49 protein-coding genes (1 of these 49 running past the window's edge) are annotated in these 57,671 nt (G+C 65.0%); 34 read left to right on the plus strand and 15 right to left on the minus strand.

The features are described 5' to 3' along the window. Positions 1–216: 216 nt before the first annotated feature. Both QZ408_RS14010 and QZ408_RS14015 read right to left on the minus strand, forming a co-directional pair. Positions 217–1,755 (minus strand): FAD-dependent oxidoreductase, encoded by a 1,539-nt coding sequence (locus QZ408_RS14010; protein ID WP_292492453.1) that lies wholly within the window; start codon positions 1,753–1,755, stop codon positions 217–219. Positions 1,756–1,908: 153 nt separating this feature from the next. Next, positions 1,909–3,456: an FAD-dependent oxidoreductase gene (locus QZ408_RS14015; protein WP_292492454.1), complete on the minus strand. Its 1,548-nt coding sequence runs from the start codon at positions 3,454–3,456 to the stop codon at positions 1,909–1,911. Positions 3,457–4,156: 700 nt separating this feature from the next. Between QZ408_RS14015 and QZ408_RS14020 the strand changes: the two genes are divergently transcribed. Continuing rightward, positions 4,157–5,464: a glycosyltransferase gene (locus tag QZ408_RS14020; protein ID WP_292492456.1), complete on the plus strand. Its 1,308-nt coding sequence runs from the start codon at positions 4,157–4,159 to the stop codon at positions 5,462–5,464. Between the two features lie 308 nt (positions 5,465–5,772). After that, positions 5,773–6,522, plus strand: a complete 750-nt coding sequence (locus QZ408_RS14025; protein WP_292492639.1) for a coenzyme F420-0:L-glutamate ligase — start codon at positions 5,773–5,775, stop codon at positions 6,520–6,522. Here the strand turns inward: QZ408_RS14025 and QZ408_RS14030 are convergent. Next, complete coding sequence (locus QZ408_RS14030; RefSeq protein ID WP_292492460.1) at positions 6,519–6,677, minus strand: preprotein translocase subunit Sec61beta; 159 nt, start codon at positions 6,675–6,677, stop codon at positions 6,519–6,521. The genes QZ408_RS14025 and QZ408_RS14030 overlap by 4 nt on opposite strands. Before the next feature lie 44 nt (positions 6,678–6,721). Here QZ408_RS14030 and QZ408_RS14035 point away from each other — a divergent pair, with 44 nt between their 5' ends. From QZ408_RS14035 to QZ408_RS14075, 9 genes are all read left to right on the plus strand, one after another. Further along, complete coding sequence (locus QZ408_RS14035; RefSeq protein WP_292492461.1) at positions 6,722–7,768, plus strand: amidohydrolase family protein; 1,047 nt, start codon at positions 6,722–6,724, stop codon at positions 7,766–7,768. A gap of 36 nt (positions 7,769–7,804) precedes the next feature. Continuing rightward, a complete protein-coding gene (locus tag QZ408_RS14040; protein ID WP_292492462.1) occupies positions 7,805–8,233 on the plus strand; it encodes a universal stress protein in 429 nt (142 codons plus the stop codon). Positions 8,234–8,247: 14 nt separating this feature from the next. After that, the gene (locus QZ408_RS14045) at positions 8,248–9,108 is read left to right on the plus strand and encodes a CBS domain-containing protein (protein ID WP_292492464.1); all 861 of its coding nucleotides are present in this window, start codon (positions 8,248–8,250) and stop codon (positions 9,106–9,108) included. 145 nt (positions 9,109–9,253) lie between these two features. Continuing rightward, complete coding sequence (gene psmB / locus QZ408_RS14050) at positions 9,254–9,898, plus strand: archaeal proteasome endopeptidase complex subunit beta (RefSeq protein WP_292492467.1); 645 nt, start codon at positions 9,254–9,256, stop codon at positions 9,896–9,898. A gap of 20 nt (positions 9,899–9,918) precedes the next feature. Beyond that, positions 9,919–11,811 carry a beta-CASP ribonuclease aCPSF1 gene (locus QZ408_RS14055; RefSeq protein WP_292492470.1) on the plus strand — a complete coding sequence of 631 codons (1,893 nt, stop codon included), beginning with the start codon at positions 9,919–9,921 and terminating at the stop codon, positions 11,809–11,811. A gap of 2 nt (positions 11,812–11,813) precedes the next feature. Continuing rightward, positions 11,814–12,881 (plus strand): MFS transporter, encoded by a 1,068-nt coding sequence (locus tag QZ408_RS14060; protein WP_292492474.1) that lies wholly within the window; start codon positions 11,814–11,816, stop codon positions 12,879–12,881. 667 nt (positions 12,882–13,548) lie between these two features. After that, complete coding sequence (locus QZ408_RS14065; protein WP_292492476.1) at positions 13,549–14,979, plus strand: aldehyde dehydrogenase family protein; 1,431 nt, start codon at positions 13,549–13,551, stop codon at positions 14,977–14,979. Positions 14,980–15,464: 485 nt separating this feature from the next. Further along, a complete protein-coding gene (locus tag QZ408_RS14070; RefSeq protein WP_292492478.1) occupies positions 15,465–16,226 on the plus strand; it encodes a fasciclin domain-containing protein in 762 nt (253 codons plus the stop codon). Positions 16,227–16,632: 406 nt separating this feature from the next. After that, positions 16,633–19,365 (plus strand): fasciclin domain-containing protein, encoded by a 2,733-nt coding sequence (locus tag QZ408_RS14075; RefSeq protein ID WP_292492480.1) that lies wholly within the window; start codon positions 16,633–16,635, stop codon positions 19,363–19,365. A gap of 148 nt (positions 19,366–19,513) precedes the next feature. Here the strand turns inward: QZ408_RS14075 and QZ408_RS14080 are convergent, their stop codons facing one another. The 6 genes from QZ408_RS14080 to QZ408_RS14105 form a co-directional block, all read right to left on the minus strand. Continuing rightward, positions 19,514–21,742 (minus strand): hydrophobe/amphiphile efflux-3 (HAE3) family transporter, encoded by a 2,229-nt coding sequence (locus tag QZ408_RS14080; RefSeq protein ID WP_292492485.1) that lies wholly within the window; start codon positions 21,740–21,742, stop codon positions 19,514–19,516. A gap of 422 nt (positions 21,743–22,164) precedes the next feature. Beyond that, positions 22,165–22,440: an NAC family transcription factor gene (locus tag QZ408_RS14085; protein ID WP_292492488.1), complete on the minus strand. Its 276-nt coding sequence runs from the start codon at positions 22,438–22,440 to the stop codon at positions 22,165–22,167. Next, complete coding sequence (locus QZ408_RS14090) at positions 22,437–22,784, minus strand: cupin domain-containing protein (RefSeq protein WP_292492491.1); 348 nt, start codon at positions 22,782–22,784, stop codon at positions 22,437–22,439. Before QZ408_RS14090 ends, QZ408_RS14085 begins: the two co-directional genes overlap by 4 nt. A 51-nt stretch (positions 22,785–22,835) precedes the next feature. Next, the gene (locus tag QZ408_RS14095) at positions 22,836–23,609 is read right to left on the minus strand and encodes a 4Fe-4S binding protein (protein ID WP_292492493.1); all 774 of its coding nucleotides are present in this window, start codon (positions 23,607–23,609) and stop codon (positions 22,836–22,838) included. 7 nt (positions 23,610–23,616) lie between these two features. Further along, positions 23,617–23,955 carry a cupin domain-containing protein gene (locus QZ408_RS14100; protein WP_292492496.1) on the minus strand — a complete coding sequence of 113 codons (339 nt, stop codon included), beginning with the start codon at positions 23,953–23,955 and terminating at the stop codon, positions 23,617–23,619. 38 nt (positions 23,956–23,993) lie between these two features. After that, positions 23,994–24,776, minus strand: coding sequence for a DUF2115 domain-containing protein (locus QZ408_RS14105; RefSeq protein ID WP_292492498.1), 783 nt, complete (start codon positions 24,774–24,776; stop codon positions 23,994–23,996). Positions 24,777–24,850: 74 nt separating this feature from the next. Between QZ408_RS14105 and QZ408_RS14110 the strand changes: the two genes are divergently transcribed. After that, the gene (locus QZ408_RS14110; RefSeq protein WP_292492499.1) at positions 24,851–25,657 is read left to right on the plus strand and encodes a helix-turn-helix domain-containing protein; all 807 of its coding nucleotides are present in this window, start codon (positions 24,851–24,853) and stop codon (positions 25,655–25,657) included. Positions 25,658–25,699: 42 nt separating this feature from the next. Here QZ408_RS14110 and cooS read toward each other — a convergent pair whose 3' ends face one another. From cooS to QZ408_RS14125, 3 genes are all read right to left on the minus strand, one after another. Then, entirely contained in the window at positions 25,700–27,610 is a 1,911-nt protein-coding gene (gene cooS / locus QZ408_RS14115; RefSeq protein WP_292492502.1) for an anaerobic carbon-monoxide dehydrogenase catalytic subunit, read from the minus strand. A 46-nt stretch (positions 27,611–27,656) separates the two neighbouring features. After that, positions 27,657–27,857, minus strand: a complete 201-nt coding sequence (locus QZ408_RS14120; protein ID WP_292492504.1) for a DUF488 family protein — start codon at positions 27,855–27,857, stop codon at positions 27,657–27,659. Between the two features lie 896 nt (positions 27,858–28,753). Next, entirely contained in the window at positions 28,754–29,098 is a 345-nt protein-coding gene (locus tag QZ408_RS14125) for a DUF488 domain-containing protein (RefSeq protein WP_292492508.1), read from the minus strand. A gap of 151 nt (positions 29,099–29,249) precedes the next feature. Between QZ408_RS14125 and QZ408_RS14130 the strand changes: the two genes are divergently transcribed. Both QZ408_RS14130 and QZ408_RS14135 read left to right on the plus strand, forming a co-directional pair. Then, positions 29,250–30,032 carry a cupredoxin domain-containing protein gene (locus QZ408_RS14130; protein WP_292492511.1) on the plus strand — a complete coding sequence of 261 codons (783 nt, stop codon included), beginning with the start codon at positions 29,250–29,252 and terminating at the stop codon, positions 30,030–30,032. Between the two features lie 225 nt (positions 30,033–30,257). Then, the gene (locus tag QZ408_RS14135; RefSeq protein ID WP_292492514.1) at positions 30,258–32,741 is read left to right on the plus strand and encodes a PQQ-binding-like beta-propeller repeat protein; all 2,484 of its coding nucleotides are present in this window, start codon (positions 30,258–30,260) and stop codon (positions 32,739–32,741) included. Between the two features lie 69 nt (positions 32,742–32,810). Here QZ408_RS14135 and QZ408_RS14140 read toward each other — a convergent pair whose 3' ends face one another. Beyond that, positions 32,811–35,414, minus strand: coding sequence for a PAS domain S-box protein (locus QZ408_RS14140; protein WP_292492517.1), 2,604 nt, complete (start codon positions 35,412–35,414; stop codon positions 32,811–32,813). Positions 35,415–36,256: 842 nt separating this feature from the next. On the opposite strand from QZ408_RS14140, the gene QZ408_RS14145 reads away from it, so the two are divergent. From QZ408_RS14145 to QZ408_RS14200, 12 genes are all read left to right on the plus strand, one after another. After that, entirely contained in the window at positions 36,257–37,708 is a 1,452-nt protein-coding gene (locus tag QZ408_RS14145; RefSeq protein ID WP_292492520.1) for a radical SAM protein, read from the plus strand. Further along, positions 37,680–38,180 (plus strand): AsnC family transcriptional regulator, encoded by a 501-nt coding sequence (locus QZ408_RS14150; RefSeq protein ID WP_292492523.1) that lies wholly within the window; start codon positions 37,680–37,682, stop codon positions 38,178–38,180. The genes QZ408_RS14145 and QZ408_RS14150 overlap by 29 nt, the downstream gene beginning before the upstream one ends. Then, positions 38,177–38,665 carry an Lrp/AsnC family transcriptional regulator gene (locus QZ408_RS14155; protein ID WP_292492525.1) on the plus strand — a complete coding sequence of 163 codons (489 nt, stop codon included), beginning with the start codon at positions 38,177–38,179 and terminating at the stop codon, positions 38,663–38,665. The genes QZ408_RS14150 and QZ408_RS14155 overlap by 4 nt, the downstream gene beginning before the upstream one ends. Further along, positions 38,662–39,816, plus strand: coding sequence for a radical SAM protein (locus tag QZ408_RS14160; protein WP_292492528.1), 1,155 nt, complete (start codon positions 38,662–38,664; stop codon positions 39,814–39,816). Before QZ408_RS14155 ends, QZ408_RS14160 begins: the two co-directional genes overlap by 4 nt. 49 nt (positions 39,817–39,865) lie before the next feature. Continuing rightward, on the plus strand, positions 39,866–40,456 hold the full coding sequence (locus tag QZ408_RS14165) for a cupredoxin domain-containing protein (protein WP_292492530.1): 591 nt from the start codon (positions 39,866–39,868) through the stop codon (positions 40,454–40,456). A gap of 54 nt (positions 40,457–40,510) precedes the next feature. Further along, positions 40,511–41,206, plus strand: a complete 696-nt coding sequence (locus tag QZ408_RS14170; RefSeq protein ID WP_292492533.1) for a cytochrome ubiquinol oxidase subunit I — start codon at positions 40,511–40,513, stop codon at positions 41,204–41,206. Further along, a complete protein-coding gene (locus QZ408_RS14175; protein ID WP_292492536.1) occupies positions 41,200–41,424 on the plus strand; it encodes a hypothetical protein in 225 nt (74 codons plus the stop codon). Before QZ408_RS14170 ends, QZ408_RS14175 begins: the two co-directional genes overlap by 7 nt. A 66-nt stretch (positions 41,425–41,490) precedes the next feature. After that, positions 41,491–42,009 carry a hypothetical protein gene (locus QZ408_RS14180; RefSeq protein ID WP_292492539.1) on the plus strand — a complete coding sequence of 173 codons (519 nt, stop codon included), beginning with the start codon at positions 41,491–41,493 and terminating at the stop codon, positions 42,007–42,009. Then, positions 41,999–42,166 (plus strand): hypothetical protein, encoded by a 168-nt coding sequence (locus QZ408_RS14185; protein ID WP_292492542.1) that lies wholly within the window; start codon positions 41,999–42,001, stop codon positions 42,164–42,166. Before QZ408_RS14180 ends, QZ408_RS14185 begins: the two co-directional genes overlap by 11 nt. Further along, positions 42,163–42,285, plus strand: a complete 123-nt coding sequence (locus tag QZ408_RS14190) for a hypothetical protein (protein WP_292492545.1) — start codon at positions 42,163–42,165, stop codon at positions 42,283–42,285. Before QZ408_RS14185 ends, QZ408_RS14190 begins: the two co-directional genes overlap by 4 nt. Positions 42,286–42,586: 301 nt before the next feature. Further along, positions 42,587–44,020 carry a cytochrome ubiquinol oxidase subunit I gene (locus tag QZ408_RS14960; RefSeq protein WP_365996257.1) on the plus strand — a complete coding sequence of 478 codons (1,434 nt, stop codon included), beginning with the start codon at positions 42,587–42,589 and terminating at the stop codon, positions 44,018–44,020. 34 nt (positions 44,021–44,054) lie between these two features. Continuing rightward, positions 44,055–46,352 carry a fasciclin domain-containing protein gene (locus QZ408_RS14200; RefSeq protein ID WP_292492551.1) on the plus strand — a complete coding sequence of 766 codons (2,298 nt, stop codon included), beginning with the start codon at positions 44,055–44,057 and terminating at the stop codon, positions 46,350–46,352. A gap of 102 nt (positions 46,353–46,454) precedes the next feature. Here QZ408_RS14200 and QZ408_RS14205 read toward each other — a convergent pair whose 3' ends face one another. Next, entirely contained in the window at positions 46,455–46,592 is a 138-nt protein-coding gene (locus tag QZ408_RS14205) for a hypothetical protein (protein WP_292492554.1), read from the minus strand. 67 nt (positions 46,593–46,659) lie between these two features. On the opposite strand from QZ408_RS14205, the gene QZ408_RS14210 reads away from it, so the two are divergent. From QZ408_RS14210 to QZ408_RS14245, 8 genes are all read left to right on the plus strand, one after another. Then, positions 46,660–48,927 (plus strand): fasciclin domain-containing protein, encoded by a 2,268-nt coding sequence (locus QZ408_RS14210; RefSeq protein ID WP_292492557.1) that lies wholly within the window; start codon positions 46,660–46,662, stop codon positions 48,925–48,927. Between the two features lie 88 nt (positions 48,928–49,015). Then, positions 49,016–50,233: a universal stress protein gene (locus QZ408_RS14215; RefSeq protein WP_292492560.1), complete on the plus strand. Its 1,218-nt coding sequence runs from the start codon at positions 49,016–49,018 to the stop codon at positions 50,231–50,233. Continuing rightward, entirely contained in the window at positions 50,220–50,420 is a 201-nt protein-coding gene (locus QZ408_RS14220; protein ID WP_292492564.1) for a hypothetical protein, read from the plus strand. The genes QZ408_RS14215 and QZ408_RS14220 overlap by 14 nt, the downstream gene beginning before the upstream one ends. 7 nt (positions 50,421–50,427) lie before the next feature. Further along, entirely contained in the window at positions 50,428–51,366 is a 939-nt protein-coding gene (locus tag QZ408_RS14225) for an ABC transporter ATP-binding protein (RefSeq protein WP_292492567.1), read from the plus strand. Continuing rightward, complete coding sequence (locus QZ408_RS14230; RefSeq protein WP_292492570.1) at positions 51,356–52,027, plus strand: ABC transporter permease; 672 nt, start codon at positions 51,356–51,358, stop codon at positions 52,025–52,027. Before QZ408_RS14225 ends, QZ408_RS14230 begins: the two co-directional genes overlap by 11 nt. Before the next feature lie 134 nt (positions 52,028–52,161). Next, entirely contained in the window at positions 52,162–52,866 is a 705-nt protein-coding gene (locus QZ408_RS14235) for a radical SAM protein (RefSeq protein ID WP_292492573.1), read from the plus strand. A gap of 109 nt (positions 52,867–52,975) precedes the next feature. Then, positions 52,976–54,244 (plus strand): IS200/IS605 family element RNA-guided endonuclease TnpB, encoded by a 1,269-nt coding sequence (tnpB, locus tag QZ408_RS14240; protein ID WP_292492576.1) that lies wholly within the window; start codon positions 52,976–52,978, stop codon positions 54,242–54,244. Further along, entirely contained in the window at positions 54,207–54,449 is a 243-nt protein-coding gene (locus QZ408_RS14245) for an SPASM domain-containing protein (RefSeq protein WP_292492642.1), read from the plus strand. The genes tnpB and QZ408_RS14245 overlap by 38 nt, the downstream gene beginning before the upstream one ends. Positions 54,450–54,451: 2 nt before the next feature. On the opposite strand, the gene QZ408_RS14250 is transcribed toward QZ408_RS14245, so the two are convergent. Next, positions 54,452–57,671, minus strand: partial view of an Ig-like domain-containing protein gene (locus tag QZ408_RS14250; protein WP_292492579.1) — the 3' portion only. It continues 665 nt past the right edge of the window; 3,220 of the gene's 3,885 nt are visible here — the last part of the coding sequence; its start codon lies off the right edge, out of view — the gene reads right to left on this strand; the stop codon is at positions 54,452–54,454.

The raw sequence follows: 57,671 nt of genomic DNA on the forward strand, positions 1-57,671 counted from the left end.
TGGGAAGCCGTGGATGGGGATGGCGCTGGTGGCGGTTTCCCAGGTTGAGCAGGGAAGAGCGGGGATATCGCCCATGGGGGAGGCGGCTCGCGGCGGGAGAGCTCGCCCCCTCCCCTGTCTCCATCTTGGGCTTCCCGCGCCCAGACTCAATCCCTGCAGGTTGTCATCCGGTCGAAGGGGGGGCACGGGTACCGGATGCACCGGCCGGAGGGAGATTCAACCCCTTCTCGGTGCGAGGTCTTTCACGGCCGGCCCGTGGATCACGCGCCCGCTGGCGTCGTAGCGCGAGCCGTGGCAGGGGCAGTCCCAGGTCTCTTCGGCGCTGTTCCATGCGACGACGCAGCCCATGTGGGTGCAGGTGGGGTTGATGGCGCGGACCCGGCCTTCGCGGTCCCGGAAGACCCCTGCCTTCCTGCCCTCGATCATCAGGATCCTCCCCTCCCCGGGCCGGACGTCCGCGAGGTCCCCGGACGGCCGGGAGATCGCGCCGCTGATGTACTTCTCGGCCACCTCGATGTTGTGCACGAGGAACCTCCGGGCTGACGCCGTCGGTTTGAACCGGTCGGGGGCGTAGACACCGCTCCACGGGTTCTCGCGCCCCCGGATCATGTCGGCAAGGATCAGCGCGGCCACGGTGCCGTTGGTCATCCCCCACTTCCGGAAACCCGTGGCGATGTAGACGTTCTCGTGGCCGTCGGCGAGCGGGCCGATGTAGGGGACGCCGTCGATCGTGATGTAGTCCTGCGCCGACCAGCGGTAGTCGACGGACCGGAGCGGGTAGACCGACCGGGCGTAGGCCTCGAGGCTGCGGTAGTGCTCCCGCGTATCCGTGTCCTCGCCGGTCCGGTGCTGCATGCCGCCGACGAACACCAGTTCGCCGCCGCCGGCGGGCTGCGACCGCCAGGAGTGGGCGGGTCCGGCGGCGTTGATGAACATACCGTCCGGGAACGGCTCATCGAGCCGGACGCCGAGGACGTAGGAGCGCGACGGTTCCATCCGTGCGTAGTAAAACCCCGGCCCGTCGTAGAAGGGGTAGTGGGTCGCGAGGACCACGGCCCGGGCTGTCACGGTCCCGTTCTCCGTCCTGACCCGGCAGGAGCCCTTCTCGTCCTCCACCGCAAGCGCCCGGGTCTTCTCGAAGATCCGGCTCCCGGCTTCCGGCACCAGGGAGGCGAGGTGCAGGAGGTAACTGCGCGGGTGGAACTGCGCCTGGTCGGCGAACCGAACCGCGCCGTAGGTCCTCCCGGGGAGCGGGATCTCCTCCACAAACGCCGCCGGGAGCCCGAGGCCCCGTGCCGCGTCCGCCTCGGCCGCGACCCTCTCGCGGTCGTCCGCCGACTCCGCAAAGGTGTAGGCGGGCTTTCGCTCGAAACTGCACGGGATGGCGTACTCCTGGACCAGGGCTGCAATCTTCCCGATCGCTGCCTGGTTCGCGTCCGCGTACTGCCGGGCCTCTGTACTCCCGAACCGGTCGATGAGGTCTGCGTAGATCAGCCGGTGGAGCGACGTGATCTTCGCCGTCGTGTGGCCGGTCACCCCGCTGCAGACCCGATCCCCTTCGATCACGGCGACCGTGTAGCCGGCCTGCTTGAGCAGGAGGGCGGTGGTGATCCCGACGATACCCCCGCCCACGACCGCCACGTCGGTCTCGGTATCCCCCGGCAGGGGAGGATACGACGTCTCGGGGGTTGTCTCCATCCAGAACGACTCGTGCCTGCCCGGCAGGCTGTATCCGGCACCCGGCTCATGGTCCATACGTCACGCCTCCTTCTGCCCGCCCGCTCCTCACCCGCGGCGGTAGCCGCTCCCCATTATGCCGCGGCCATATATAGGTATGGGGCCGGCGGACTCCCCAAACGACGACACCCGGGGCCTCCACCCCGCCCCTGCTCGCCACTCCCCCCCGGATTACCTCCGCACGACTTCCTTTTGCACGAGATCCTTCACCGTCGGGCTCTCGATCACCCTTCCCCGGGCATCGTAGCGCGAACCGTGGCAGGGGCAGTCCCAGGACTCTTCCGCGTTGTTCCAGGCGACGGTGCAGGCCATGTGCATGCAGGTCGGGTCCAGCGTGTGGAGCGTGCCGCGCCCGTCCCGGTAGACCGCAACCTTCTGCCCGCCTACCTCGACGACCTTCCCCTCCCGGGGCGGTATCGCCGCGGCCTCCCGGGCGATGCGGTCGGCCCCGGCCACGACCGTCCCCCCGGCGGACCGGAGCGCCTCCCGGACCCCTGCGGGGGGAGCGGACTCTCCCCCGAACCGTGCAGGGTCAAAGACTTCTGCCCAGGGGTTCGTTCGGCCCCGGATCAGGTCGGCAAGGATCATCCCCGCCGCCGTGCCGTTGGTCATCCCCCACTTCCCGAAACCCGTGGCGACGAAGACACGATCGTGCCCCGGGGCGAGCGGGCCGATGTAGGGGACGCCGTCGGCCGTGATGTAGTCCTGCGCCGACCAGCGGTAGTCGACGGCCCGGACCGGGTAGACCGACCGGGCATACGCTTCGAGGCTGCGGTAGTGCGCTCTGGTGTCGGTCACCTTCCCGGTGTCGTGCGCCGCGCCGGTGACGATAGCGATCTCGCCGCCGCCGGCGGGCTGCGACCGCCAGGAGTGGACGGGTCCGGCGGCGTTGATGAATATACCGTCCGGGAACGGCTCGTCCGTCCGGAGAGCGAGCGCGTAGGACCTCGACGGCCGCATCCGGGCGAAGTACGCGCCGGGGATGTCGTAGATGGGGTAGTGCGTCGCGAGGACCGCGTAGCCGGAGTGAAGTGAACCCCGGTCGGTCCTGACCGTCACCCCGCCGTCCTGCTCCTTGATATCTACGGCGCGGGTCATCTCAAAGATGTAACTCCCCTCCCCCGGCAGGTGCCCGGCGAGCAGCAGGAGGTAGTTTCGCGGGTGGAACTGCGCCTGGTTCTCCAGGACGACCGCGCCGTGGGTCTCTCCGGGGAGCCCGACCTCCTCTGTGAACGCGGCCGAAAGCCCGAGGCTCTTTGCCGCGTCCGCCTCGGCCGCGACCCTCTCGCGGTCGTCCACCGACTCTGCAAAGGTGTAGGCGGGTTTTCGCTCGAAACTGCACGGGATGGCATACTCCCGGACGAGGGACGCGATCGCCTCGATCGCCGCCTGGTTTGCGTCCGCGTACTGCCGGGCCTTCCCGCTCCCGAACCGGTCGATGAGCCCCGTGTAGATCAGCCGGTGGAGCGACGTGATCTTCGCCGTCGTGTGGCCGGTGGCGCCCGTGATGATCCGGTAGGCGTCGATGAGGGCGACGGTCAGCCCCGCCCGTTTCAGCAGAAATGCCGTGGTGATACCCGCTATCCCGCCACCGATCACCGTGACGTCCGCCCGCCCGGCCCCGTCGAGGGGCGGAAATGCTGTCTCCGGCGACGTGGCTACCCAGTACGACTCCGCCATGCCCGGCAGATCGTTGTTCCCTTCTGGTGACTCTCCCATACCTCTCCCCCTCAGCGCGGGATGGATGCCCCGGCACCCACATAACGGTTGTGCCGGGTTAATGGTTGTGCAGGGTTACGGTGCGGGAGCCCCGGTGCTCGGGGGCATCGATCGCCGCATGCGCAGGGAGATCCCGGATAAGAACCGGGCACTGTCTTCCATCGGCTATCGCAAGCACTGCCCCCTTCCTGCGGGTGGGGGCGGGGAGGAGCGCGAAGCGCGCGGGCGGGTGGGGATGCCGGAGAGCGACGATGCGGGTATTCCCCGCGGGAGAGGGTTTCCCCTCCCCGGTCCCCTCCCCGTGGCGATATCCCACGGTCCACTGCACGGGGACAGGCCGGAGAAGAACCGGGCACGGCTTCCCACCGGATATCGCAAGCACTGCCCCTGCCCCGGGAGGGCAGGGGAGGAGCGCGAAGCGCGGGCGGGGTGGGGGTTGCCGGAGAGGACGTGCGAGTATCCCTCCAGGAAGCGCGGGCGGGGTGGGGATGCCGGAGAAGAGCGTATGAGTAGCCTACCTACGGGGAGGCAGTGCGGGGTGGGGGATGCCGGAGAGCGACGTAGTACGAGCAAGCACCCTTCCCCCGTGGCGATAGCCGCCACAGCCCACCGCTACGCCGGCGATCCCGGGGGAAGATCCAGGCCCGCCCCCACCCCATCGAGGGTGAGGCCCCGGGTCTATACGCGGGGGCCCGCCGGTATGCATAAGAGCGATCGCGAGCATGCAGGGCTGATCAGGATGAGCGCAATTCACGGGATCCGGGCCTATGAACGGTATGCAGGAAAGGAGACGATACGCCGCATCGAGGCAAAGGCGCGGCCGCTCCGGGATATGCACATCCTGCACATGAACTCCACCTACTACGGCGGCGGCGTCTCGCAGCTCCTCTCGTCCCTGACGCTTCTGCTGAACAGCCTCGGCATACAGACCGGGTGGCGCGTCGTGCATGGCCCGCCGGACTTCTTCAGCGTGACGAAGAAGTTCCATAACGCCCTCCAGGGAGCGGAGATCAACCTGACCGGCCGGAAGCAGGAGCTCTACGAGGAGGTCATCCGCGAGAACGCCATGCGGAACCACCTAAACCACGATATGGTCTTCATCCACGACCCACAACCCCTCCCGATGATCGCCCATTACCGGAAGAAGAGCCCCTGGATATGGCGCTGCCACATCGACCTCACCGCACCGAACCCGAAGGTCTGGAACTACCTCGTCCCGTTCATCGAGAAGTACGACGCCGTCGTCCTCTCGAGCAGGGAGTATCGCCAGAATATCAGGACGCCGCAGGTCTTCTCCATGCCCGCCATCGACCCCTTCTCCATCGTGAACCGGGAACTCTCCGAGAGCGCCATCGACGAGCGCCTCGCACACTACGGCATCCCGACCGACCTCCCCCTGGTCGTCCAGGTCTCCCGGTTCGACCGCTGGAAAGACCCGCTGGGGGTCATCCGGGCGTTTGAGAAAGCGCGGAGAGAGGAGGAATGCACCCTGGTCCTTGTCGGGAACGTGGCAACCGACGACCCGGAGGGCGCCGAGGTCTACCGGTCGCTCCTTGCTCACCGGGGCGAGCGGGTCATCATCCAGAGCGTCCAGGACGGGGCGCTCGTGAACGCGCTCCAGCGCCGCGCCGCGGTCGTCCTGCAGAAATCCATCCGGGAAGGGTTCGGGCTGACGGTATCGGAGGCGATGTGGAAGGGGGCGGCGGTGATCGGCGGGAACGTCGGTGGTATCCGCTACCAGATACGGGATGGGGAGAATGGGTTCCTGGTCTCCTCCGTCGACGAGGCGGCGGCGAGGATCGTCCAGCTGCTCCGCGACCCCGACCTTCGCGCACGGCTCGGGCATGCGGCGCACGAGACGGTGCGGGAGTGTTTCCTCTTCACCCGCAGCGTCGAGCAGTACCTCGACCTGATCGGCTCGTTCGAGCCGGATTTCCGGCTGCGGGAGATGAAGGAGCCCTCCTGTGGGGGATCCGCAAACCCGGGCGGGCCGGGACGGGAGCCTTGATGGGGAGGGCAATCGTTCGGTACAGATCTCGCGTGCGTCGACGGTGCACGGATGGCGGCATGAATCTCCCGCGCGAGACGGCATCACCGCTTGTTGCAGATGAGCTCACGCGGTGGCGCGAAAGACATGAAAGGGGTTGAAAAACACCCATACGAACGCCCACGTGCGCCGGCGGGGCGTGAAACAGCGGCGGGGTCACGCGCCGCACCCCGCGCCCGGGCCGCTATCGCCGAAATCCGGCGATATCCCCCGCGAAAAAACCCGAGCCTTTTTCTCCGAGCGGGTGCGATCACTGATCCGTGAATTCCATGGAGATCCAGGTAATCGGTGTTCAGGGCCTCCCCCTGATCCAGAAAGGCGACGACCTGCCCGCCCTCATCTGCGGCCGGGTCACGCTTGAAGACGGCGATATCCTCACCATCGCCTCGTCCGTCTACTCAAAGGCAAAGGGTTTCACCCGTGACCTCACCTCCATCACCCCCGGCGCGGAAGCCGTGCGGATCGCCGCAAAGACGAAGGAAGACCCCCGCTTCGTGCAGGCGGTCCTGGACTCGTCCACCGCGATCCTGCTTGAGTACCCGTTCATCCTCTCCGAACTGCCTTCCGGCCACATCGGTGTCCGGGCAGGCGTCGACCACAGCAACATCGAAGACGGCCGGATCATCATCCTCCCGCCCGACCCCATGGGGGCCGCCGCTGAGGTCCGGGACGCGATCCGCCGCATCACCGGAAAGGACGTCCGGGTGGTCATCACCGACACCTGCGGGCGGTCGTTCCGGCGCGGCCAGACCGGCATCGCCATCGGGTGGGCGGGAATGACGGCGATCAACGACTACCGGGGCGACACCGACCTCTTCGGCCACGTCCTCCAGATCACCGAGGAAGCGGTGGTCGACGAGATTGCGGCCTTCGCAAACTTCGTCATGGGCGAAAGCCACCAGGGGGTCCCCGCCGTGGTCTTCCGGAACTGCAGGGCCTGGAACGGGCACGACGCCGTCTACTTCGCGCCCGAAGAAGACATCATCAGGGCAGCCCTCGCGACGAACAAAAAGGATTAGAAGAGGGCATTGAGGATAAAGACTGCCACTCCGGTCACGGCGGTCAGGACGATCACGACCTCCGGGCTGATATGGATGGCCCGGTGGTCCTCGCTATCATAGTAGTTGACCAGGCCGGCAGAGGATACCAGTCTTCCGCCAGATTTTTTCGCCATACAGAAATATACTCCCTTGCCATATATAAAAGAAAGGTAGAACGATGCAGCAAGCCGCACCGTACGTCATCACCGGCCGGGCGCTCCTCGGCGAAGACCTCGTGGAAGAGGACGTCGCCATCACCGTCTCGGGGGGTATTATCACTGCGATAGAACCTTACCCGGGACCGCCGGACCAGTGGATCGTGCCCGCCTTCTTCAACGCCCACACCCATCTCGGCGACACCGTCGCGATGGACCTCCCCGCCCGGGGCAGCCTTGCCGAGCTCGTCAAACCCCCGGACGGCCTAAAGCACAGGATCCTCGCGGCAACCCCGCGGGCCGACCTCGTCAGGGGGATGCGGTCGAGCATCACGACGATGATCGCGACCGGGACGGCCGGGTTTGCCGACTTCAGGGAAGGGGGAGCCGCCGGTGTCGCGGCGCTCCGCGAGGCTGCGGCCGGGCTCGACTGCCGCCCGGTCATCCTCGGCCGCGAAGGCGGGGAGCGGGTGAGCGACGGAGCGGGCATCAGCAGCGTCCACGACGTGGCGAACGCCGAAGAGGTCGTCAGGGAGGCCCGGCAGGCCGGCCGGCTCGTTGCCTTCCATGCTGGGGAGAAGAACCCGGACGATATCGACGATGCGCTCGCGTTCGATCCCGACCTGCTCGTCCACTGCACCCACGCGACGGATGCGCATCTCCGCCGGATCGTTGATGCGGGGATCCCGATCGCCGTCTGCCCGCGGTCGAACTGGGCGCTCGGCGTTGCGGCATCGCCGGCCCACCCGCCGATCGCGCGCATCCTCGAGCTCGGGGGCCGGTTCCTTCTCGGGACGGACAACGTGATGTTCGTTCAGCCCGATATGCTCAGGGAGATGGCTTTTACCGCAACCGTCTACCGCGCGCCCCCCGGCGAGGTCCTGCGGGCCGCGATCGCGGGTGCGACGCTCGCTGGCAGGACCGGGTACCTGGAAATCGGGCAGGATGCCCGAATGCTCGTAGTAAATCCGGCAAAAGGCAATCTCTCCTTCAGCAGGGACATCCGGGCGACCATCGTAAAGCGGCTGGATTCATCCTCTATCAAACAAAATGTTTTAACCCTGCAGTAGAAATCAGATAAGAAGTATCTGTTCTGTGTGGTGTGTATGTTCCGTAAGATACTTGTTGCTATAGATGGTTCCGAACCGGCCGATCATGCGTTAGACGTGGCCATCGATGAGGCCGAAGTCCGGAACGCCGAGGTTCATGTTGTTTACGTGGTCGAATCCGGGCTGTTTTCATCCCTTCCCATGGACAACACACTCGAAATAATCTACAGTGTTTTGCAGAAGGAAGGCGAGGAGATCCTTGAATCCGCCCGGAAGAAGGCGGATGCAAAGAGGGTCTTGCTCACCACACACCTCCGGCAGGGGCATGCAGGATCCCAGATCGTCTCCCTCGCCAAAGATCTGGGCGTCGATCTCATCGTCCTCGGGTCTTATGGCAAGAGCGGCGTCGATCGCCTTCTCCTCGGGAGTGTGACCGACTACGTCGTCCAGAACAGCCCCATCACGACCATGGTGGTGAGATCATAACACCTTCGCGGCAGATGCTTGTCCGTGACTTCATGGTGACCGACGTCGTCTGCGTCGAGATTCCCGGGAACAGGGACGACGTCCTGCGCATCCTGAAACGTACGGGCATCAGCGGCGTGCCGGTCTTGAAAGACGGCGAGCTCGTCGGGATCATCACCCGAAAGGACCTCCTCCGCAAGGCGGAAGAGACCCAGCTCGGGCTCCTGATGACACCCAACCCGGTCGTCATCAGGCCGGACGCTCCCCTCTCAGAGGCGGCGCAGCTGATGGTGCGGCATAACATCAGGAGGCTCCCGGTCGTGGAAGACGGGTCCATGATCGGGATCATCAGCGTCGCCGACCTCATCGGCGCCATCGCCCAGATGCGCCTTGCCGTGCCGATCCGGGACAACTACGTCAGCAAGACCTATGCCCTCTGGGAGGAGACGCCCCTCTCGCTCGTCGGGAGGGTCCTTGAGATCTCGGGCTACGACGCCATCCCGATCCTGATGGAGGACGGCACGCTCACCGGCATCATATCGGAGCGGGACCTCATCAGGCACACCCGCATCGAGGACGGTGTCGAGGTCAGCGACTTCTCAAACGGTACTGATGACGACGAGTGGACCTGGGAGAGCATCCGGGATATGCACACCATCAGCTACGGGATATCACGGATCCAGCTACTCCCGATCCCCGTCAAGAATGCAATGGTCCGAAACGTCCTCGCCGTCCCTATCAACGCTGAGGTCGGCGAATGCGCACTGAAGATGCGGCGTGCCCGGGTCGACCAGCTCCCGGTTGTCAACGGGAACAAGCGGCTCATCGCCATGCTCTTCGACCGGGAGTTGATCAAGGTTCTGCTGCCGGACCAGCCGGGCTTACGAAAGAATTAAGGGGCAACATTATATAACATAGAGATGCTTATCGTATCGTGCTGAAACCCGGTACGACGATAAATTTATGTTTTATGATATCGCTGTATACGTTTGACCGCTTTTGAGCGATTCAAGCGTCTTTAATGGTTTTAGGGGTGCTTCAATGCTTGATACTTCCCAAGAGATTATGAAAGGTACAACCACGGTAGGACTGATCTTCAACGGGGGCGTGGTTCTTGCCACCGAGATGCGGGCGACGATGGGGAACATGATCGCAAGCAAGCGTGCCAAGAAGATCTACCAGATCACGCCGCGGATCGGCATGACCACTGCCGGCGGCGTCGGTGACGCGCAACAACTGGTCCGGATCCTCCAGGTCGAGTGCAACCTCTTTGAGATGCGCCGCGGCAAGACCATGTCGGTCGGTGCGGCATCGACCCTGCTCTCGAACTACTTAAACCAGAACCGGTACTACCCCTACTACGTCCAGCTCCTGATGGGCGGGTTCGACGACGAGGGGCCGAGCGTCTACTCCGTCGATGCGATGGGCGGGGCGACCAAGGAAGAGGAGATCGTCGCCACGGGGTCGGGGTCTCCCTTTGCCTACGGCGTGCTTGAAGACCAGTACCGCCCGGACATGAAGGAGGACGAGGCGCGAGACCTCGCCATCCGTGCCATCAGGTCGGCGATGCGCCGCGACTCCGCATCCGGTGAGGATATCATGGTGGTCGTGATAACGAAAGACAAATACGAGGAACACATTGAGCACGGGTTGCAGCGACCGTCTGCGGCCCGCTCCACAACCTGACATTTTTTAGGACGATTTTAATGGTGATTGAAGAGAAACTTCGGGAGCTTAAGGAGCAGATCAACAAGATCGTTCCCAGCGGGATTACGATCTCAGACGTCGAGTTCGAGGGGCCTGAGCTCGTTATCTACACTGACGACCCGAAACAGTTTGCCGATCAGGCGGACCTGATCAAGGTCCTCGCGCGTGACCTCAGGAAGCGCATCGTCGTGCGCCCGAATATCCTTGAAGACCCGGAACGTGCGGCCCAGGAGATCCGGGCCGTTGTGCCGGAGAACGCGGGGATATCCGACCTCTTCTTCGACCCGGAGACGGGTGAGGTCCTGATCGAGGCGGAGAAACCTGGTGTGGTCATCGGCAAGAACGGCATCACGCTGCGCGAGATCACAAAACAGATCGGCTGGACGCCGAAGGTTGTCCGGACACCGCCCATCGAGAGTACGACGGTGAAGCAGATCCGCACGTTCCTCCGGTCGGTGAAGGACGAGCGCAAGGCGTTTCTGCGCAAGATCGGCCACCGCATCCACCGGGAGGTCACGAGCAAGGACCAGTGGCTGCGGGTCACGACGCTCGGGTGCTGCCGTGAGGTGGGCCGGGCCGCGTTCCTGATATCGACGCCGGAGAGCAAGATCCTGGTGGACTGCGGCGAGAAACCGGGCAGCGCCGCGAACGGGACGCCGTACCTCTACGTGCCCGAGATCTATCCGCTCGGCTCGCTCGACGCGGTGGTGCTCACCCACGCGCACCTCGACCACTGTGCTCTCGTCCCCCTCCTCTTCAAGTATGGCTATGAGGGGCCGGTTTACTCGACCCCGCCGACGAGGGACCTCTCGACGATGCTCCAGCTCGATTACCTGGACGTCGTCCGGAAGGAGACGGATAAGATCCCCTACACCTCAAACGAGGTGCGGACCTACATGAAGCACTCCATCACCCTCAACTACGGCAGTGTGACCGACATCGCCCCCGACGTCAAGCTCACCTTCCATAACGCGGGGCATATCCTCGGGTCGGCCATCGCGCACTTCCATATCGGGGAGGGCCTCTACAACATCGCGTTCACCGGGGACTTCAACTACCAGAAGACGAGGCTCTTCTCCCCGGCGGTATCGTCGTTCCCCCGCCTCGAGGCGCTCTTCATGGAGAGCACCTACGGCGGGGCGAACGATATCCAGCCGCAGAGGAAAGACGCGGAAGAGAAACTCTACGAGACGGTTTCGGCGACGATCAAGCGCGGGGGCAAGGTGATCATCCCGGCGTTCGCCGTCGGGCGGTCGCAGGAGGTCATGCTCGCCCTCGAGGAGGGGATCCGGCGGCAGAAGATACCGCCGGTGAAGATCTACCTCGACGGGATGATCAAGGAGGCAACGGCGATCCACACGACCTACCCGGAGTACCTCAACAGCGATCTCCGGAACCAGATCTTCCGCGAGGGCTTAAACCCCTTCCTTGCCGACGCCTTTGTCCAGGTGGACTCGCCGGACCTCCGCGAGAAGGTGATCGGGGGCGACCCCTGCGTCATCATCACCACAAGCGGTATGTTGAACGGCGGGCCGGTGATGGAGTATCTCAAGGCCCTCGGCCCCGATGAGCGCAACACGCTTGTCTTCGTCGGTTACCAGGCAGAGGGGACGCTCGGGCGCCGTATCCAGAAAGGGTGGCGGGAGATCCCGCTCGGGTGGCGCGAGACGATCGTGATCAACCTCGAGATCGCGACGAGCGACGGGTTCTCCGGTCACTCGGACAGGAAGCAGCTGATGAACTACGTCGCCCACCTCCAGCCGCGGCCGGAGAAGATCTTCACCATCCACGGCGACGAGAACAAGACGCTTGACCTTGCAAGTTCCATCTACAAGCGGCACCGTATCGAGACGCATTCTCCCATGAACCTCGAGACCTACCGCATGATATAAGGATGCCGCGGAACCTGCCCGTTCTCCTCGGGATATTCGTGGTGATGGCGCTCTCGAACGCCGTCGTCCCGGTGCTCCCCGGTTTTGCGGAGGGGGCGGCGATGCAGGGTGCGGTCTACGCCGCCTATTTTTTGGGCACGTTCATCACGGTGCTGCCGGCCGGGATAGCGAGCGACCGGCTTGGCCGCGTGCCGCTCATCCGTGCCGGGCTTCTCCTGACGGTCGTAAGCGGGGTCCTCATCCTGCTCTTCCCCTCGGGCCTGCCGCTCCTGCTCTTCCGGGCGGTCGAAGGGCTCGGGGCCGGGCTCTTCCTCTCGGCGGCGCTCGCGTGGGCGAACTCGCACCCGTCGGCCGGGCAGATCAGCGGGTACGTCATGGCGGCCCAGAACCTCGGTCTGGTCGCGGGGCTTCTCGCCGCGGGGTGGCTGGATGCGGCCTTCGGGAGCCATCTGGCGGGGATCGCCTTTTTTACGGCGCTCACCATCCCTGCGCTCGCGCTGAGCGCCACCGTCAGGGAGAGCGACCACGGGGGGTTTGCGCAGGCCGATCTCTCTCTCGTCGTCCGGAACTACTTCTGGCTCTTTACCGCGGCCGCCGTCCTCGTGGGGATGACCGGGGTGGCGGCGGCTCTCTACCCGGGGTACACGGGGAGCGATCCGTCGCTCCTTGCCCTTCAACTCGCGACGGTCAACATCGCGACCGTCGTTGCCGTGCTCGTCGCCCCCCGCCTCGACCTCTGTCCCGTCCCGACCATCCGGGTCTCCTCGCTCCTCATGGCCGGGGCGGTCGCGGCGGGTTACGTGACGCCTTACGCCCTCCCTGTCATCGGGGCTCTTGCCGGGGTGATCGTCGTCGCGGTGCTCGCGTTCCTTGCAGAGACCGGGATCCAGCAGGGTGCTATGACCGGGCTCTTCAATACCGCAACCTACGCCGGGTTTACGGTTCTCCCCGCTCTTGCCGGGCTGGTCGCGGGAGAGTTCGGTTTTCTCCCCGCGTTCCTCCTGCCTGCCGGGATGGCGGCGACGATGGCGGTCACGATCGGCAGGTGCCGGTGCAGGTGCCCTGCCTGACGGAGCGCATCGATTCCAGACGAACAGACCCTATCTGGCCTTCGCCCCATCCCGCACAGCGCGCTCCACACCGGTGGCATACCCACACGTTTCTCCGGCACCCCCCACCCCACCCGCGCTTTCGCTCCTCCCCGCCCTCCCGGGGGCGAGGGCAGTCATGGCGATAGCCAGGGGAAAGCCGTATCAGGGGGTGGTGCTGGCGGTGGTTTTTCGGGAGAAGGGGGGAGCGAGCCGGAACTGGTTCGACCCCGGGATCTCCCGTGCAGTGGACCGTGGTGGCTATCGCCACGGGGGTGGGGACGGGGAGGGGCCCCCCTCCCGGGCAAAATGTCACCCAAAGTTCCTCTCCGGCAACCCCCACCCGCCTGCGCTTCACGCTCCTCCCCCCCTCCCGGGGCAGGGGCAGTCATGGCGATATCCGGTGGGAAGCCGTGCCCGGTTCTTCCTGGGATCTCCCGGACAGTGGACCGTGGGGATATCGCCATCGGGGGAGGGGACCGGGGAGAGGGCGGGAGCAGCACGTGGGGATACCCGGGAAAAGCCGTCCCCGGGAATGCAAACACCCGGGCAATGCGAAAAAGATCGATGATCCCCCATGTTGATAGTGCCGGTGATCGAGGACCGTTACAGGAGCGCATATTACCGGCCCCGTCCATAGGATCACCGCATGAAACTGCTGATCAACGGCGAGCGGCGCGACGCGGTCTCCGGAAAGACGTTTACGGTGCGTAACCCGGCAACGGGGGATGTGCTCGGGGAGGCGCCGCTCGGCGGCGAGGATGACGTCCGGTCTGCCGTGGAGGCGGCGGGGGAGGCGTTCGCGGACTGGTCGGCGAGAAACCCGAGAGCCCGGGCGAAGATCCTCTTCTTTGCCGCAGAGGAGGTGCGCCGCAGGAACACCGATCTTGCGGCTCTCCTGACGGCCGAGCAGGGGAAACCCATCCGCGAGGCGGTTGATGAGATCAACGGGTTTGCAAACATCCTCGAGTACTATCACGCCCTCTCCGCGGGGGAGCGGGGGGAGTTCGCGAACCTCCGGGGCTATGGCCGTACCATCGTCCTCCGGCGCCCGCTCGGCGTCTGCGGCGCGATCGTCCCCTGGAACATGCCCGCGATCATCATGGGCTGGAAGATCGGGCCGGCTCTCACGGCGGGAAACACCGTGATCCTGAAGCCCGCGACGACGGCCCCGTTGACCTGCATGAGCCTCGCGGAGATCCTCGAGGGCGCCGGGCTCCCGCCGGGCGTCCTGAACGTCGTCACCGGCCCGGGGGAGACGGTTGGCCGGGAGATCGCGCGAAACCCGGGCATTCGGAAGGTCTCGTTCACCGGCGAGGCCGGGACCGGGAGGCAGGTCGCCCTGGATGCCGCGCCGGCATTGAAGCGGGTCACGCTGGAACTCGGGGGGAGCGATCCGATGATCGTCTGCGGCGATGCCGATATACCGATGGCGGTCGAGGGGGTCGTCAGGGGGCGGTTCTACAACTGCGGGCAGACCTGTACGGCGGTAAAACGGCTTTACGTCTTCGACTCGATTGCAGATGAGTTTATCCGGCGCCTGAGATCAAGGGTCGAGGCGCTCGTGGTCGGGAACGGTATGGACCGCGGCGTCGATATGGGCCCGCTGAACAACCCTGCGGGGCTTGAGCGGGTGATGCGCCTGGTGGATACGGTCCGGGAGCACCGAGACGGGGAGATCGTCGCAGGGGGGCGGGTTCCCCGCGGGGAGGAGTACGAGCGAGGTTTCTTCTTCCTGCCGACGCTCGTTGCCGGTCTCCCGCACGACTCCCCCCTCTTCTCTGAGGAGGTCTTCGGCCCGGTGCTCCCGATCGCGACCGTCGCGGACCTCGACGAGGCGCTCGAGCGGGCGAACGACAGCCGCTACGGTCTCGGGGCGTCGGTCTGGACCCGGAGCGCGGATCTGATCGCCCGGGCGACGGAGGGGCTTGAGGCGGGGATCGTCTGGGTCAACCAGCACCTGAAGGTCCCCCCGGAGGTGCCGTTCGGGGGGACGAAGGAGAGCGGTATCGGGAGGGAGAACGGCAACCGGGCGCTCGAGGAGTATATGGAGGAGAAGGTTGTGATGATACGCTTGTGAGATGGAAAGGGAGGCCCGGAGCCCCCGGGGATGGTCCGGGCGGCCGGTCCGTCTCGCGAGGCGCTATGCCCCTGCTGCACCGGGCCGTCTTCGTGTGCAGATAGCGGGCTGGTTCACCTCACCTGTGGGTCCTGGGTGCACGGGGCGGGTGGTCAACCGCTCGCGTGAGACTCTGTCATTGCCCTCTGCCATCAGCTCCCGCGTTGCCGCGAAGATCGCGGGGAAGGAGTGCGTGAATCAGCCCCGGATGCGTGGGAGCATCCGGCCTGAGGCGGCAGGCCCGGGAGGTCTGCCCATCTTCCCGGGGATGCGGGGTGCTGAGTCTTTGGGGGATCTCCAGGAAAGGGTTCCGGCCGGGAGCCTTCGAGAGGCAAAAAGGTCACTTACGTGGTTATTTCTGCTATTGAGGATGTTATCAGAATAATCGTAATATTTATATATAAATATAGACATGCCTTTAGGCCTCCCAAGGGGGGAAAAGTGGTATGAACCGATGGATAACTCTGTGCGCGTGCATCTTTGTCCTTCTGGCCGTTCCGTTTGCCGTGACGGCGGCGCCGGTCGGGGATGAGAATGCAACCATGACACCCGGCGGCGTGACCGGGAACGTGACCGGGAACGTGACCGGGAACGTAACCGGGAACATGACGGTTGCCGGGTATATCGCCCAGGACCAGAACCTGACAAGGCTGGCCGAAGCACTCAACGTAACGGGACTCTATGACGTCCTGAACTCCGGAGGGCCGTATACGGTCTTTGCCCCGAGCGATGATGCATTCAACGCTCTCGGCAACGATACGGTGAACCAGCTCTTCAACGATACCGCGAACCTGACTACGGTTCTTCAGTACCACGTCGTTGAAGGCGAGTACACCTCGGCGAACCTCACCGCTATGACCGGGAACCAGACTGGAAACCAGACTGATAACGCGTCGAGCGGCGGTGTCTTCGGTATCCTCGGCGGGCTCTTCGGCGGAAGCGAGACCGGGAACGCAACCACGAACGCGACCGGGACTGCGACGACGCTGCAGACGCTCTCCGGTGAGAGCCTGAACGTCACCGTCAGCAACGGCAAGATCATGGTCGGGAACGCTACGGTCACCACGAAGGACATCAACACAACGAACGGCGTGATCCACATCATCGACCAGGTGCTGCTGCCTCCGGGCCTGAACCTGACCACGACCGGGAACGAGACGGTGGCAGGGAACGCGACCGGAACGACAGGGTACACGACGATGGCGTGAGGCAGCCGGGCGGGAGACCGGAGCGGCGCATGCCGTTGCCGGCCCCCGGTATCGCCCGGCAGGCAGTCGCTGTCGTTCCTGGCTGTAAGCGCCACCCCTTTTTTCCGGGCGTCCTGCCCGCCGCTCTTCGGGTATCGGACGGCAGAGATACCCTGTCTTCCCGCGCTCTCTTCGCTCGCAACCCGGGAGAACCGTGCGGGGCGCGGGCGGGTACAGATGGCCGGCAGAGATGCCCTGCAGATCGCCGTGATCTGTTCACTGCGATCGGGGGATGTATGCTTGTGGCTACGGGCACTGGGGGATACCTGAATTCTGGCCTCGATCCGATCGGAGCGGCGTTCGGGTTATATATGACAATATTTTTATATTAATGAGATTATTCATCTGTCCGCAAGGGGGGATATGCATGAAACGACCTTTACTGTTCAGTTTGTGCAGCGTCCTTCTCCTCCTGGTCGCTACCGCAAGCATGGCGATCTCGATTGGAGAAGGGCCTGTCGAGCTGAGTCCTGATGAGTATGTGAACATTACGCCTGTAAACAGCACCGAATCCTATAGGGTGCCGCAGACAACGGTGCTCGGAGCACTTGACGCAGCCTCGAAACTCGGAAACTTTACGTACCAGGTCGCCGCGGACCTGCCGCCGGAAGAGGGGAATCTCAGCATCGTATCGATTGTGGATATACAAAACGAGGTTGTGAACGAAACCCCGTATGCCTGGGCGTACTGGGTGAACGATGAGCCGGGAACGACCGGACCTGCGGTGACGAACGTCACCGACGGCGACAATCTGACCTATACGTACGGACCTCCGGACCACTCCATAGATAACGCCTCGTATACGCTGAGAGTCTACGTCAGCGTACCCGGGGCAGCGGTGAACGTGACGCCGACACCGACCGTAAACGTCACCCCGACGCCGACGGTGAACGTGACTCCGATCACCGGGGCGAACGTCACCATTGTATCGCCGGAGGAGGGTGCCAGCATCGCTGCCGGGAACGTGACGGTTACGGTGGACCTGACGAACTTCACGCCGATCGAACCGACCGGGCAGCCGAACGCGCCGGGTGAAGGCCACCTGCACTACTACCTCGATGCCCCGATACCGACAAATGAGAGTGCGCCCGCTATCCCGGAGACCGGTGGCTATGTCATCTCCACGAACACCTCCTACACCTGGGAGAACGTGACGCCGGGCGAGCACAACCTCTCGGTCCAGCTCGTCAACAACGACCACACCCCGCTCATCCCGCTCGCGTTTGACACGGTCAACGTGACGGTCACCGGGGAGGGGAATGTAACGCCGACACCGACAGTGAACGTCACGCCGACCCCGACGGTGAACGTCACGCCGACGGTGAACGTGACCCCGACGCCGACAGTGAACGTCACGCCGACTCCGACGGTGAACGTCACTCCGACTCCGACAGTGAACGTGACCCCGACGCCGACAGTGAATATCACTCCAACGCCGACAGTGAATGTCACCCCGGCGGTGAACGTGGCTGATGAGATCGTTACAGGGCTTTCCGGGGAGGAGGACCTGACAACATTCACCGGACTTGTGAACAACTCGACCATCGGGGAGGATCTCGATGTGAACAGGACCTACCTGGTGTGCGCTCCGACCAACGCCGCGTTTGCCGGGCTCGGTAACCAGACACTCTCGGCTATCCAGAACGACACAACGCTCTTAAACAGCATCCTCGAGTACCACATCATCGAGGGGGATTACACACTCGAAGAACTCGCGATGCTGTGCCAGAATGCAACCGACGGCAGGATTCGCCTGACGACCGTTGAGGGATCGGATGTTAACATCTCGTTCACCGACAGCGGTCAACTGGTCATCAACGACATCGCTGTCGTGGACCAGATCCGGATCACGAACACCATCATCGTCTACGTGCTCGACGGTGTCCTGATCCCGCCGGGAACCACACTCCCGACGCCGACCCCGACAATGAACGTCACTCCAACGCCGACAATGAACGTCACGCCGACCCCGACGATGAACGTCACTCCGACTCCGACAGTAAACGTCACCCCAACGCCGACGATGAACGTGACTCCGATCACCGGGGCTAACGTCACCATCGTATCGCCGGAGGAGGGTGCCAGCATCGCTGCCGGGAACGTGACGGTTACGGTGAACCTGACGAACTTCACGCCGGTCGAACCGACCGGGCAGCCGAACGCGCCGGGTGAAGGCCACCTGCACTACTACCTCGATGCCCCGGTGCCGACAAATGAGAGTGCGCCCGCTATCCCGGAGACCGGCGGCTATGTCATCTCCACGAACACCTCCTACACCTGGGAGAACGTGACGCCGGGCGAGCACAACCTCTCGGTCCAGCTCGTCAACAACGACCACACCCCGCTCATCCCGCTCGCGTTTGACACGGTCAACGTGACGGTCACCGGGGAGGGGAATGTCACGCCGACACCGACAGTGAATGTCACTCCGACTCCGACGGTGAACGTGACCCCGACACCGACAGTGAACGTCACTCCAACGCCGACAGTGAACGTCACTCCAACGCCGACAATGAACGTCACCCCGACACCGACGACGACCGGCACTCCGAAACCGACGGTGACGCCGGGAGTACCGGTGAAGAGCATGGATCTCGAGCTTTACAAAGGCTGGAACTTCGTCTCCATCCCAAGGCCGCTCTCCCCGGGCAACAACACCGCGATTGAGGTCTTCGGGGACGTCGACACCGGCGGAAGGCCGATCTACACCTATACCCCGGGGGCCGGCTTTGAGACTCTGGGCGCGAATACGACCCTGGAGGTCCTTGACGGCTACTGGGTCTATTCGACCGAGGCCATGACCGTGAAGCTGAACTTCAGCACCAACCCGGTGATGGCCCCCGCGTCCAAGGCTCTCTCCCCGGGATGGAATGCCATCGGCTACTCCGACCTGACTCCGCTGAGCGCAAACGACTCGCTCATATCGGTGGAAGACAACTGGGTCTATGTCGTCGGCTACGACGCGGAGAACCAGAACTACCAGCCGGCACTCGTCAACGGTCTGAAGGGGGCTCAGGGTGAGAACCAGAAACTCTTCCCGACCGAGGGCTACTGGCTGTTTATGCGCGAGGATGGCACACTGGCTGCCATCAGCGCCTGACCCTTTTTTTTGACGATCTGGACACTTCCCGGCCCTGCTCGGTCCCACATCGCCCTATCCTTGAGCCCGCGACTGCAGGCCCGGGCGCCTGTTGCTGCCGGGAAACACCGGACCCTCTAAAAAATGACTTCCCGGGGGAGACCGGGTTTCAGGGGGAGGCGGGTGCGGCCGTTGGCCGGCTGAACCGGTCCATCACGGAGAGGACCGCGGGCATGACCAGGATCGCGCCCATGAGCGAGAACCCGACGGTGATGACCGTCACGATCCCGAAGTTAGAGATGATGTTGAACGTCGAGAGCAGCAGCGCCGAGAACCCGAAGACCGTCGTCATCCCGGACACCGTGATGGCCGTCCCGATCTTCTGCACCGCCTGCTGGATCGCCTCATACAACTCCTTCCCGCGCCTCCGCTCTTCGTGGAACCGCTCCATGATCAGGATGGTGTACTCCGAGGCTACCCCGATCGTCATCGACCCGAGCACCGCGGTCAGCGGCGTATAGTCGAGGCCGAGCAGGTACATGATTGCCCCGTTCCAGCCCACGATGAAGATGATCGGGATGACCGGCGAGACCGCCGTCGCCTTCCGGTAGACAAGGAGCAGGAAGAGGAAGATCAACAAAAACCCGAGGACGGTCATCATCGTCTTGCTCTCCGAGATATCGGTCATCAGGTTGGTGAACATCTCAAGCATCCCCGTCGGCGTTGCCGTGATGCCCGGCGGCGGGCTCTTCCACGCAACGTCGCTCTTCATCCGGTCCACGAGCGAGAGGGCGACCTCGTTCTCCATCTCGACAAGCCCGAACTCGATGACCGTCTCGGTATTGCCGCTCAGGTACTTCTCTTTCGTTGCCTCCGGGATGCGCTTGAGGACCTCATCGACCTCCTGCTGGGTCGCCGGCATCCGGCCGCCGTTGTACTGGACCAGGTAGGTGACGATACTCGTGGCCGACGTGATCTTATCGTTGTTTGCGACCTCATAATCCCCAAACTCCTTCATCCATGTCAGGGTGTCCAGGTTCGTGACGCCGCCGCCCCTGATATAGAGCGTCAGGGTTTCCGTCGACCCCATGACGCGCCGCATCTTCTGCAGGTCAACGACCGCCGGCATATCATCAGGGACGAAGGTCTCCTCGTCTGAGTTGATGGGGATGCTGGCGTCGAGGTGCACGCCGGCAAGCGCGACGAGCCCGAGAACCAGGAGGATCGGTATCGGATGTCGTGCAATCTTTCCCGCAACGCCGCCGAGGAACCGGTCGTAGGCCGCCATGCTGGAGCCGGTGGACGCGTCCCCTTCTGCCTTCGGGCGGTACCTGACCAGCATGCCGAACGTCGGGACGATGATCAGGGCCGATATGTAGCAGAAGATCACCCCCATGACGCAGACCAGCCCGAAGTCGCGGACCATCGGGACGGGGGAGACCCACATGGCGATGAACCCGAGGGATGTCGCGATCATCGCGTACAGGATCGCGGGGCCTGAGTTCCGGATAGTCGTCATCACCGCTTCCCCGAGCGGGGAGGTCCGTGCCTCTTCATCGAACCGGGACTGGAACTGGATGGCGTAGTCGATACCGATCCCGATCAGCACCGGGAACGCGCCGATCACGACCATGCTGATCGGGATCCCGACAAGCCCCATGGTGCCGAAGGTCAGGATAAGTCCCGTTCCCACCACGAAGACCGGCAGGAACCGGTAGCGGACGTGCCCGAAGAGGAGCCCTACGGCGAGCACCATGAGGAGCATGGCGGCGCCGATCAGCACACCCATCGATGCGTTGATCTCCTCCCCCATCTGCTTGGCGAAAGCAGGGGAACCGGTCACGGTCACCTTGACGCCCGGGGGCATATCAGAGCAGCTGATGCGCGATTCGATGCTGTCGATGACCTGGTTCCGGGTATCCGAGGAAACCCCGGGCGCGAGGGTGACGGCGCTGATCGTCATCATGTTGGACGGGAGGTACCGGGAGAGGAGTTCCGGCGGCACCCGTTCCTTTGCCATGCTGATCTCCGCCTCGGATGCGGGGAGCGCGCCCCCGTTCACCTGCTTCACCATGTCGGTGATGCTCATGGTGCCGGCGACGTACTCCTCGCGGGCGATCTCGGACTGTAGCCGGTCTATATAGGCGAGGACGTCGGTATCGAGGACGTTGTCGCATTCGAAGAGCAGCATGATCGAATCGGACTTGAATGTGTCCATGTACTTGTCGAGCAGGGCACCGCGGGGCGTGCTCTTGTCGATGTAGGTATCGCGCCCCGTCTCCATGGTGGTCTGGCCCATGCCGTAGAGTGCAACAATCATGACGAGAACAAAGAGCGCGGCGACTGCTGCGGGTCGCCGCGTGATGCTCTCGGCGATTAGTTCAAATGGTGATCTCACGCTCTGCCTCCACTTTCATATATATCTCCGCATCAGGGAGATAAATGATTTGTTGCGAATGAGACAACAATCGGGATCGAGCTGCCGGCACCGGGATCGACGATCGAGGTATACGGGTGGCCGCGCAGTTCAGGGCGCTGTCGCACCGGGTCGCTTTCGCGGGATTCATGCCGTCTTTGCGATCGTCGCGGCAACGCGAGAGTCAGTGGTACGGGTGGTAAATACGGCCTTACGCGAAGGGGGCGTCACATGCCCATCTGCCGTTCTTCGCACCAACGCGGTCGCGAGCATCAGAAGAGGTTAATAATAGAGCCTCACGCGGAAGTCCGTGCAGGGTGCGTGAACGGGGTTACCCGGTGCCCGGGAGCGGGCGGACGGCGCCCCCGCACCAGGAGCTCCCTCCGCCCGCACCCCCCGGTGCCTCACCGGGGAACCGCCTTATACTCCTGTAGCAGGGCGTCGGCGTACGCCTCTTTCTTCTTTGTCGGTATGTAGTTGAAGGCCCCGGCCCTTCTCAGGAGCTCGGCGCGAATCGCGGCATCGTCCGCGAGATGCAGGTCCCGCACGCCGTCGATGATCATCTCAAGCTGGTTGATGCCAGTCGGCTTCCCGTCCACGAGGACCGTCTTGATCTTGATCGCCTCCGGCTTGATCCCGCCGCATATGGTGCAATAGTCGCCTTCCTTCTCGTTTGTCACGTTCCTTCACTCCCCCGGATCATCGTAAGCGACATCTTGAACCGAGTGATGGCGGAGAGGGCGTGGGGGACGTTTGCCGGGAAGATGATCGTCTCCCCCGCGGTCATCTGGTGCGTCTCCCCCGCGATCCAGACCTCGCACTCGCCGTCGAGGATAGTCACCACCGCGTCGTAAGGCGCGGTGTGCTCCGAGAGCCCTTCGTCCTCGTCGAACGAGAAGAGGGTGATGCTCCCTGATCGGTTGTTGATGACCATCCTGCTTGCCACGGTCCCGTCCTGGTAGGCGACGAGATCCGGTAGCCGGAGGACCTTCCCCTGTAACTCTGCACGTTTCTCTTTAGCCATTGGTACACCAACCTCTTCTTTACTCTGACGTCCTTCGCTTATCTACTCTTCTCATTTCCCCCGTCCATACACGAGTGCCCCGTCCACCGGGCAGACCTCCGTGCACCGGCCGCAGAGGTAGCACTCGCCGAGGCGGGCGGATGGGTCTGCCTCCCCGGTCGGGCACGCCCGCTCGCACTTCCGGCATTTTATGCAGGCGTCCGTCCGCCGGAGCCGGTAGAGGGCCCTTGACGCCGCGGGGGCGAGGAGGGCGCCGTACGGGCAGACATAGCGGCAGAACGGCCGATAGACGACGGCGGAGAGGAGGACGATCGCAAGGAAGACGAAGAACGATACGCCCGCGATCGCGAGGTGGAAGAAGGCCGGGAGGCCTATGAGCGCAAGGAGGTTCACCGAGAGCCCGAGAGCGGCGACGAGGAAGATGATGAAGACGCCGGCCCGAACCACCACCGGGGCTCGGCTTTCGGCGCGGCCGCGCTTCTTTGCCGGCACAAGATACATGAGTTCCTGGACGGCTCCCGCCGGGCAGACCTGCCCGCAGATGACCCGGCCGAATACGAGGGCGAGGGCGATGAAGGCAAGAAGTCCGCCGATTGCCGCAGGAAGCGGCGACCCGAGGGCCGCCGCGTTCCCGAGGACGACCATCTGCAGCTGGTAGGGGAAGACCGGCGCGAAGACCAGGAACCCGAGGAGTACCGAGACGATGAGGAACGGCAGCGCACGCCGCCGGGTGAACCGGCCGGAGTACCAGAGCCAGGCGAGGGCGGCAAACGCGAGGAGGCCGTAGATGAATCCTGCGGCCTTCGGGATCGATTCGATGACCATTGCGTCCTCAGAGCAGTCTCGTCCCGGTCGTCGGGCGCGGGACCTTCACCACGAGCACCTTGAAGGTCTGATCGCTCTCGTTCATCCAGCGGTGCGGTATCTTTGCCGGGCTGTCGACCAGGTGGTCCTTCCCGACCTCTGCGCGCTCGTCGCCGATCTCGACGATCCCGGTCCCCTCGAGGACGTAGAAGAAGACGTCCACCGGGGTTATGTGTTTCTTCAGCGATTCGCCGGGCGCAAGGGTGATCACCACCGCAGTCGCGTGCTCGGTGTCGTAGACCTTCCGGGCGTCGACGTGGTGGGGGTTTGCACCGATCGGTTCTTTTGCTACATCAACAATCTTCATAGCGTTCATCTCCAGATTATACGAGTCTCTCGCAACATTTAACCTTTGTAGTTTGTCCAGTAGTTCGCGAGGCACTCCCGCCGCCTCCGTTCCTGTCGGCGGGCCCGCATCTCCGGGAAGGTCGGCTCGGTGCTCTGGACCGCCGGGCAGTAGGGGCAGAGGGCGAACGCCACGTCGTCGGCCTTATCCCTGACCGGGCAGAGGTAGGCCCCCTCCCACTCGTCGACGATCTGCCCGCCGGGGAACGGGGTGCCGACGGGGTGGGCGGGTTCTGCGAGGACGAACATGGTGAACCCGGAGAGGAGGTACTTCAGGTAGAGGTACTTCGGGTCCTTCTCCCGCGCCTTTGCGGCACAAGCCTCTGCCACCATGGCGGCGTAGCCGCCGAGCGCCGGGTCCGGGGGCTCGTCCATGCCGGGGCCGGAGCCGTTCCGGGCGAGGAGGACGAGCTGGTGGTGCGCTGCAAAGATCTCCTCCCTGACGCTTGCAAGGAGGCGGTCGCGGTAGTCCTCCGGGAGGTTCGCGACCTTCCGTTCGAACCGGGCGTTCATCACCTCAAGGTCGTGCAGGTCAAACGCCTTCATCTCGCCGGCGATGATCTGGAGAAGTTCTCCCTTTGTCGCCGCCCCCTGCATCCGGCGGCAGGCCGCCCGGATGGTGTCTACCGGTACCGATCCTTCGCGGGCGTCCTCCACCGCATCATCCCCAGCGAAGGGGTCGATGATGAGAGAGCAGGCGTCGTCCGGGCCGGTGCCGGGCTGGCCGCGGCCTTCCCGGCCGATGAGCCGCAGGAGATGGTTCAGAAACACGCGGAGCCGCATGATGTCACCCGAGTTCTTCAGAGGATATGGGATGTTGAGAGGTTTAATCCTGGTGTAACTCCCAGAGTAACAATATGGACGACCTGATCCGGAACCTGTTGACGCTCGGGCTGACCGAGTATGAGGCAAGGGTCTACGCGGCCCTCGTCGGGATCGGCGAGGGGAGCGCCCGCCAGATCCACGAGGCGAGCGGAGTCCCCCGCCCACGGGTCTACGACATCGCCGAAGGGCTGGCCGGCAAGGGGTTCGTCACCGTCCGGCGGGGGAACCCGCACGTCTACATCCCGGCCGAGCCCGCCGTCGTCGTCCACCACTTAAAGAGTGCCGCCGATGCCGCGGCGACGGCGGCGGTGCAGGGCCTCGACGCCCTCTCGCTCGATGCCCGGTCGAAGAACTCGCCGATATGGTACGTGCAGGGGGAGTGGAGCATCCGGCGCCACGCGGAGTCACTCGCCGGGGGCGTCACCCGCGACCTTGCGGTCGTCTGCCTGGACTACGGGCAGATCGGGGAGTTCGCCCGGTTGATCGCCGATACGTCACGGGACCACCCGGTGAGCGTCCTCCTCCCGAACGGGAGGCGCGGGATCAGAAAACCGCTCGGGAACGCGTCCCTCCACGTCCCGCAACCCTTCTGCGCCTTCTTCCAGGAGAACATCTTCGAGAAGGTCTACTGCGGGCCGATCCCGGTGGACGGGTCGGCCTTCCTGCTCGAGTACATCTTCATCGCCGACGACCGGGTCTGCATGATCGTCTACCGTGAGGACGGGGTCAGGAACGCCGTCGTGATCACCCTGCCGTTCATCACCTGCGTCCAGAGGCAGTTCGTCAACAGGATGATCGCGAGCGCAGAGAGGATCGAAGGGTCGGACGGGGGCCTGTAACCCGCCGGGTAACAGGGGGTGGAGAGAGGGGGGTGGGCGACCTCATATCCCGAGTTTCGCCCGCTTCTCCTCGATGTGCCCGACGATCCCCTCCACCGCCTCATCCGCGTCCGTCTCGATGCGGAGCACCCCGCCGGTGATACCGGGGAGGTCCTCCGTGAGGAGTTTGACGAGGTCCGGCCCCCCGGTGACCGTCGGGACCGGGTTGACGTAGGTGTAGAGACCGAGCGCGAGCGCAAACAGGGCGTCGATCGTCGCCTTCTGCTCCATGTACTCCGGTGCGGCGACGGCGACCGGGAGGTCCGGGAGGGGGACGCCGCCGAGGGCGTCGGAGATCGAAGAGAGGAGGTCGGCGCACCGGCCGGTGTCGGTGCAGGTCCCGAATCCCAGCACCGGCGGCACGCCGAGCGCCGTGCAGAGCCCCTTGAGCCCCGGCCCGGCCTTCTCTTTCGCCTCCGGGGAGCAGAGCCCGGCGACCTGGAGGGCCGCGACCCCGCAGCCCATCCCGAGGACCAGGATGTCGCGGGCGATCAGGTTCTCTGCGACCGCGACGGTGTGGACGTCCTGCCCGGAGTCGCGCAGCGTGGTGCAGGAGACGAGCCCCACGACGCCCCGGATGGTCCCGTCCTTGATGGCGGAGAGGAGCGGGTCGAGACTTCCACCCAGTGCGTCGACGATACTCTCGGGGGCGAACCCGACCACCGCCTCCCGCACGGGGAGGCCCCGGATCGGCTCTATCGTTTTGTGCCGCTCCCTGAAGTTCTCGATCCCCATCTGGAGGAGGGCTGCCGCCTGCTCCTTTGCCTCCTCCGGGACGTACTCGAGCCGCTCGCCCCCACCCTCGAAGACCACGACTTCGCTGACCGGGATCAGTTTGAAGTGGTACTTCTCGGCGTAGAGGGGGTCGAGCGGGAGCGAGCAGTTCATGTCGGCCGCAAAGACATCCACCGCTCCGGTGGCGAGCACCGCCTCCTGCATGATCCAGTTCCCCGTGTAGCCGTAGAAGACGTCGTCCATCTCCCGGCGCTGGATCAGTTCCTGCCCGGTCTCGATGTTCGCGATGACCCGCAGGCCCTTCGCTCCCGCCGCCCGCGCCTTCTCCTGCCATTCATTGGTGCGGGCGAGGTCGATGAGGGCGAACCCGAGGAAGGGCTCGTGACCGTTCGGGAGGATGTTAACGTAGTCGGGGTCGAGCACCCCGAGGTCGACCCGCATGGGGTGCGGGCGGGGGATGCCGTAGAGGATGTCCTGGATGTACTCAAGCACGATCTGGCTCTGGTAGGCCATCGCGACGCCGAGGCGCATCGCCCGCATGGCGTGGCTCGCGAACCAGCCGTCGACGTTCGTCAGGGTGGAGGCGGTATCGACGATCGTCTCCCCATAAATCCCGCCCGGGAAGAGGTTGAGTCTCCTCCAGACCTCTTTTCGCTCCGGCGGGGCGAGCCGCTCCACGATCCGGCTCGGCTCGTGGGTGAACCGGTGGAAGTCCTCCTCGACGAAGTCGCAGAGTCTGAGGGCTACCTCGGCGTCGCTCCCGCCCGTATCGATCCCGAGCCGTTCTGCAAACGTCCGGAGTTTCTCAGGCTCAGCGATGGAGAAGGGGGTTTTGCCCTCGGCAGTCGCCCGCAGGGTCCTGACCGCCTGCGTTGCGTGGTAGTGGTAGTTCGACGCTCCCATGACGTTTCGCAGCAGCATCATCCGCATCGCCATGCCGTCGGCGCTGATCCCGCAGACCCCCCGATGGTTCCGGCTCGCGTCGGCCCGGCAGGGGCCGTTTGAGCAGAAGTCGCACCGTGCCCCCGCCTGGCAGAAGGCGCACCGCCGGTCGGGGTCGGTGCCGAGGCCCTGGGCCTCGTAGCGGTCCCAGACGTTGGACATGCCGTCCTTCTTGAGCCGTTCGTAGACGGTCCGGACCGAATTGTGGTAGGATATCCTGTTGCTCTCCATGGTCATACGGGCAGGTAACCGGACCGGAGCCGTAAAAAAGTATCGATGCGGCCTACCCTTCCTCGATATACCGCTTCAGCGCCACGGCGTTGTTGTGCTCCTCGTCTTTGGCGGCGTAGAGGAGCGTGACGGTCCCGTCGTTTGCCTCACGCTGGAGCCGGGAAAGCAGTTCCTTCTTGTCCCCAAGTTCAGCCCGGTAGCGTTGCAGGAACTCTTCCCACTTCGCCGGGTCGTGCCCGAACCACCGGCGCAATTCGGTCGTCGGTGGAGGAGAGAGGTAGAACCCGGTTTTCCAGGCTTGTCTCGGTACTGGACCGTGGTGGCTATCGCCACGGGGGGGGGACCGGGGGGGGGGGCTCGTCCCCTCCCCGGGCAAAATGATACCTTCCGTCCCTCTCCGGCATCCCCCACCCCGCCCGCGCTTCCTGGAGGGGATACTCATACCCCGCCCGCTTCCTTCCTCCTCCTTCCCCGTCCTCCCGGGGGGAGTGCCGTCAGGGGTGGTGCTGGCGGTGGTTTTTCGGGAGAAGGGGAGGCAGCCCGGACCCGACCCCGGGATCTCCCCGTGCAGTGGACCGTGGTGGCTATCGCCACGGGGGAGGGACCGGGGGGGCTCGTCCCTCCCGGGCAGCCCACGTCCCTCCGGCAGCCTCGGGGCAGGGCGCCTGCGGCCTCCTGGCGATAGCCGGGGGTGGGACAGTCATGGCGATAGCCGGGGGAAGCCGTGCCCCGGGTTCCCCCGTGCAGTGGACCGTGGTGGCTATCGCCACGGGGGGGGACCGGGGGGGGTCTCCCCCTCCCGCAGGTGTGAACCTACGTCCCTCTCCGGCAGCCCCCACCCTGCCCCGCCTGGCTCCTCCCCCTGCAGTCCCGGGGGCGGGGAATATGGCGATACCTGGTGGGAAGCCGTGCCCGGGGGTTTCCCCGTGCAGTGGACCGTGGGAATATCGCCATGGGGAGGGGACCGGGGAGGGGACCCCCCTCCCGCAGGCGGGGTGCCCGCACGTTCCTTCAAAGCCCCCGGCCCCCGGGGGGGGCAGTACGTGGGATACCCGGGAAAAGCCGTCTCCCGGGATGCAACCCCCCGGATAGTGTGAAAAAGATGCTACTCTCCTCCGTTGAGAGTGCCGGTAATTGAGAATCGTTGCACTACCCTTCTTCGATATACTGTTTCAGCGCCACGGCGTTGTTGTGCTCCTCGTCTCTGGCGGCGTAGAGGAGCGTGACGGTCCCGTCGTTTGCCTCACCCCGGAGCCGGGAAAGCAGTTCCTTCCTGTCCTCGAGTTCAGCCCGGTAGCGCCGCAAAAACTCCTCCCACTTCGCCGGGTCGTGCCCGAACCACCGGCGCAGTTCGGTCGTCGGCGCAAGGTCTTTCTCCCACCGGTCGATCCTCGCCTCCTCTTTCGAGATGCCCCGCGGCCAGAGCCGGTCGACGAGGACCCGGAGCCCGTCGTCTGCTGAGGGTTCTTCATAGATCCTTTTCGTGCGTATCATGGGCGGGGGATACGGCGGGCCCCTACTTAACCCTGTCTCCCGGAGTAACCGGACCCATACGATGGAGGATTTCCGCCGGCAGGGCTTCTCCAGCGTCGGAGGGCAACCCTGCGAAAGGTATATCATGCTTGCTTCCATCTCCCCGCCCCGTATGACGAGACTGGAAAGACTCCTGATCCTCACCCTGGTGATAGGGTGCGTAGCCCTCCTCTCCGGGGTGGTCGCCCAGGATGGGTATGGGTACGACACAACTGCGACGCCGACAGCGAATGTGACACCGGCTGCCGAAGCAAACGTTACGATCACGTCGCCGGAGGAAGGTGCCACCGTTGCTGCCGGGAACGTGACGGTTACGGTGAACCTGACGAACTTCACGCTGGTCGAACCGATCAACCAGTCGAACGCACCCGGTGAGGGTCACCTGCACTACTACCTCGATGCCCCGATACCGACGAACGCGAGCGCTCCGGCTATCCCCGAGACCGGTGGCTATGTCATCTCCACGAACACCTCCTACACCTGGGAGAACGTGACGCCGGGCGAGCACAACTTCTCGGTCCAGGTGGTCAACAACGACCACACGCCGATCATCCCGCTCGTGTACGATACGGTCAACGTGACGGTCGGCGGGAACGTGACCGGGAACGCGACGGTGGTGAACCTCACCGCAGAGAACATCGCCTTTGATACGGACACCATCACGGTGCCTGCGGGGGCGAACGTGACCGTCCACTTCGTCAACAAGGATGACGGCATCCCCCACAACTTCGCGGTCTACGATAGTTCCCTCCGGTCGGAGCAGATCTTCGTGGGCGATATCATCACCGGGCCCGCCGAGACGAACTACACCTTCACGGCTCCCTCAGAACCCGGGACGTACTACTTCCAGTGCGACGTCCATCCCTCCATGAACGGCGATTTCATCGTAGAGTAACGGAGAACGAACCGGTGTGAGAAGGGCGGGACAGTTCCCGTTCTTCCTGCCCCCTTTCCCTCGCAGAGATCCTCCTGATCCGGGAGCCGGCAACCGCGCCGTCTCGCTCCCGGCATACGGAATCGGGGCCATCAGCGGGCTATTTCAGCCGAAAGAGGTTTTTTGGGGCTGAAATGGCAAACCCTGCGAAAGGTATAATATGCTCGCTTTCATTCCCTGCCCCGTATGCAAAGATTGGTAAGACTCCTTACCCTCACCCTGGTGATAGGGTGTGTAGTGCTCTTCTCCGGGGCGGTCGCCCAGGTGGAGAACGCCGGCAACATGACCAACCAGACAACAGGACCACAGACGGCGGAGGGAGTCCCGCCGGAGATCACGCAGTATGCGGCCGACTGGCCGCTCCCCAACAAAGACTACGAAAATTCCAGGGCAACGACCGAAGCGTCAATCGACAAAGGCAACGTCCGCGATCTATCGATCGCCTGGACGTTTAATATCACCGCCAACGGCACCTTCGGCGGCGCGAGCAGCAACCCCATCATCATGGGGGAGACCGTATTCTTCCAGGACCTTCATGCCAACATCTACGCCCTGAACCTCGCCGATGGTTCGGTGAAATGGGAGAAGGTCTACAACAACACCACCGTGACCGGGCCGAACGGGCCGGCGGTCGGGTGGGGCAAAGTCTTCGTGGCAGGCGATCCGTTCTCGATCGCGGCGCTGAACGTATCGAGCGGTGAAGAACTCTGGTCGACGCAGCTCATCAACACCTCGGCCGTGGCCGGGGAGGTCATCGGTGAGGGCATCGATATCCAGCCTACGGTCTACGACAACTTCGTCTACACCTCGACGGTCCCCGGCCGCGGCGATGTCTTCTACCGGGGCGGGGCTGTCGGGTACCTCTACGCCCTGGACCAGGAAACCGGGAAGATCGCGTGGAACTTCAGCACGGTCGACGACCCGGTGAGCATCTGGGGCAACCCTGACATCAACAGCGGCGGCGGGGCCTGGTATACCCCCGCCGTGGATACGGAGACCGGCATCGTCTACTGGGCCATAGCAAACCCGGCACCGTTCGCAGGGACCCCGGAGTTCCCGAACGGCGCAAGCAGGCCCGGCCCGAACCTCTACACCAACACCATGATGGCGCTCGACCACGCGACCGGGGATATGGCCTGGTTCACCCAGGTGCTCCCGCACGACCTCTTTGACCACGACCTGCAGATCGCACCGATCCTTACCGGTGCCAACGTCAGCGGCAAGGACCAGAACGTCGTGCTCGGCGCCGGGAAGATGGGCAGGGTCTACGCCTTCAACCGTGACTCCGGTGCCATCCTCTGGATCGCCGACGTGGGCAGGCACGAGAACGACCAGCTTGCGGTGCTGCCGCCCGGCAACACCACGGTCTACCCGGGAGCGCTCGGGGGTGTCGAGACCCCGATGGCCTACGCCAACGGCACGGTCTACGTGCCCTACGTCGACCTTTACACCAACTGGACACCGGTAAGTTCGCTCTCGATAGGTGTCAAGAACGCGCCCCAGGCTGAGATCCAGCCGTTCACCGAGGGGACGGGTGGACTTGTGGCCATCGAGGTCGATACCGGCAAGATCCTCTGGGACAGGAAACTTGATTCCATCAATGTGGGCGGCGCGACGGTCGTCAACGACCTGGTCTTTACGGCGACCTTCGACGGGACGATCTACGCCTTCGATGCGATGACCGGCGAGCAGGTCTGGAACTTCACCGCTCCTGCGGGTATCAACGCCTGGCCCGCGGTGGCAAACGACACCATCATCTGGCCCTGCGGCGTCGGGGGCACGCCCCAGGTCATCGCCCTACGGCCAGGGGGTATGGGGAACGTCACCCCGACCCCGACGGTGAACGTCACCCCGACGATGACGGCGAACGTGACGCCCACCCCGACAGTGAACGTGACGCCGACACCGACGATGAACGTCACCCCGACCCCAACAATGAACGTCACCCCGGTCGCCGGGGCGAACGTCACGATCACGTCGCCGGAGCAGGGTGCCAGCATCGCTGCCGGGAACGTCACGGTTACGGTGGACCTGACGAACTTCACGCTCGTCGAGCCGGCCGGCCAGGCGAACGCTCCCGGTGAAGGCCACCTGCACTACTACCTTGACGCCCCGATACCGACGAACGCGAGTGCTCCCGCCATCCCCAGGACTGGTGGTTATGTCGTCTCCACGAACACCTCCTACACCTGGGAGAACGTGACGCCGGGTGCGCACAACTTCTCGGTCCAGGTGGTCAATAACGACCACACGCCGATCATTCCGCTCGTATACGACACGGTCAACGTGACGGTCAGCGGGAACGTCACCCCGACGCCGACAGTGAACGTGACTCCGACACCGACGGTGAACGTCACCCCGACACCGGCGGCGGCCGGGAACGCGACGGTGGTGAACCTCACCGCAGAGAACATCGCCTTCGACACGGACACCATCACGGTGCCTGCGGGGGCGAACGTGACCGTCCACTTCGTCAACAAGGATGACGGCATCCCCCACAACTTCGCGGTCTACGACAGCAATCTCCGTTCCAAATCCATCTTCGTGGGCGAGATCATCACCGGGCCCGCCGAGACGAACTACACATTTATGGCCCCCTCAGAACCCGGGACCTACTACTTCGAGTGCGACGTCCATCCCTCCATGAACGGTGATTTCATCGTGCAATGATGCAGGGCAGGATTGGTATGCGGGGACGGGGATAACCCCGTCTCTCCTCTCTTTTGCGCCTGTCCGGCGCTACACCAGTTCGTGCCTGCGGAGGAACTCCCGGATCTCGCGTGACTCCACCCAGCCCCTGTCGAGCCGCCTGACAAGATCATTGATCCGCCAGACCTGTTTGCGGATCCGCTCCGACGCCTGCTCGTCATCCATGAGTTCCGCCGTAGCGAGGATGACCTGCAGGGGCAGGCGGATGTGATCGCCGAGGACCGCAAACTGCTCGATGTTCTGCTCGATCTGGGTGAACGCCTGGCGCCGCATCTCCTCAAAGCGTCTCTGCTCGGTGATATCGTAGGAGATCACCGCGACCCGCACCACGTTCCCTTCCGCGTCGGCGACGGGGAAGAGGGAGTTGTAGAGGACCATCCCCTCCCGCTCATCGACAAACCGGACCGGCCGGCTCGTCGAGAAGACCTCCCCGACGATCTCCCTCCGTCTCGCGGCGACATCCGAGGGGAAGTAGTCGAATATCGATCTGCCCATGAGTTCCTGAACGCTTCCTCCGAACCTCTCGGCAGCCACCTCGTTCAGGATGAGGATGGTGCCGTCTCGGTCGATGAGCATCACTGCGTTTGGCGATGCGTTCATGAGCGCCCGGAAACGGCCTTCACTCTCTATGATGGCGGCTTCAGCCCGCTTGCGCTCACGGATGTCGATCCCGATCCCGACACGCGTATCGTCGGAGAGGCGGATGTTGGCCCAGGCGGTTTCGATGACGGAGCCGTCCTTTGCGGTCAGCAGGAGGTCGCGCCACCCCGGTTTCAGCGACCGCATGTAGTCGCGGGCCATCTTCCGGTACTCGGGGTCGGGGAAGAACCTCGCCACCAGGTCACCCCCGGCCCCGTCCTCCTCCGACCAGCCGAACACCCTCTGGATCTCGCGGTTGAGGCGGAAGAACCTGATATCGGGGTCATAGATCGTGATCATCACCGGGATGGCGTCGATGATCCCCTGCAGGAGTTCCTGCTGGTGCTCCAGCGCCTGCCGGGACTGCTTCTGTTTGGTGATGTCCATCGTGACGCCGACGGCCCGGACGAAGCCTCCCGCCTCATCCCTCTGGACATCGCCACGGGACTCGAGCCAGACGACGGCTCCCGTGTCGGGGCGGATGATCCGGAACTCGGTGTGGTAGAGGCCGCTGTGCTCTTCTTCGGCGCGCAGGCGGTCGATATCGTCGGGGTGGACCAGCGCCAGCCTCTCCTCGGGCCGGGCGAAGGGCGGCCGGCCGTAGATCCCTTCAAAGTCGCCGCTGATCCTGAGCCGGCCGGCGGCGGGCTCCCAGTCCCAGGCGATCATCCTCGCGGCGCTGAGGGCAAGCTCGAGCCGCTGCTGCTGGAGGCGCAGTTCCTCTTCCATCCGTTTCCGGTCGGTGATCTCGGTGCTAACGCCTCCAAGCAGGTCTTTTCCGATGGGAAAGTTGGAGGAGATGTAGTAGCGGTTGTTCCAGAAACTGTGCTCATACTTCTGCCCGACGCCTGACGCCATGATCTCCCGCGACCTCGCGATATACTCGGCCATCACCCCCGTGCCAAGGAGTTCGGTGATACGTCTCCCGATGATCTCGTCCAGCCTGCCGAGGTCGCGCCGTGAGACGGGGTTTGCGTCGCGCAGGATCCAGTCCACGATCTCGCCGTGCTCATCGCGGACCATCTCATAGATCTCGACGGAGTCGCTTGAATTCTCAAAGAGTCCCCGGTATTTCTCCTCGCTCGCCTGCAGTTCCTCTTCCATCCGCTTCCGGTCGGTCACATCGGAGAGGACTGCTACTGCATAGCGCATGATGCCGCTCTCGTCGTGGATGGGAGCGGAACTGACGTTTATGTAGATCCAGGTGCCGTCTGCCCGGAGGATCCGGATCTCCTCGTCCCTCACCACCTCCCCGCTGGCAACCGACCGGGCAATCGGCCACTCCTCGGGCAGGTAGGGCCGCCCATCAGGACGAAGCCCGCTGAATGCCCTGATGTCGCGCGGCATGTCGGGTCGCCCCCACATCCTGCGTAACTGCTCGTTGTAGTGGATGAGCCTTCCCGACGGGGCTTCGGCGATGACGACGCCCTCGGGCATCTGTTCGATGATGGCTTGCAGCAGGGAACGCTCCTCCTCAACTCTTGCAAGGAGCCGGTCCTGCTCTGTGCTCTCCGGGAGCGTCGGGTGCTCCGGCGGCCGCTCCCGGATCAGCCACCGCTTCTCCCCGGCGCCACAACCGGCGGCGGTGATCGCGACCCTGACCGGGGTGCCGTTCCGGGAGCGCAGGGTTGTCTCCCCCGATACGCACGCTCTCCCGGCACGGAGGTCCGCGAGCATGCGAGCGATATCCGGTTGAGCATCGGGGTGACAACACGCCGCAAGGAGCGTGCCCGCCAGCGGCTCCCCGAGGAGGGCTGCTGCCGCCGGATTGGCGTCGACGATCCTGCCGTCTGCGTCCGTCACCACGAACCCGTCGGGGGAGGACCCGAGGAGATCCCGGAGTTGCTGCCGCTCCTCCTCCGCCCGGGTTGCGGCTGCGGCCAGATATTCTGCAGCGCGGAGAAGGTCCCCCGGGTCTGCCGGCACCTCCCGGGTGAGTTCGCCGATACGCTGCCGGACGGCCTGAATCTGCTGGTCCAGAGGTGTTTCCTGCATATTTCCTCACACTTTCGCCGGCGGATCGGCCGGCCCGGGTGAGCTGATGGAAGGACGACCCGCCGGAAAAGAATATTCTGGGCATCGCCACAGGGAGGTCTCTCACCACTGAAGCGGGGATCCGGCGTGCCGGACCCCCGCCCTTGCAGGCGATGCGTCACGATTCAGGGATCGCAACTGCAGCTTTTACCATCTGATCGGTGATATATGTTCCGGGATCACCCCCCGGGCGAAGGCGCCCGGATCCCCGGAACGCCTTCCCGGGGCTGCACCGGCTCCTGCGCACGGAGAAGAACCGGCAAGGCCGATCTCGTTGTAATCCGGCTCCTGCTCGCCATCGCGGGTCTCCGGCGCACCGGGGCAATTTCAGGGAGCACTCCACGCCGCCTCCGCTAAGAGGAGTTGCTATACCCATCCGCTGAGCTTCCGCGCTCTTCGCGGCAGCGCGTGAGGTGACAATCCATACCGGGACCCGCAAGGTAAGGTGAAACGGTCTCATACCCGTACGTCTCGCTCCGCCCCCCGCCCCACCCTCTCTTCGTGGGGGGGTGCCCATACGTTCCTCTCCGGCCTCTCCGCGGGGATACCCGTATGGCGCTTTTCCGGCATTTCCGTAGGTGGGTACGTGTAAGTTCCTCTCTGAAGCCCCATCCTGCCCGCCCCGCCCCCGCCCGGGATTCTTCCTGTGGGGTATTGAGCATCGCTGCCATGGTGCTGAACGGGGCCACGATAGCGATGCTCGACAGCCTCATGCTTCTGGTCCCTGCGGATACGCAGGACCGGGTGTGCATATGCCTCTCCGGGAAAAGGTTAATACCCACGATAGAAAAGAACGGCCCGGCATGGAAGGCACGGGAAAGGAGGTGAAGATCGCCCGGGTCCTCATCACCATATCGGTGATCTTCGGGCTCTTTGCGGTTGTGACGCTCCTCGTTATCGGGATCGGCGGCTTTCCGGGGAGGACCGGCATTCCCGGCGCCTTCCCGGGGCTTGCGCTCCTCCTTGCCGCAGTCAAGGCTGCCGGGACCGGGTTTGGGCTTGCGGCGTACCGGACGATCACCCGGGGCGACCTCCGGAGGGCCGGGCGATACGCCCTCGCCGCAAGCCTCCTTCCGCCCCTCGACCTGATCGCGCTCTTCGCCGGGCTGCTCGCCCTCTTTCCGCACAGGAGGCGGGGCGGGGTGATCCAGGATCCGAACGCCGGCAGCGGGCCGCGTATCGTCTCCTGGAACGTCACGGCCCGGTGCAACCTCGCCTGCGCCCACTGCTACATCGATGCGGACGGGCGCGGCTCCCCCGGCGACCTCGACACCGCCGAAGGTATGACCCTGATCGACCAGATCGCCGCCGTCGGCCGGCCGATCCTGGTCCTCAGCGGAGGCGAACCGCTCCTCCGCCCCGATATCTTCGACCTCGCCGGGTATGCCGCCGGGCGCGGACTTCGGGTTGCCATGGGCACGAGCGGCGTCCTCGTCACCGATGCCGTCGCGGGCCGGGTACGGGATGCCGGTATCCGGAAGGTGGCGGTCAGCCTCGATTCCACGGACCCGGGGGTTCACGACGCCTTCCGGGGCGTCAGCGGCGCCTGGGAGAGGGCGGTCGGCGGTATCCGCGCTCTCCGGAGAGCGGGCGTCCCCGTCCAGATCCACACGGCGGTCAACGGGTCTGACGCCGGCGAAGTCGACAGGGTCATCGCGTTCGGGAAGAACCTCGGCGTCCGCGACTACCAGTTCTTCTTTCTGGTCCCGACGGGCCGGGGGGAAGACCTCGCCGGTATCCCGCCGGAGGCCCATGAGGCGGCGATCGGGCGCATCCTCGCGCACGCCCGGGAACCGGGGCTCTCGGTCCGGCCGACCTGCGCCCCGCAGTTCGTGCGGGTGGCCGCCCGGATGGGGCTTGACCCTTCACGGTGGGGCAGGGGGTGCATCGCCGGCACCGGGTACTGCCGGATCGCCCCGGCCGGGGACGTCACGCCCTGCCCGTACCTGCCCGTCCCGGCCGGGAACGTCCGAAAGAAGGCTTTCGGCGATATCTGGCACGGCTCCGACCTCCTTGCCGCGCTCCGCGACCCCGACCGTCTCGGGGGGAAGTGCGGCCGGTGCGAGTACCGCCGGGCCTGCGGCGGGTGTCGTGCGCGGGCCTACGGGGTCAGGCGCCGGCGCGGCGATGCCTGCGGCGGCCCGGTGCACCCCGGCGCCCCGGACGGCGATATCCTGGCGGAAGACCCCTGCTGCCCCTACGAACCGGGGCAGGGAGAGATGAAGCATGATTTACCGGCACCTGGATACCCTTGATCGGCAACTCCTTGAGATATTGCAGGACGACTTTCCCCTGGCCCCGCGGCCCTGGCGCGAGATCGGGCACCGTCTCGGCGTACCGGAGGCCGAGGTGCTCCGGCGGGTGCGACGGCTCACCGACGAGGGCATCGTCCTGACCGTCTCGCCGGTCCTTGAGTCGGCGCGGATCGGCCTTGTGGCCTCCACGCTCGTCGGCATGCGGGTCCCGCCGGACCGGGTGGACGAGTCTGCGTCGGTCATCAACCGGGAACCCGGAGTCTCGCACAACTACCTCCGGGACCACGACTACAACCTCTGGTTCACGCTCGCTGCTCCTGACGGCGCTGCCCTGCGCCGAACGGTGGACAATATCGCCGCCCGGGCCGGCATCTCCCCGGCCGACCTCCTCGACCTGCCTGCGATGCGGCGGTTCAAGATCGGCGTCCGGTTCCGGTTCTTCCCGGACGGCGGCGGGGAGGACGGCATATGAACGATCGTGACCGTGCTCTCCTCCTCAGGCTCCTCGCGGGCGTTCCGCTGGTGGAGGAGCCCTACCGGGCGATTGCGGCGGAACTCGGCATGACGGAGGCGGAGGTGATCGCCCGGACCGAAGCCCTCCTCTCCCGGGGCATCATCCGGCGGTTCGCGGTGCGGGTCGACCACCGAAAGGCCGGCATCCTGGTCAACGCCATGGTCGCGTGGCGGGTGCCGCCCGGAGACGTGGCGCGGGTGGCGGAGGTCATGGCCCGGTTCCCGGAGGTGACGCACTGCTACGAGCGTGCCGTTGTCCCCGGCCGGTGGGACTACAACCTCTATGCCGTCCTGCACGGCCGGTGTCGCGCCGAGGTCGACCGCTCTATTGCCCAACTCTCCCGGGCGGCCGGCATCGCCGACTACACGGTCCTCGTCAGCACCCGGGAACTGAAACGCACACCCCCGGGGCTTGCGCTCCTCCTGCAGGAGGGGGTCCGGTGATCCGGTTCACGCGCCTCGTGCACGGGGAAGGACCGGTCAGCGGTCCTGCGGCGGAGCATAGCGCTCTTGCGTTTACGGAGGGGCGCCGCGGACCGGTGGTCTTCTGGAACATCACCGCGAGGTGCAACCTCGCCTGCACGCACTGCTACCTCCGGTCCGGGCCCGGCCGGTGGCGGGAGGGCGAGCTGACGACGGACGAGGCGATCGCCCTCATCGATGACCTCGCTGTGGCGGGTGTCCCGCTCCTTCTCTTCTCGGGCGGGGAACCGCTGGTGCGGGAGGACTTCTGGACCCTCGCGTTGCACGCCAAAAAGCGCGGCATCCCCGCGGTCCTGAGCACCAACGGGACTCTCCTCACCCCGGACGTCGCTCGAAGGCTCCGGGACGCCGGGATAGGGTATGCCGGGATATCCCTCGACGGCGCAACGGCGACGACCCATGACGCGTTCCGCGGCGTGCCGGGGAGTTTCGACCGTTCGGTGCAGGCGCTGAAGCACTGCGTCGACGCGGGCCTCCGGTGCGGCGTCCGGTTCACGGTCACGAAGAGGAACCACGACGAACTCGGGCGTCTGATCGCGCTTTCGCGGGCGCTCGGGGTGCACCGGTTCTGCGTCTACTGGCTCGTCCCGAGCGGGCGGGGAGGCGACGTCCACGCCGACCTGCAGGTCGCGCCCGGGGAGGTGCGGGCGGTCCTCGACCTGATCTACCGGGAGACCATCCGGACCGATCCGGCGGCGATGGAGTTCCTGACCGTCGACGCTCCCCAGGATGGCGCCTGCCTGCTTGAGAGGCTGCACGGCGACGGCAGCCCGGCATACGACCGGGCATACCGCCTCCTTGCCCGCATGGGCGGGTGCAGCGCCGGGAAGCGGGTGGCGAATATCGACCCCTCCGGAAACGTCTACCCCTGTCAGTTCGCGCAGTTTGAGGAGTTCTCGGCGGGCAACATACGGGACCGGCCGTTCAGCGATCTCTGGAACGACCCCGGCAACAGGGTTCTCGCGGCGTTCCGGGTGGGCGAGGCACATCCCGGGAGCCCGTGCGGCACCTGCGACCGGCAGGAGGTCTGCGGTACTGGGTGCAGGGTCCGGGCCTACGTCCGGAGCGGCGATCTCGACGGCGGTGACCCGCTCTGCCTCCGGCAGGGGTGATCCTGCCGGGGGGCAATGTATAAATAGCACGTGCGTTATGGTCTCCCGTATGAGGCCTAACGTAATCCTTCTCGTAGCGCTCCTTGTCGTGAGCGCCGGTGTTCTGGCCGCGGGGTGCACCATACCGGGCGGAAACGTCACACCGCCGACGGCCCCGCCGACCGGGACCGAAACACCGTCTGTTACGGAGACGACAACCGCCGGGACCGAAACCCCTGCCGCCACGGCGACGACGGCGGCGACCGTCACAACGGCAGCGACCACAACCACCGGGACACCGTCCGCCACGGCGACGACGGCAGGAGCAAACGTCACAACAGCGGCGACCACCGCAGCAGCGGGCGGCAAGACTGCGACCGTTGACCTGACCGCCGAGAACATCAAGTTCGACAAGAGCACGATCACAGTGCCAGCGGGAGCGGCGGTGACGGTGAACTTCAACAACAAGGACTCGGGCGTCCCGCACAACTTCGCTGTCTACACCGACTCCTCCGCGAGCCAGAATATCTTTAAGGGCGACATCGTCACCGGCCCGGCGACGACCACCTACACCTTCACCGCGCCCGCGACACCCGGCACCTACTTCTTCCGCTGCGACGTCCATCCCCAGCAGATGACCGGCGATTTCGTCGTGCAGTGAGGGGAACTCCCCCCTCATCCCCACCAGGCGTAACCTTTATACGTTCAGATCCCCATGCCCGGACCGTCGGGGATGATGATGCAGGCCGGGGGAACGCCGCCAGCATCCGGCGAGTATGATACACGTGGCGATCTCAGGAAGATCGCCGGGATCCTGGTCGCGCTTGCGCTCTTCATCGTCGTCCTCTACGGTTACATCATACCCCTGCAGGGGGGACTCATATCCTCAACAGCGATACGGGCCGGCGACCTCGCGGGCGCCGAACCCCGGTTCCAGGAGCAGATACCGATCCAGGAGGTCGACCTCGGGGCCTCCGGTCGGTCGATCTTCATCGCGTTCGTGATGCTCACCCACATCCTCTTTGCGAACCTGCACCTCGGGGGCGCCTGGGTGCTCCTCTCGCTCGTCATCCTCTACCTCGTCTCCCGGGAAGAGCGCTACAGCCGTCTCGGGAAATCCGTGGCGCTCTTCAACGTCATCCTCTTCTCGGCCGGGGCGACCTTCGCAGCGACGGGGGTGCTCTTCTTCATCGCGCTCTACCCGGCGTTCGCCACGCAGGCGTTCCACATCTACTGGTGGCCGCTCCTCGTTGAGGCGATCCTCTTCGGGGTCGAGATCTTCTTCGTCTATACCCTCTGGTTCACCTGGGCGAGGGTCGGGGCGGCCTGGCACGTCCTCCTTGCCGTCGGCTACCCGGTCTCGATCTTCTTCCAGACTCTCGCGATCGACACCCTCGTCTCGGGATGCTGACGCCGGGCGCAAAGACCATCACCTGGGGAGCGCCCGGCCTCCTCGGCATGCCGTGGGCCGAGTACCTGCTCTGGTGGTTCAACGCCACCCTCTGGCCGCTCCAGTTCCACCGGGTCGCCGCCGCAACCTCCTTCTTCGGGTTCCTGCTCGCGTTCCTCGCGATGCTCCACTTCCGCGACCGGACCGACCCGCCGTCGAAGAATACTGGGACTGGGTAGGCTCGTTCGGCATCCTCTGGGGGCTCGCTCGGCCTCATCGTCCAGCCGCTCCTCGGCCTGTGGTATATGTACTCCATATTCACACACCAGAACCAGGCCTTCACCAACATCATGACCGGGCCGCGGGCGTGGGAGATGCTCATGATGGTCGGCCTGCTCTCGCTCCTCATCGTCACCGTCTCGGTCTACTTCATCGAGCGGCGAGAGCGTCTCCTCGTCCGGCTCGGGCGGCACGGCATCAGGAACCTCTTCCGGGCGTTCGCCGTCATCGCCGGGGCGGCGGGGCTCGTCCTCGTCCAGCCGGCGTGGCTTGGGGGGATCATGCAGTTCGACCCCGGGGCATGGTCTAACCCGCTTGGGCTCATGTACTACAAGCACATCGCCCTCCTCGTCCTGATAACCATCGGCGCCGCCATCATCGGCATCGACCTCCTGGTGCTCCGCGGGCGCCGGGACGAGGAGTGGGGCAACCTCTCCCGGGCGTCGCGGATGGCGGCGCTCATTGCAGGCGTGCTCGGCTCCTGGATCGTCATCGTCATGGGGATATGTCCGGGAGTCGGCGCGCTCCCCGTGGTTGTTCTATAAGATCGTCCCCGTGCCCGGGGGACAGACCTACCCGACGCCGGTGCCGGCCTACCAGATCTTCGCGCTCTGGCTGATCATCCTCGCCCTGGTCTTTGCGGTCTTCTGGTTCACGTCAAGGGTGACGTCCTACCACCCGGAGCGGGAGGAGGAGGTATGAACCGGAGACGGGACCGGGCGCTGACCTACATCATGTGGGTCGCGATCGCGGTCTACATCGGGATCGCGATCTACGTCTTCTGGCACTTCGGGTTCACGAAACTTCCCCCGCCGATTTAGAGGAGGTACAGGAATGGTTGCACGAGAAACAAGGGTGGCGGAAGAGGGGTCCGGAAGAAGGCTCTCCCTCATATCCGCGGTCATCATAGCGATCGTGGCCTACCTCATCTTCCTCTCGGTTGTCATCGTCCCGCTCCAGGGTGGGGCGATACCCTCGACAGACATCCTTGCGAGCAATCTCAGCGAGAGCACCGCCCACTACGCCACGTCCGGTATCCCGGTTCAGGACGTCGATATCGGCAACATGGGCCGCTCCGCCGTCATCGCATTCACCATGCTGATCCATATCGTCTTTGCGAACCTGCACGTCGGGGGCGCCTGGGTCATCGCGGTCACGACGCTCCTCTACTTCCGTTACCAGCGCATGCGCTACAAGAACCTGGCCCGGTCGCTCACGCTCTTTACTCTCATCCTCTTCTCGGCGGGGTCGACGTTTGCAGCCGGCGGGATGATGGCCCTCATCGCGCTCTTCCCTGACCTCTCCATGAACGTCTTTCATCTCTATTGGTGGCCGATCTTCGCGTACTTCCTCCTCTACGGGGTCGTCATCATCTTGCTCTTCACCTTCTGGTTCGCCTGGGACCGGATCAGGCCGGGCGTGCATCTCGCGATCGGGTTCGGCTACGCGGTCAGCGTCTTTATCCAGACCGTCACCATCGATACGCTTGCCGCCGGTATGCTGACGCCGGGTGTTAAGTCGTTCTCCTTCACCGGGGCAGGATTGCTCCCGATGACGCTTGACCAGGCGATGGCGCTCTGGTTCAACCCGACCCTCTGGGAACTCACCTTCCACCGGGTCGCCGCCGCCATCGCCTTCTTTCGGGTTCCTGATCACGACGCTTGCGACCATCCACTACATCGACCAGAAAGACTTCGCCGCCAAGAAGCAGTGGGACTGGGTGGCGGCCTACGGGATCGCCTGGGGGCTTGCGGGGCTGATCATGCAGCCGATCCTCGGGCAGCTCTACATGACCGCCATCCAGAAGAACGCGCCCTCCGCCTTCATGATGATCATGCACGGCCCCCGGGCCTGGGCGATGCTCATGATGGTGACGCTTCTTGCCGGCCTCTTTCTGACCATCGGGACCTACTTCCTCACCCGGCGGGACCAGCTCCTCTCCCGGCCCGAGAACCGCACCATCCGGACGATCTTCAAAGGGTTCCTGGTGCTGACCGCCGTCGCCGGGTTCATCCTCGTCCAGCCGGCCTGGCTCGGGACGCTCTTCATCGACGACCCCGGGGCCTGGATCAACCCGCTTGGCGGGATGCCGCTGAAGTACGTCGCCCTCTTCGTGATGGCGGCGATCGGTGCCGCGATCGTCATGCTCGACGTCATCGTCCTGACGAGCGAGGAGAAGGAAGGGCAGTGGGGATACCTCACCCGGGGCTCGATCGTCGCCGCCTTCGCGGCCGGTATCCTCGGGACGGCGATCGTGAACGTCATGGGGTTCGTGCGGGAGTCGGCACGCGCACCCTGGACCTTCTACCAGATCATCCCCGTCCCGGGCGGTCAGGCCTACGCGACCCCCCTCCCCCTGCCGGCGATCGCCACGGTCTGGGTGATCGTGCTCGCGCTCTCGTGGGTGGTCTTCTGGTACGTCGCGAAGGTGACGGCATACCACCCGACGGACGAAGGATCCGTCTGACCGATAGGGCGGAAATTCCCGGCAGGATGACCGCATTCCGCAAATCTCGTCCCCCTATGCCCGGGATGATGTCAGGTGATCCGACATAACCATTATCTGTTCTCGTGTCATCTCCGGACCCGCATGACAAAAGTTACCCTTGTCATAGCATCCCTCCTCGTCCTCGCACTCGTCGCGGGCGCGGGCGCACAGGTGGGATTGAGCAACACCAGCGGCACCAACGAGAGTTCAAACCAGACGACAGGAAGTATGCAGAACGTCACCGGCAACGCAACGGATCTCACCAATGCGGGTGCCCCGCAGGCAGTGAAGTTCGAGAACAACACCACGGTAACGACGTTCGGGGAAGTCCCCGGATTCGTTCCGAACGTGAGCCTGAAACTTGTCGCGCAGAACTTCACCACCGCGCCGATGATGGTTACAACGGCGCCGGGTGATGAGACCGGCCGGCTCTTTGTCGTGGACCAGATCGGCGTGGTGAAGATCGTCGACGCGAACGGGACCGTCGCCACGGAACCGTTCCTGGACCTCCGGGATAAGATGGCAAACCTCACCCCGAGGTACGACGAGCGCGGCCTGCTCTCCATCGCGTTCCACCCCGATTACCAGACCAACGGTAAGGTCTACGCGTTCTACAGCGCACCTCTAAGGCCCGAGGCCCCCGAGGGATGGAGCTGCACCAACCACATCTCCGAGTTCCAGGTCGACCCCGAGAACCCGAATGCGGTGAACACCTCATCCGAGAAAGTCCTGATGTACATCGACAAGTCGTACGAGAACCACAACGGCGGCCAGCTTGCCTTCGGCCCCGCCGACGGCTACCTCTACATATCGGTCGGTGACATCGGGAAGGCGGACGACGTCGGGAACGGGCATACCCCCGGTATCGGGAACGCCCAGGACCTCACGAAGATCTACGGCAAGATCCTCAGGATCGACGTGGACAGCACCACCGGGGGCATGCCCCAGCAGAATGCGACCGCAACGATGACCGCGACCGGGAACATGAGCGTCAACCGGACCGAGAACCCGCCCGAGCCGACGTGGACGACGTTTGCCGGCAGCCTCTACGGTATACCGCCCGACAACCCGTTCGTGGGGACCCAGCCCAGGATCCTCGACACCTATGCCTACACCTCCGTTCCGCCCGAAATCTACGCCTACGGGTTCCGCAACCCCGCCTACATGTCCTTTGACTCCGGCGGCAGCAACGCGCTCTTCATCTCGATGGCGGGCCAGAACCTCTTTGAGTCCGTCTTAGTTGTTGTGAATGGCGGGAACTACGGCTGGAACATCCGCGAAGGCACCCACTGCTTCGACCCGAACGCCACCACGGCCCCCGGGAAGTCCTGCAGCATCACTGGACTCCAGGGCGAACCCCTGATCGGCCCCATCGTCGAGTTCGGGCATGACGTCGGCAACGTGATCGTCGGCGGACAGGTCTACCGCGGCACCGAGCTGCCGGACTTCACGGGGAAGTACGTCTTCGGCTCCTGGAGCTCACCCAACAACTATGTGACGCCCAACGGCACGCTCTTTGTGGCCACGCCCCCGAGCGGCTGGAACGAGAGTATGCTTCCTGCCTCGGCGAAGGACCTCACACCGGAGGAGAACGCCATGTGGACTCTCCAGAAGCTGAACGTTGTCGGCATGCCCAACAACGAAAGTTCGGATCTGGGCCTGTTCGTCCGCTCGATCAACCAGGGCAGCGATAACGAGCTCTACCTGCTGACCAACACCGTCGGCGGTCCTGACAACTCCACACAGACCGGCAGCCTCTGGAAGTTCGTGCCGCCGCAGAATGCGACGACCGGAAACGCAACGGCGACCACAGTGACAACTGGAGCGGGGACCACCCCCTCCTCCTATTCTGCCGGGGCGCCCGATTATAGCCAGATCGGGGGTCTCCTCCAGCCGCCCGCCCAGAACCGGACCGTCTGGGATCTCCTCCAGGCGACCGAGGGGGCCATTCCCTTCGAGGAGACACCCGTCTACGGCAACTTCACGATCTTCATCGATCTCCTCCAGACGACGGGGGTGAACCGGCTCCTCCAGAGCAACGAGTCGTACACCGTCTTTGCCCCGACCGACGGGGCGTTCGCAGACCTCCCCCCCGGCGAGCGGAGTGCTCTGCTCGGGACGGCGGGCAGCCAGCCGGGTCAGGCCGGGACGGTCAACCGCACCGCGATCGCCCTGAACCATATCGTGCCGGGATCGTACACTGAGAGCGCCCTCCAGAACGCGACCACGCTCGTCACCCTTGCGGGGAGCAACCTCACCGTGAATGCAACCGGCGGCGAGATCCGGGTTGACAACGCCACGATCATCATCCCCGACCTCGTCGCTAAAAACGGAGTCATCCAGGGTATCGACCGGGTACTGCTCCCGAGCGGTACAGACGGGGCAGCAAACCTCTCCTGACCGCACCGCAAGGTACTCCCTTCCCACAACCGAGGGTCGCCAGAACGTGGATCGCCCTTGCCGTCGGGCTATTCTTGCTTCCCGGCGCCGTATCCGCCGCGGTCAACGCGACATGTCGTGGGTGGTCTTCGGGTGCGTCGCGAAGGTGACGGCATACCACCCGGCGGACGAAGGATCCGTCTGACCGGCAGGGCGGAAATCCCCGGCAGAGTGACCGCGCTCCCCAAATCCCGTCCCCATATGCCCGGGATAACGTCGGGTGATCCGGCATAACCATTATCTATTCTCGTATCATCTCCGGACCCGCATGACAAAAGTTACCCTTGTCATAGCATCCCTCCTCGTCCTCGCACTCATCGCGGGTGCGGGCGCACAGGTGGGAGTGAGCAACACCAGCGGCACCAACGAGAGTTCAAACCAGACGACAGGAAGTATGCAGAACGTCACCGGCAACGCAACGGACCTCACCAATGCCGCGTCCACGTTTGCCGCGACGTTCGAGAACAACGCGTCCCGGACGAACCTGGCACCCATCCCGAGTTTTACAGCCGATATTGGCCTTGAGCTCGTCGCGCAGAACTTCACCTCGCCCATGATGGTCACGTCGCCCGACGACGGGACGGGAAGGCTCTTCGTCGTGGACCAGATCGGTGTGGTGTGGATCGTCGATCCGAACGGAACCACGCTCTCCGAGCCGTACCTGGACCTCCGGGGCAACCTTGCAGACCTCAGCCCGACCTACGACGAGCGCGGCCTGCTCTCCATCGCGTTCCACCCTGATTACCGGACCAACGGCAAGGTCTACGCGTTCTACAGCGCACCTCTAAGGCCCGAGGCCCCCGAGGGATGGAGCTGCACGAACCACATCTCCGAGTTCCAGGTCGACCCCGAAAACCCGAATGCGGTGAACGTCTCCTCTGAGAAGGTCCTGATGTACATCGACAAGCCCTACCAGAACCACAACGGCGGCCAGCTCGCTTTCGGCCCCGCCGACGGTTACCTCTACATATCGCTCGGGGACGGCGGGAAGGCGAACGACGTCGGGAACGGGCATACCCCCGGCATCGGGAACGCGCAGGACCTCACGAAGATCTACGGTAAGATCCTCAGGATCGACGTGGATACCGTCACCGCCGGGGGCATGCCCCAGCAGAATGCGACTGCAACGATGACCGCGACCGGGAACATGAGCGTCAACCGGACCGAGAACCCGCCCGAGCCGACGTGGACGACGTTTGCCGGCAGCCTCTACGGCATACCGCCCGACAACCCGTTCGTGGGGACCCAGCCCAAGATCCTCGACACCTATGCCTACACCTCCGTTCCGCCCGAGATCTACGCCTACGGGTTCCGGAACCCCGCCTACATGGCCTTTGACTCCGGCGGCAGCAACGCGCTCTTCATCGGCGAGGCAGGCCAGAACCTCTTTGAGGAGGTGGACATCGCCTTGAACGGCGGGAACTACGGCTGGCATATCCGCGAGGGCACCCACTGCTTCGACCCGAACGCCACCACGGCCCCCGGGAAGTCCTGCACCATCACCGGACTCCAGGGCGAGCCGCTGATCGGCCCCATCTTCGAGGGCGGCCATGACCTCGGCCTCGTCGTCGTCGGCGGCAACGTCTACCGCGGGACCACCGTCACCGGGCTTGATGGCAGGTACCTCTTCGGCTACTGGAGCGACAGCCGGACTGTGGGGAACGGCACCATCCTCGCCGCTACACCCCCGACTGGGTGGGCCGAGGGGGCGCTGCCAGAGACCGCCGCGAGCCTGACGCCGGAAGAGAACGCCATGTGGGACGTCCAGACGGTCAACATCATCGCCCGGAATAACGAGACCCTGGGCGCGTTCCTGCGCGGGTTCGGCGAGGACACCAACCGGGACATGTACGTGCTGACAAACGACGTGGGAGGGCCCGATCCATCCACCAGCACCGGCAAACTCTGGAAGATCGTGCCGCCCACCGCCGTCACTCCGGCCCCGGCGACGGCGACGCCCACAGTCACGCAGACCGCAGCGGGGAACCAGACCCAGAACATGACAGAGAACCAGACCGGCACCATGGCCGCAGGAGGGGGAATGGGAGCGGGTGCGACCCTCCCCTCCTTCCTCTCCTCACCGGACCCCGCCGGGAACATCATGGAGGTCCTTTTGTCGACCGAGACCAGCATCCCTCTCGAGGAGAGCCCCGCGTTCGGGAACTTCACCCTGTTTACGGGCCTCCTTCAGTCGACGGGCGTCGCCGCCACGCTTGAGGGTCCGGGGCCGTATACGGTGTTTGCCCCGACCGATGCCGCATTTGCCCGGATGGATCCCGATCTGCGCGAGCCGATCCTGAACGGTTCTGCGAACAGCACGGAGGTCGTGCTCTACCATATCGTGAACGGTTCCTACACGCTCGCTGATCTTTCGAACGTCCCGACGCTCCAGACCCTGCAGGGCGGGAACCTTACCGTGAACGCTACCGGCGCGGTTGTCATGGTGAACAACGCCACGGTCGCGATCCCCGACCTCATGGCCGACAACGGCGTTATCCAGGGTATCGATACTGTCCTCATCCCGCCAGAGGCCTGATCCGCGCTCCCTACAAAACCGGCCTTACCCGAAGCATTTATGCCTTTTGTGCCGCTCTTACCCCTGTCATCCCGGATGACGGGTGTGCATGATGTACCAGCAGATCTTCGTAGGTGTGGACGGTTCCCCCTGCTCCGACCTTGCGGGGGAAGCGGCCCTGGCTTTTGCCGCGGCCACCGGCAGGGGCAGGTGCACCGGCTGCCATGTGTATGCCGCCCGGATGCACCGGCAACGTTTTGAGGATATGGAACCCGGCCTCCCGGAGCGCTACCAGGAAGAGGAACGGCTCGGTTCTCTGCGGGCGACGCACGACGACCTGATATCCGGGGGTATGGCGCTCATATCGGATGCCTACCTCGCGCCGCTGGCGGCGAAGGCCGCAGGACGGGGCGTCCCCTTCGAACCGGTCACGACCGAAGGAAGGGGATACGTCGAGGTCCTCCGCCTCATCCAGGAGCATCGGCCGGATCTTACGGTGCTCGGCGCGACCGGGCACGGGCAGACGCCGGAGGTGCCCCTCGGGAGCCTGGCCGAACGGGTGCTCCTGCATGCCGGCACGAGGGATCTCCTGCTGGTGCGGCGGCCGTGGGACCTGAAGGACCGGCCGGTCGTCGTGGGCGTGGACGGGAGCGACGCAAGTTACGCGGCCCTGCACCGTGCGGCCGCCATCGCCGCCGCCTTCGACGCGCCGCTTGAGGCGGTGGCCGTCTACGACCCGTTCTTCCATACCGCCGTCTTCCCGGTCATCGCCGGTGTCCTGCCGGAGGAGGCTCAGCGCCGGTTCAACTTCCCGGCTCAGGAGCGCCTCCACGATGAGATCATCGACCGGGGCCTTGAGCACCTCTACCGGCGGAACCTGGAACGCGGGGCGGCCCTCGCGCGAACCCTGGGCGCCCGCGTCCATACGGCTGTCGTCGCCGGCAGGGTCTGCCCGCAGGTGCACCACTATGCCGCAGTCAGGGGGGCGGGGCTCCTCGTCCTCGGGCGCTACGGGTTGCACCGGGAGGAGGAGTCGCTGATCGGGTCGAACACCCTGAGCCTTGCCCGGATGAGTACCACAAACGTCCTCGTCGTCGCGCCGCCGGAGACCCCGGTCGCAGTGCCGGATCTCCCTATCGACGCGATACCCTGGACGCCGGAGGCGGAGGCCCTCCTCTCGCGGGTGCCGCCGTTTGCGCGGAGGATGGCGCGAGTGGCGGTCGAAGAGCATGCCCGGGAGGGGGGCCTCTCCCGGGTCACGGAGAGCACCGTCCGGGACGTGGCCCGGCGATCAGGGATGGGGGGCGATCAGGGTGCAGGTCCCTGATGCCCGGGTGGTCGTCTTTGCCCGGACAAAGAGGTTTGCCCCGGACTTTCACCGGCATATCCTGCGGGGGAAGATCGTGGGGCAGACCGTCCGCCCGGGCGACCGGGTCCTCGTCTACGAGGTCGCGGAGACCATCCCCGAGGGGGCGGTGCGGGTCACCCGGTCCACCCTCCTTGAGTTCCGGTGATGACGGAATGGTTGTCGCCCTGCGGGACGTGGAGAAACGGTTCGGCTCCGTCCGGGCGCTCGACAGGGTCACGCTCGACGTAGGGGAAGGGGAGATCCTCGGTCTCCTCGGGCCCAACGGGTCGGGGAAGTCCACCCTGTTGAAGGTCATCGCCCGCCTCACCCCGCCCGACGAAGGGACCGTTACGCTCCCGGCGAACGGGCGTGCGATGATGCGCCGCACCGGGATGCTCTTTGACCATACCGCCCACTGGGAGACGCTCACCGGCTACGAGAACGCCTGGTTCTTCGCCCGTTCCTACGGCATGGACCCGGCGGCGGCGCGTGAGCGGCTTGAATCCCTCTTCGGACTCTTCGATCTTTTGGAGCGGTGGGGCGACCCGGTCTCTACATACTCCTATGGGATGCGGCGGAAACTCGGGCTCATCGAGGCCCTGGCGCACGAACCCTCCCTCATCCTGCTGGACGAACCCTCGATCGGCCTGGACTACCGGGCGCGGATCACCCTTGCCGGGCTCCTCCGCGCGGCGGCCCGGCGGGGTGCCGCGGTCGTCTTCTCCACAAACGACGTGAACGAGGCGGCAGGCCTCGCCCACCGTGTCGCCCTCCTCGACCGGGGCCGCCTCCTCGTCTCAGGGGAGCCGTCCGCGCTCGTCCGGTCGCTCGGTGCGAGGGTGACGATCGAACTCCGACTGAAGGGGCCGGTCGATCCCCGGCCGCTCAGCGAGGTCCCCGGCGTCGAGGGCGTGGGCGCACAGGAGCGGGAGGACGGGTTTTGCGTGACGGTGGTAGCCGCGCCGGATGAGTCCGGCCCCTCGTCCCTCCTCGCCCGGATCGTCCACGCGGTGGCGGGAGAGGGCGGGGTGGTCGTGGGCGCCGACCTGCGGGCTCCGGGGCTCCCGGACGTCTTTCTCGCGTATACGGGAGAGGAACCGGGTGCGCCCTGACTCGTTCTTCCAGAAGGAACTCCTTGAGGACCTCCGGGACCGCCGGGGGCTCATCCTGAAGTTCGCCCTACCGGCGGCGCTCCTGCTCCCCCTCATACTCGCCGATGTGCCCGTATCCCTGCAGGCCGCCGGCATCACGGTCGCCGTGGTCTTCTCCGGGGTTTTTGGGTCGTCGATCGGGCTCGTCCGCCTCCGCGAGAGCGGTATGCTGGAACGGATGGCCATGCTGCCCGTCTCCCCCCGCCGGCTGACCGCCGGGTACGTCTTCGCAAACGCCCTCCTTGATCTGGCGCAGGTCGCCGTCCCCCTCGCCGTCTTCCTGCTCGTCCACCCGCCGGCCCCGGCGGGGGTAGTTTATGCGGCTGTATCGTTCGCCTCCGCCGTGGTTGCGGCGAACGCCCTCGGCGTTCTGGCGGCGGCTGTCCCGGGCTCGTCCGGCGAGGGGCACCTCTACGCGATTGTTACGGTCATGGCCGCCATCGCCTTCTCCGGGCTCATCGCGCCCGCCCCGTACACGCAGGGGCTCCTCCCGTTCTGGTACCTCTACGCGGCGCTCCTCACCACCCCCGGGGCATTCGCCCTCGCCCCGGTTCTCGCCGCTCTCCTCCTCGGGTCCGTGCTCACGGTTTCGCCGTGGCTGTTTGGGAGAACCGGAGGGTGAGAGGACCGAAGGTCCGGGCGGGCATGAACACATGCCCGGGAGGAGGGCAACCATTAAGCCTTCTCGACCACCGGGAGGATCCGGACCACCCCCGGGTATTGCCGTCCCGGGGGTGCAGGGGAGATGATCCGGCAATGGCAGACGATCGTATTCACGCGCTCCCGGCGGTCCGGCGGCGGCTCGGGAACCCGGTTGCCCGTGTTCTCCTCCAGTTCGTCATCCGGGACGACGATTGTGGGAACCGGCTCGAGAACGCGATCCGCTACCACCCGGACCCGGCCGACGATCTCTGCTGGAAGTGCAGGCTTGCGGGCCGCATGGTGGGGCATACCCTCCGCCGGAGCAGCGACCTCTTCAGGGTGAGCGAGGACGATATCAGGAGGGGCCTTACGGAGACGGTCTTTCTGCGGGGGTTACAGAACGTGCTTGAGGGGATCGCCCGCTACGGCATCACCATGCCCCAGGTCGTGAACGCTCCCTTTATGGTGGTCTGGGACTTCACCCACCGCTGCAACCTCCGCTGCGCCCACTGCTACCCGGATGCGCAGAAGGTCCTCCCCCACGAACTCGATACCGACGAGGCAAAACGCCTCGTCGAGGAGCTTGCGGATGCCGGCGTGGTGGTCATCGCCTTCTCGGGAGGGGAGCCCCTGATGCGGAAAGAGGCGCTCAGCACCGCCCCGCAGGTCGCACCCGTGGCGCTTGCCGATGAGGGAGGGGTTCCCGTCGGGCACTTCTACGCCGGGGAGGCGATAGAGGGGAAGACCGGACTCCTTGCCGATGAAGTCGGCGGGTGCGGTGCGGGGGAGATCTACCTCTGCGGGGTTCGCGGGGCATGAGCGCGAGGGCTCCCTTCGCACGGGGGGAGGTGAGAGCGGCGCCCCTTCTTCACTTTCACCCCGCACGGCTATTATTTATGCAGGAGGAGGGTTAACACGATTCTATCGTATGCTGCGGAGGTACCGGTACCGGCTGTATCCGACCGAGGATCAGAAGACCCTGATCGCCCAGCACCTCGGGTGCTGCCGGTTTGTGTACAACTGGGCGCTTGCCCGCAAGAATCAGGCGTATCACGACGAGGGCATCAGCCTCTCCAGGTACGGCCTCATGAAGCAGCTCCCAGCGCTCAAAGCGGAGTTGCCGTGGCTCAAGGAGGTCAACGCCCAGTCGCTGCAGCAATCGATCCACCACCTTTTCCGCGCGTTCAAAAATTTCTTTGAGGGTCGTGCTGAAGCACCGACCTTCAAGGCGAAGCATGCCCCCGAGCAGGCGTTCACGGTGCCACAATCCTACACCGTGGGCTTCAAGCAAGGGACGGTGAAGCTCCCGAAGATCGGTGCGATCAAGGCCAAGTATCACCGCACCTTCGCGGGGGCGATGAAGTCCGCGACGGTGATCCGCAGATCGACCGGCCGGTATTTCCTCAGCGTCGTAGTCGAGGATGGCCAAAAGCCGCCGAAACCCGCCGATCCGGTCCCGGATCAGACGGTCGGGATCGACCTGGGGCTTGCGCACTACGCTGTTCTCTCGACCGGGGAGAAGGTGGAAAACCCACGACACCTCCGGAACGCCCAGCAGCGGCTAGCCGTGCTCCAGCGGCGGCTCGCCCGCAAGCAGAAGGGGTCGAAGAACCGGAACAAAGCCCGGCTCAAGGTCGCCCGGTGTCACCAGACGATTGCCGACCAACGGCAGGACTTCCAGCACCAGCTCTCTTCTCGACTGGTCCGCGAAAACCAAGCACTGGCTGTGGAGTCCCTGAACGTGGACGGCATGGTGAAGAACCACGCTCTTGCGAGATCGATCAGCGATGCCGGGTGGGGGACGTTCCTTGCGATGCTGGCGTACAAGTGCCAGGAGGCGGGCAAACCCCTGCTGAAGATTGGGGTCTTCGAACCGTCCTCGAAGACCTGCTCGGTCTGCGGCTACCGGAAGGCCGATCTGACGCTGAAGGACCGGGAATGGACGTGCCCGGACTGCGGGACGACCCACGACCGGGACCTGAACGCCGCGACCAATATCAAACAATTCGCACTTGCAGGCGCGGAACGTGCCGAAGAGCCTGTGGACCCGCTCCCGCTGGGGAGGGGGATGATAGCCGGGAAACCCCCTGCGCAAGCGGGGGGTAGTTCACTGCAGCATCGAGCCCGAAGGGGACGTCCAGCCCTGCGTCTTTCTGCCGATCACCGTCGGAAACGTCCGGGATACGCCGTTTCTTGAGATCTGGCACTCCTCGGAGGTGCTGCAGAGGCTGCGGGACCGGAGCCTGCTCTCGGGGGCATGCGCCGGTTGCGGTAACAAGTATATCTGCGGCGGGTGCAGGGCCCGCGGGTGGGCATACTTCGGGGATATCCATGCGCCGGACCCCGGGTGCATCAACAACCGCGACTACTGGGAGTCGCTCGTGGAGCATCAAAAAAAGTAGGGTTAGTGGTTGTTCTTTCTTCTCCAGAGGAGGAAGGCGAGCGGGGCGAGGAGGGGCGCGTAGACGAGCGGTGCCGCAGTCGTCGTTGCCGGCACGGTGGTCGCCTCCGTCGTCACCACGGTTGTCACATTTGCTGTGGCGTTCGTTTCGCCCCCGGTTGTGACATTTGTCTCCCCGGCTGTGGTCGCGTTCTCCGCTGCCGCGGCGATGGCAAACGTGGAGAACCCGGCGGTGGTCGCCCGGAAGCGGTACAACCCGTTCTCCTCACCGACGACCTCGGTCTCCAGCGACTGCCAGGCGCCGCCGACACAGCGCATCAGCCTGACGTCCTCTGGGGCCATGCCGTGTTCGTGGAGCCAGTCGGCGGGGATGGTGAAGACGATCGCCGCGTTCTCGACATCGTTCGGGTTTGCCCAGTAGAGGTTGATCTCGACGTACTCGTAGACGTCGCCGGTGGGAGGCGCCGTCGCAGCGGACGGTTTTGTCTCCTTCACGGTCACCATCAGTTTCGGGATGGTGTTTGCTGCCGTGACGGCAACGCTGCCGACCGATGAGGTGGTGATGCCCGAGTACGTGAACGTCTCGCCGCGCATCAGGTTCTCACACATCCCGGCATCGAAGGTGGGGCCGCTGTCGCCGCCGCTGTCGCTCCAGCCGGAACCTGTCGACCCGTCGTTGTTCCCGGGGTCGTCAGAGGCCGGTGCAGTGGTGACGGTGACCGCCGCGGTCCCCTCTACGTCGCCAGCCAGGGCTTTCACTTCTGCAGAACCTTCTGCAAACGCCGCAAAGAGCCCGGCTCTGTCGATGGTGCCGACGGCCGAATCAGAGCATAACCAGGCAACCCTGACCCAGTCCAGCTCGTTGTCGCACGAGTCATAGACCGTGGCGACGAATTCCTGTATCTCCCAGGGCGCAAGCGCGGTCGTCGCGGGGTCGACCTCGACGCGGGCCGGGGACGGGAGCGGTGGGCCGACGGTTACGCAGGCAGAGCCCGATATCCCGTCCACCGATGCGGTGACGATCACCTCACCGGCCTCGTTGGGGCCAAAGAGACCGCACGGGCCGATGTAACCGATTTGCGGGTCGCTGCTCTCCCAGACCACCACGGCGTCCGGCATGACGCAGCCGTACTGGTCGTACACGGTCTCGGTGAGCTGGAGGCTGTTCCCGATGGCGATGGTGAAGTCGGACGGGCTGAGCGCGATCCGCGCCGGGACCGGGCATGCCGACCGGACCGTCACGACCGCGGTCCCGGTCTCTTCGATCCCATCGACCTGGGTGGCCACGATCTCGTCGGACCCGCCGACCGTCGCGGTGACGGTTACGGTGCCTTCGCAGAGAGCGACAAAGAGCCCGTCTTCGTCGATCGTGCCGACGGTTTCGTCGTCGCACGACCAGACGACCGTTCTGGGCAGAGCGCTGCTGCCCTCCGGGTCAACGAGGGTCGCGGTGAAGAGCCGGGTCTCCCCCTCGTCCAGGGTGACCGCCGGCGGGGAGACGACGACTCCCGGGGCTGCACATATGACCGTCACGTCCGCCGTCCCGGTGACGCCGTCGGCCGTTGCGGTGATGGTCGTCGTGCCCGCGTCGAGGGCAATGAAGTGCCCGTCTGCGTCGATGGTGCCGACGGTCTCATCGCAGGTTGCCCAGGCGATATCGACCTCCGGCATGACGTTGCCGTACTGGTCAAAGGCGGTTGCGGCGAACGTCTCCTCATCGCCGGCATTCATGGTGATTGCCGGCGGCGAAACAGCGATCCGGGAGAGGACCGGCTCGTCACAGCATACGGTGATGGTCGCCGTTGCGGCGGCACAGTCGCCCGATGCGGTGATGGTCGTCGTGCCTGCACAGAGGGCGACAAAGAGGCCGCACTCGTCGACGGTGCCGACGGCCGGGTCGCTGCTCTCCCAGGTGAGCGCGGCGTCCGGCACGAAGTCGCCGTAGCAGTTGAACGCGACGGCCTCAAACTGCCACTCGTCCCCGGGGTTCAGGTTGACCGCGGACGTGACGAACACGATCTTTGCGAGCGCCGGTTCTGCGGCGGCGACGGTGACGGCCGCATCCGCGGCGACGCCGCCCACCGTTGCGGTGACGGTCACCGTGCCCGCGGCGAGAGCGGTGAAGATGCCGTCCGCACCGATGGTGCCGATGGTCTCGTCGCTGCTCGTCCAGGCGACATCACCCGCAGGCATGACGTTGCCGTGCTGGTCGCAGGCGGTCACGATGAACCGCTGGTCGTCGCCGACTGCGAGGGTGGCCCGGGGCGGCGTGACCTTCAGGCTCGTGAGCACCGGTTCGACCGGGTCTTCAGCGGTGGCGGTGACCGTGACGGTTGCCGTCGCGGAGATCCCGCCCGCCGTCGCGGTGATGGTCGCCGAACCCGCGGCCTTCGCGGTGAAGAGCCCGCCTGCATCGATGGTGCCGACCGCCCCGTCGCTGCACGTCCAGGTGGCCGGAACGCCGTTCATGGGGTTGTCGAACTGGTCGTAGCAGGCGGCGGCAAACGCCCTGGCCTCGCCGACCACGACGGTGGCCGTGGGCGGAGTAACCTCGATCCGTTTGAGGGCCGGCTCTTCAGTGGTGACCGTGACGGCCGCGGTCCCGGAGACCCCGTCCGCCGTTGCGGTGATGGTCGTCGTGCCCGCGGCGTGCGCGGTAAAGACACCGGTTGCGTCGATGGTCCCGACGGTCTCGTCGCTGCTTGCCCAGGCGACCCCAACGCCGGTCATGGGCTTGTCGTCCTGGTCGAGAACAGCGGCCTGGAACGCCCGGGACTCGCCGATCTCAAGGGTGACCCTGGCCGGCTTGACCTCGATGGTTGTTACGACCGGTTCGATCGGTTCGACCGATGCTTCAGGCTCGTAGACGAAGATGTAGAGGTTCGAGTTGGGGCTCCCGCCTCTCTGCCAGACGATGGTGTTGCCGCTGATGGCAGGGTAGAGGTGTTCATCATACCGGTCTACAGACAGGAACACGTATTTCTCCTTCTTGCTGGAGAGGTCGTAGAGGTAGATGCTCCGCGGCTCAGCCGGCGCACCCCGCTTATCCTCCCAGGCGACGATGCTCCCGCTGATCGCCGGCGAGACCTGGTCGTTAGAGGCGCTGGTGATCCTCACCTCCTCTCTGGACGGGTCCGCGAGGTCGGTCATGTAGATCTCGGCATCCCCGCCCCGGTAGTCCTCCCAGGTGATGAGGCTCCCGGAGAGCGAGGGCCAGCACTGG

It is taken from the genome of Methanoculleus sp. 10, assembly GCF_913757945.1.
Lineage (GTDB): Archaea > Halobacteriota > Methanomicrobia > Methanomicrobiales > Methanoculleaceae > Methanoculleus.

Bases quoted from the DNA above. Each gene is read 5' to 3' on its own strand.
- QZ408_RS14010 (WP_292492453.1), bottom strand. From the start codon at position 1,755: ATGGACCATGAGCCGGGTGCCGGATACAGCCTGCCGGGCAGGCACGAG.
- QZ408_RS14015 (WP_292492454.1), bottom strand. From the start codon at position 3,456: ATGGGAGAGTCACCAGAAGGGAACAACGATCTGCCGGGCATGGCGGAG.
- QZ408_RS14020 (WP_292492456.1), top strand. From the start codon at position 4,157: ATGCATAAGAGCGATCGCGAGCATGCAGGGCTGATCAGGATGAGCGCA.
- QZ408_RS14025 (WP_292492639.1), top strand. From the start codon at position 5,773: ATGGAGATCCAGGTAATCGGTGTTCAGGGCCTCCCCCTGATCCAGAAA.
- QZ408_RS14030 (WP_292492460.1), bottom strand. From the start codon at position 6,677: ATGGCGAAAAAATCTGGCGGAAGACTGGTATCCTCTGCCGGCCTGGTC.
- QZ408_RS14035 (WP_292492461.1), top strand. From the start codon at position 6,722: ATGCAGCAAGCCGCACCGTACGTCATCACCGGCCGGGCGCTCCTCGGC.
- QZ408_RS14040 (WP_292492462.1), top strand. From the start codon at position 7,805: ATGTTCCGTAAGATACTTGTTGCTATAGATGGTTCCGAACCGGCCGAT.
- QZ408_RS14045 (WP_292492464.1), top strand. From the start codon at position 8,248: ATGCTTGTCCGTGACTTCATGGTGACCGACGTCGTCTGCGTCGAGATT.
- psmB (WP_292492467.1), top strand. From the start codon at position 9,254: ATGCTTGATACTTCCCAAGAGATTATGAAAGGTACAACCACGGTAGGA.
- QZ408_RS14055 (WP_292492470.1), top strand. From the start codon at position 9,919: ATGGTGATTGAAGAGAAACTTCGGGAGCTTAAGGAGCAGATCAACAAG.
- QZ408_RS14060 (WP_292492474.1), top strand. From the start codon at position 11,814: ATGCCGCGGAACCTGCCCGTTCTCCTCGGGATATTCGTGGTGATGGCG.
- QZ408_RS14065 (WP_292492476.1), top strand. From the start codon at position 13,549: ATGAAACTGCTGATCAACGGCGAGCGGCGCGACGCGGTCTCCGGAAAG.
- QZ408_RS14070 (WP_292492478.1), top strand. From the start codon at position 15,465: ATGAACCGATGGATAACTCTGTGCGCGTGCATCTTTGTCCTTCTGGCC.
- QZ408_RS14075 (WP_292492480.1), top strand. From the start codon at position 16,633: ATGAAACGACCTTTACTGTTCAGTTTGTGCAGCGTCCTTCTCCTCCTG.
- QZ408_RS14090 (WP_292492491.1), bottom strand. From the start codon at position 22,784: ATGGCTAAAGAGAAACGTGCAGAGTTACAGGGGAAGGTCCTCCGGCTA.
- QZ408_RS14095 (WP_292492493.1), bottom strand. From the start codon at position 23,609: ATGGTCATCGAATCGATCCCGAAGGCCGCAGGATTCATCTACGGCCTC.
- QZ408_RS14100 (WP_292492496.1), bottom strand. From the start codon at position 23,955: ATGAAGATTGTTGATGTAGCAAAAGAACCGATCGGTGCAAACCCCCAC.
- QZ408_RS14105 (WP_292492498.1), bottom strand. From the start codon at position 24,776: ATGCGGCTCCGCGTGTTTCTGAACCATCTCCTGCGGCTCATCGGCCGG.
- QZ408_RS14110 (WP_292492499.1), top strand. From the start codon at position 24,851: ATGGACGACCTGATCCGGAACCTGTTGACGCTCGGGCTGACCGAGTAT.
- cooS (WP_292492502.1), bottom strand. From the start codon at position 27,610: ATGACCATGGAGAGCAACAGGATATCCTACCACAATTCGGTCCGGACC.
- QZ408_RS14125 (WP_292492508.1), bottom strand. From the start codon at position 29,098: ATGATACGCACGAAAAGGATCTATGAAGAACCCTCAGCAGACGACGGG.
- QZ408_RS14130 (WP_292492511.1), top strand. From the start codon at position 29,250: ATGACGAGACTGGAAAGACTCCTGATCCTCACCCTGGTGATAGGGTGC.
- QZ408_RS14135 (WP_292492514.1), top strand. From the start codon at position 30,258: ATGCAAAGATTGGTAAGACTCCTTACCCTCACCCTGGTGATAGGGTGT.
- QZ408_RS14140 (WP_292492517.1), bottom strand. From the start codon at position 35,414: ATGCAGGAAACACCTCTGGACCAGCAGATTCAGGCCGTCCGGCAGCGT.
- QZ408_RS14145 (WP_292492520.1), top strand. From the start codon at position 36,257: ATGGAAGGCACGGGAAAGGAGGTGAAGATCGCCCGGGTCCTCATCACC.
- QZ408_RS14150 (WP_292492523.1), top strand. From the start codon at position 37,680: ATGATTTACCGGCACCTGGATACCCTTGATCGGCAACTCCTTGAGATA.
- QZ408_RS14155 (WP_292492525.1), top strand. From the start codon at position 38,177: ATGAACGATCGTGACCGTGCTCTCCTCCTCAGGCTCCTCGCGGGCGTT.
- QZ408_RS14165 (WP_292492530.1), top strand. From the start codon at position 39,866: ATGAGGCCTAACGTAATCCTTCTCGTAGCGCTCCTTGTCGTGAGCGCC.
- QZ408_RS14170 (WP_292492533.1), top strand. From the start codon at position 40,511: ATGCCCGGACCGTCGGGGATGATGATGCAGGCCGGGGGAACGCCGCCA.
- QZ408_RS14175 (WP_292492536.1), top strand. From the start codon at position 41,200: ATGCTGACGCCGGGCGCAAAGACCATCACCTGGGGAGCGCCCGGCCTC.
- QZ408_RS14180 (WP_292492539.1), top strand. From the start codon at position 41,491: ATGTACTCCATATTCACACACCAGAACCAGGCCTTCACCAACATCATG.
- QZ408_RS14190 (WP_292492545.1), top strand. From the start codon at position 42,163: ATGAACCGGAGACGGGACCGGGCGCTGACCTACATCATGTGGGTCGCG.
- QZ408_RS14200 (WP_292492551.1), top strand. From the start codon at position 44,055: ATGACAAAAGTTACCCTTGTCATAGCATCCCTCCTCGTCCTCGCACTC.
- QZ408_RS14205 (WP_292492554.1), bottom strand. From the start codon at position 46,592: ATGGGGACGGGATTTGGGGAGCGCGGTCACTCTGCCGGGGATTTCCGC.
- QZ408_RS14210 (WP_292492557.1), top strand. From the start codon at position 46,660: ATGACAAAAGTTACCCTTGTCATAGCATCCCTCCTCGTCCTCGCACTC.
- QZ408_RS14215 (WP_292492560.1), top strand. From the start codon at position 49,016: ATGATGTACCAGCAGATCTTCGTAGGTGTGGACGGTTCCCCCTGCTCC.
- QZ408_RS14225 (WP_292492567.1), top strand. From the start codon at position 50,428: ATGGTTGTCGCCCTGCGGGACGTGGAGAAACGGTTCGGCTCCGTCCGG.
- QZ408_RS14235 (WP_292492573.1), top strand. From the start codon at position 52,162: ATGGCAGACGATCGTATTCACGCGCTCCCGGCGGTCCGGCGGCGGCTC.
- tnpB (WP_292492576.1), top strand. From the start codon at position 52,976: ATGCTGCGGAGGTACCGGTACCGGCTGTATCCGACCGAGGATCAGAAG.